56 protein-coding genes, 1 pseudogene and 2 other annotated features (2 of these 59 running past the window's edge) are annotated in these 57,671 nt (G+C 41.7%); of the genes and pseudogenes, 17 read left to right on the forward strand and 40 right to left on the reverse strand.

Going from position 1 to position 57,671, the window contains the following annotated elements:
* A protein-coding gene (locus tag FS736_RS17590) for a formate/nitrite transporter family protein (protein ID WP_260983640.1) crosses the window boundary here: on the reverse strand, positions 1-29 show its start. It extends 811 nt beyond the left edge of the window; only the first 29 of its 840 coding nucleotides appear in the window; it begins with the start codon at positions 27-29; the stop codon falls past the left edge of the window.
* Between the two features lie 350 nt (positions 30-379).
* Positions 380-2,299 (reverse strand): endonuclease MutS2, encoded by a 1,920-nt coding sequence (locus FS736_RS17595; protein ID WP_144479674.1) that lies wholly within the window; start codon positions 2,297-2,299, stop codon positions 380-382.
* A 484-nt stretch (positions 2,300-2,783) separates the two neighbouring features.
* Between FS736_RS17595 and FS736_RS17600 the strand changes: the two genes are divergently transcribed.
* Positions 2,784-3,458, forward strand: coding sequence for a Crp/Fnr family transcriptional regulator (locus FS736_RS17600; RefSeq protein ID WP_144480031.1), 675 nt, complete (start codon positions 2,784-2,786; stop codon positions 3,456-3,458).
* An 88-nt stretch (positions 3,459-3,546) separates the two neighbouring features.
* Here FS736_RS17600 and FS736_RS17605 read toward each other — a convergent pair.
* A pseudogene (locus tag FS736_RS17605) lies at positions 3,547-4,110 on the reverse strand (LrgB family protein).
* 231 nt (positions 4,111-4,341) lie between these two features.
* On the opposite strand from FS736_RS17605, the gene FS736_RS17610 reads away from it, so the two are divergent.
* Positions 4,342-4,941 (forward strand): SCO family protein, encoded by a 600-nt coding sequence (locus FS736_RS17610; protein WP_144479676.1) that lies wholly within the window; start codon positions 4,342-4,344, stop codon positions 4,939-4,941.
* A 131-nt stretch (positions 4,942-5,072) separates the two neighbouring features.
* Here the strand turns inward: FS736_RS17610 and FS736_RS24415 are convergent, their stop codons facing one another.
* On the reverse strand, positions 5,073-5,210 hold the full coding sequence (locus tag FS736_RS24415; protein ID WP_023627787.1) for a hypothetical protein: 138 nt from the start codon (positions 5,208-5,210) through the stop codon (positions 5,073-5,075).
* A gap of 325 nt (positions 5,211-5,535) precedes the next feature.
* Between FS736_RS24415 and FS736_RS17615 the strand changes: the two genes are divergently transcribed.
* Positions 5,536-7,155: an ABC-F family ATP-binding cassette domain-containing protein gene (locus tag FS736_RS17615; RefSeq protein WP_144479678.1), complete on the forward strand. Its 1,620-nt coding sequence runs from the start codon at positions 5,536-5,538 to the stop codon at positions 7,153-7,155.
* A gap of 47 nt (positions 7,156-7,202) precedes the next feature.
* Here the strand turns inward: FS736_RS17615 and FS736_RS17620 are convergent, their stop codons facing one another.
* A complete protein-coding gene (locus FS736_RS17620) occupies positions 7,203-7,337 on the reverse strand; it encodes a YuzL family protein (RefSeq protein WP_144479680.1) in 135 nt (44 codons plus the stop codon).
* A 95-nt stretch (positions 7,338-7,432) separates the two neighbouring features.
* Between FS736_RS17620 and FS736_RS17625 the strand changes: the two genes are divergently transcribed.
* The 3 genes from FS736_RS17625 (at position 7,433) to modB (ending at position 9,297) form a co-directional block, all read left to right on the forward strand.
* Positions 7,433-7,684, forward strand: coding sequence for a YkuS family protein (locus FS736_RS17625; protein WP_144479682.1), 252 nt, complete (start codon positions 7,433-7,435; stop codon positions 7,682-7,684).
* A gap of 176 nt (positions 7,685-7,860) precedes the next feature.
* Positions 7,861-8,634 carry a molybdate ABC transporter substrate-binding protein gene (gene modA, locus FS736_RS17630; RefSeq protein ID WP_260983641.1) on the forward strand — a complete coding sequence of 258 codons (774 nt, stop codon included), beginning with the start codon at positions 7,861-7,863 and terminating at the stop codon, positions 8,632-8,634.
* A gap of 6 nt (positions 8,635-8,640) precedes the next feature.
* Positions 8,641-9,297: a molybdate ABC transporter permease subunit gene (gene modB, locus FS736_RS17635; protein WP_144479684.1), complete on the forward strand. Its 657-nt coding sequence runs from the start codon at positions 8,641-8,643 to the stop codon at positions 9,295-9,297.
* Between the two features lie 127 nt (positions 9,298-9,424).
* On the opposite strand, the gene FS736_RS17640 is transcribed toward modB, so the two are convergent.
* The 4 genes from FS736_RS17640 to FS736_RS17655 all read right to left on the reverse strand — a co-directional run bounded on the left by FS736_RS17640 (position 9,425) and on the right by FS736_RS17655 (position 14,615).
* The gene (locus FS736_RS17640; RefSeq protein WP_144479686.1) at positions 9,425-10,078 is read right to left on the reverse strand and encodes a DUF4352 domain-containing protein; all 654 of its coding nucleotides are present in this window, start codon (positions 10,076-10,078) and stop codon (positions 9,425-9,427) included.
* Positions 10,079-10,144: 66 nt separating this feature from the next.
* Complete coding sequence (locus tag FS736_RS17645) at positions 10,145-11,530, reverse strand: alkaline phosphatase (protein WP_144479688.1); 1,386 nt, start codon at positions 11,528-11,530, stop codon at positions 10,145-10,147.
* 156 nt (positions 11,531-11,686) lie between these two features.
* The gene (locus FS736_RS17650; protein ID WP_144479690.1) at positions 11,687-12,850 is read right to left on the reverse strand and encodes a D-alanyl-D-alanine carboxypeptidase family protein; all 1,164 of its coding nucleotides are present in this window, start codon (positions 12,848-12,850) and stop codon (positions 11,687-11,689) included.
* Between the two features lie 565 nt (positions 12,851-13,415).
* The gene (locus tag FS736_RS17655) at positions 13,416-14,615 is read right to left on the reverse strand and encodes a DHH family phosphoesterase (protein WP_144479692.1); all 1,200 of its coding nucleotides are present in this window, start codon (positions 14,613-14,615) and stop codon (positions 13,416-13,418) included.
* A gap of 162 nt (positions 14,616-14,777) precedes the next feature.
* Here FS736_RS17655 and FS736_RS17660 point away from each other — a divergent pair, with 162 nt between their 5' ends.
* The 4 genes from FS736_RS17660 to FS736_RS17675 all read left to right on the forward strand — a co-directional run bounded on the left by FS736_RS17660 (position 14,778) and on the right by FS736_RS17675 (position 19,437).
* Positions 14,778-15,227: a cupredoxin domain-containing protein gene (locus FS736_RS17660; RefSeq protein WP_144479693.1), complete on the forward strand. Its 450-nt coding sequence runs from the start codon at positions 14,778-14,780 to the stop codon at positions 15,225-15,227.
* Between the two features lie 343 nt (positions 15,228-15,570).
* The gene (pflB, locus tag FS736_RS17665) at positions 15,571-17,796 is read left to right on the forward strand and encodes a formate C-acetyltransferase (RefSeq protein ID WP_144479695.1); all 2,226 of its coding nucleotides are present in this window, start codon (positions 15,571-15,573) and stop codon (positions 17,794-17,796) included.
* Between the two features lie 76 nt (positions 17,797-17,872).
* Entirely contained in the window at positions 17,873-18,613 is a 741-nt protein-coding gene (gene pflA / locus FS736_RS17670) for a pyruvate formate-lyase-activating protein (RefSeq protein ID WP_144479697.1), read from the forward strand.
* 92 nt (positions 18,614-18,705) lie between these two features.
* Complete coding sequence (locus FS736_RS17675) at positions 18,706-19,437, forward strand: urease accessory protein UreH domain-containing protein (protein WP_144479699.1); 732 nt, start codon at positions 18,706-18,708, stop codon at positions 19,435-19,437.
* A 29-nt stretch (positions 19,438-19,466) separates the two neighbouring features.
* On the opposite strand, the gene FS736_RS17680 is transcribed toward FS736_RS17675, so the two are convergent.
* Both FS736_RS17680 and FS736_RS17685 read right to left on the reverse strand, forming a co-directional pair.
* A complete protein-coding gene (locus tag FS736_RS17680; protein ID WP_144480035.1) occupies positions 19,467-21,050 on the reverse strand; it encodes a cation:proton antiporter in 1,584 nt (527 codons plus the stop codon).
* Positions 21,051-21,169: 119 nt separating this feature from the next.
* A complete protein-coding gene (locus FS736_RS17685; protein WP_144479701.1) occupies positions 21,170-21,487 on the reverse strand; it encodes a hypothetical protein in 318 nt (105 codons plus the stop codon).
* A 177-nt stretch (positions 21,488-21,664) separates the two neighbouring features.
* On the opposite strand from FS736_RS17685, the gene FS736_RS17690 reads away from it, so the two are divergent.
* From FS736_RS17690 to abc-f, 3 genes are all read left to right on the forward strand, one after another.
* Complete coding sequence (locus tag FS736_RS17690; RefSeq protein WP_144479703.1) at positions 21,665-21,943, forward strand: hypothetical protein; 279 nt, start codon at positions 21,665-21,667, stop codon at positions 21,941-21,943.
* A gap of 26 nt (positions 21,944-21,969) precedes the next feature.
* Positions 21,970-22,740: a membrane protein insertase YidC gene (gene yidC, locus FS736_RS17695; RefSeq protein WP_144479705.1), complete on the forward strand. Its 771-nt coding sequence runs from the start codon at positions 21,970-21,972 to the stop codon at positions 22,738-22,740.
* A 415-nt stretch (positions 22,741-23,155) separates the two neighbouring features.
* Positions 23,156-24,874: a ribosomal protection-like ABC-F family protein gene (gene abc-f / locus FS736_RS17700; RefSeq protein ID WP_144479707.1), complete on the forward strand. Its 1,719-nt coding sequence runs from the start codon at positions 23,156-23,158 to the stop codon at positions 24,872-24,874.
* A gap of 95 nt (positions 24,875-24,969) precedes the next feature.
* On the opposite strand, the gene FS736_RS17705 is transcribed toward abc-f, so the two are convergent.
* From FS736_RS17705 to FS736_RS17745, 9 genes are all read right to left on the reverse strand, one after another.
* Positions 24,970-25,548: a GNAT family N-acetyltransferase gene (locus FS736_RS17705; protein ID WP_144479709.1), complete on the reverse strand. Its 579-nt coding sequence runs from the start codon at positions 25,546-25,548 to the stop codon at positions 24,970-24,972.
* A 165-nt stretch (positions 25,549-25,713) separates the two neighbouring features.
* Positions 25,714-25,920, reverse strand: coding sequence for a DUF6501 family protein (locus FS736_RS17710; protein ID WP_144479711.1), 207 nt, complete (start codon positions 25,918-25,920; stop codon positions 25,714-25,716).
* 70 nt (positions 25,921-25,990) lie between these two features.
* A complete protein-coding gene (locus FS736_RS17715; protein WP_144479713.1) occupies positions 25,991-26,194 on the reverse strand; it encodes a hypothetical protein in 204 nt (67 codons plus the stop codon).
* A gap of 252 nt (positions 26,195-26,446) precedes the next feature.
* The gene (locus FS736_RS17720) at positions 26,447-27,115 is read right to left on the reverse strand and encodes an SOS response-associated peptidase (RefSeq protein WP_144479715.1); all 669 of its coding nucleotides are present in this window, start codon (positions 27,113-27,115) and stop codon (positions 26,447-26,449) included.
* A 115-nt stretch (positions 27,116-27,230) separates the two neighbouring features.
* Positions 27,231-27,500 carry a hypothetical protein gene (locus FS736_RS17725; RefSeq protein WP_144479717.1) on the reverse strand — a complete coding sequence of 90 codons (270 nt, stop codon included), beginning with the start codon at positions 27,498-27,500 and terminating at the stop codon, positions 27,231-27,233.
* Positions 27,501-27,674: 174 nt separating this feature from the next.
* Entirely contained in the window at positions 27,675-28,226 is a 552-nt protein-coding gene (locus FS736_RS17730) for a GNAT family N-acetyltransferase (RefSeq protein ID WP_144479719.1), read from the reverse strand.
* A gap of 238 nt (positions 28,227-28,464) precedes the next feature.
* A complete protein-coding gene (locus tag FS736_RS17735; RefSeq protein ID WP_144480037.1) occupies positions 28,465-30,105 on the reverse strand; it encodes an AMP-binding protein in 1,641 nt (546 codons plus the stop codon).
* 148 nt (positions 30,106-30,253) lie between these two features.
* Positions 30,254-30,823, reverse strand: coding sequence for an FAD-dependent oxidoreductase (locus tag FS736_RS17740; protein ID WP_144479721.1), 570 nt, complete (start codon positions 30,821-30,823; stop codon positions 30,254-30,256).
* Positions 30,824-31,130: 307 nt separating this feature from the next.
* Positions 31,131-32,264 (reverse strand): MBL fold metallo-hydrolase, encoded by a 1,134-nt coding sequence (locus tag FS736_RS17745; RefSeq protein WP_144479723.1) that lies wholly within the window; start codon positions 32,262-32,264, stop codon positions 31,131-31,133.
* A gap of 299 nt (positions 32,265-32,563) precedes the next feature.
* On the opposite strand from FS736_RS17745, the gene sda reads away from it, so the two are divergent.
* Positions 32,564-32,698 carry a sporulation histidine kinase inhibitor Sda gene (gene sda / locus FS736_RS17750; RefSeq protein ID WP_144479725.1) on the forward strand — a complete coding sequence of 45 codons (135 nt, stop codon included), beginning with the start codon at positions 32,564-32,566 and terminating at the stop codon, positions 32,696-32,698.
* A gap of 606 nt (positions 32,699-33,304) precedes the next feature.
* Positions 33,305-34,111, forward strand: a complete 807-nt coding sequence (locus FS736_RS17755; protein ID WP_260983642.1) for an NERD domain-containing protein — start codon at positions 33,305-33,307, stop codon at positions 34,109-34,111.
* A gap of 671 nt (positions 34,112-34,782) precedes the next feature.
* Here FS736_RS17755 and odhB read toward each other — a convergent pair.
* The 5 genes from odhB to FS736_RS17780 form a co-directional block, all read right to left on the reverse strand.
* Positions 34,783-36,072 (reverse strand): 2-oxoglutarate dehydrogenase complex dihydrolipoyllysine-residue succinyltransferase, encoded by a 1,290-nt coding sequence (gene odhB / locus FS736_RS17760; protein ID WP_144479729.1) that lies wholly within the window; start codon positions 36,070-36,072, stop codon positions 34,783-34,785.
* Positions 36,059-38,914, reverse strand: a complete 2,856-nt coding sequence (gene sucA, locus FS736_RS17765; protein ID WP_144480039.1) for a 2-oxoglutarate dehydrogenase E1 component — start codon at positions 38,912-38,914, stop codon at positions 36,059-36,061. The genes odhB and sucA overlap by 14 nt, the downstream gene beginning before the upstream one ends.
* A 274-nt stretch (positions 38,915-39,188) precedes the next feature.
* Entirely contained in the window at positions 39,189-39,425 is a 237-nt protein-coding gene (locus FS736_RS17770; RefSeq protein ID WP_144479731.1) for a hypothetical protein, read from the reverse strand.
* 125 nt (positions 39,426-39,550) lie between these two features.
* Positions 39,551-40,618 carry a tRNA 2-selenouridine(34) synthase MnmH gene (gene mnmH / locus FS736_RS17775; RefSeq protein ID WP_144479733.1) on the reverse strand — a complete coding sequence of 356 codons (1,068 nt, stop codon included), beginning with the start codon at positions 40,616-40,618 and terminating at the stop codon, positions 39,551-39,553.
* Positions 40,619-40,760: 142 nt separating this feature from the next.
* Positions 40,761-41,339 (reverse strand): hypothetical protein, encoded by a 579-nt coding sequence (locus FS736_RS17780; protein WP_144479735.1) that lies wholly within the window; start codon positions 41,337-41,339, stop codon positions 40,761-40,763.
* Positions 41,340-41,739: 400 nt separating this feature from the next.
* Here FS736_RS17780 and FS736_RS17785 point away from each other — a divergent pair, with 400 nt between their 5' ends.
* Complete coding sequence (locus FS736_RS17785) at positions 41,740-42,339, forward strand: SAM-dependent methyltransferase (RefSeq protein WP_144479737.1); 600 nt, start codon at positions 41,740-41,742, stop codon at positions 42,337-42,339.
* 111 nt (positions 42,340-42,450) lie between these two features.
* On the opposite strand, the gene trpA is transcribed toward FS736_RS17785, so the two are convergent.
* From trpA to FS736_RS17825, 8 genes are all read right to left on the reverse strand, one after another.
* Positions 42,451-43,221 (reverse strand): tryptophan synthase subunit alpha, encoded by a 771-nt coding sequence (trpA, locus tag FS736_RS17790; RefSeq protein WP_144479739.1) that lies wholly within the window; start codon positions 43,219-43,221, stop codon positions 42,451-42,453.
* On the reverse strand, positions 43,221-44,426 hold the full coding sequence (gene trpB, locus FS736_RS17795) for a tryptophan synthase subunit beta (protein ID WP_144479741.1): 1,206 nt from the start codon (positions 44,424-44,426) through the stop codon (positions 43,221-43,223). Before trpB ends, trpA begins: the two co-directional genes overlap by 1 nt.
* Positions 44,416-45,045, reverse strand: coding sequence for a phosphoribosylanthranilate isomerase (locus tag FS736_RS17800; protein WP_144479743.1), 630 nt, complete (start codon positions 45,043-45,045; stop codon positions 44,416-44,418). Before FS736_RS17800 ends, trpB begins: the two co-directional genes overlap by 11 nt.
* Positions 45,035-45,829 carry an indole-3-glycerol phosphate synthase TrpC gene (gene trpC / locus FS736_RS17805; protein WP_144479745.1) on the reverse strand — a complete coding sequence of 265 codons (795 nt, stop codon included), beginning with the start codon at positions 45,827-45,829 and terminating at the stop codon, positions 45,035-45,037. The genes FS736_RS17800 and trpC overlap by 11 nt, the downstream gene beginning before the upstream one ends.
* Position 45,830: 1 nt before the next feature.
* Positions 45,831-46,856 (reverse strand): anthranilate phosphoribosyltransferase, encoded by a 1,026-nt coding sequence (trpD, locus tag FS736_RS17810; RefSeq protein ID WP_144479747.1) that lies wholly within the window; start codon positions 46,854-46,856, stop codon positions 45,831-45,833.
* On the reverse strand, positions 46,840-47,442 hold the full coding sequence (locus FS736_RS17815; protein WP_144479749.1) for an anthranilate synthase component II: 603 nt from the start codon (positions 47,440-47,442) through the stop codon (positions 46,840-46,842). Before FS736_RS17815 ends, trpD begins: the two co-directional genes overlap by 17 nt.
* Positions 47,426-48,820 carry an anthranilate synthase component I gene (trpE, locus tag FS736_RS17820; RefSeq protein WP_144479751.1) on the reverse strand — a complete coding sequence of 465 codons (1,395 nt, stop codon included), beginning with the start codon at positions 48,818-48,820 and terminating at the stop codon, positions 47,426-47,428. The genes FS736_RS17815 and trpE overlap by 17 nt, the downstream gene beginning before the upstream one ends.
* A gap of 57 nt (positions 48,821-48,877) precedes the next feature.
* Positions 48,878-49,132 (reverse strand) — a binding site (T-box leader).
* Between the two features lie 75 nt (positions 49,133-49,207).
* Positions 49,208-49,455, reverse strand: a binding site (T-box leader).
* A 60-nt stretch (positions 49,456-49,515) separates the two neighbouring features.
* Positions 49,516-50,157 carry an MOSC domain-containing protein gene (locus FS736_RS17825; protein WP_144479765.1) on the reverse strand — a complete coding sequence of 214 codons (642 nt, stop codon included), beginning with the start codon at positions 50,155-50,157 and terminating at the stop codon, positions 49,516-49,518.
* A gap of 178 nt (positions 50,158-50,335) precedes the next feature.
* Here FS736_RS17825 and FS736_RS17830 point away from each other — a divergent pair, with 178 nt between their 5' ends.
* On the forward strand, positions 50,336-51,607 hold the full coding sequence (locus tag FS736_RS17830; RefSeq protein WP_144479767.1) for an MFS transporter: 1,272 nt from the start codon (positions 50,336-50,338) through the stop codon (positions 51,605-51,607).
* Between the two features lie 32 nt (positions 51,608-51,639).
* Here FS736_RS17830 and FS736_RS17835 read toward each other — a convergent pair whose 3' ends face one another.
* From FS736_RS17835 to FS736_RS17860, 7 genes are all read right to left on the reverse strand, one after another.
* On the reverse strand, positions 51,640-52,410 hold the full coding sequence (locus tag FS736_RS17835; protein ID WP_144479769.1) for an alpha/beta fold hydrolase: 771 nt from the start codon (positions 52,408-52,410) through the stop codon (positions 51,640-51,642).
* A 245-nt stretch (positions 52,411-52,655) separates the two neighbouring features.
* Positions 52,656-52,811, reverse strand: a complete 156-nt coding sequence (locus FS736_RS25500; protein WP_395883524.1) for a putative holin-like toxin — start codon at positions 52,809-52,811, stop codon at positions 52,656-52,658.
* Positions 52,812-52,913: 102 nt separating this feature from the next.
* Positions 52,914-53,714, reverse strand: coding sequence for a DUF2935 domain-containing protein (locus tag FS736_RS17840; protein ID WP_144479771.1), 801 nt, complete (start codon positions 53,712-53,714; stop codon positions 52,914-52,916).
* 126 nt (positions 53,715-53,840) lie between these two features.
* Positions 53,841-55,700, reverse strand: coding sequence for a PTS fructose transporter subunit IIABC (locus FS736_RS17845; RefSeq protein ID WP_144479773.1), 1,860 nt, complete (start codon positions 55,698-55,700; stop codon positions 53,841-53,843).
* An 11-nt stretch (positions 55,701-55,711) separates the two neighbouring features.
* The gene (pfkB, locus tag FS736_RS17850) at positions 55,712-56,626 is read right to left on the reverse strand and encodes a 1-phosphofructokinase (protein ID WP_144479775.1); all 915 of its coding nucleotides are present in this window, start codon (positions 56,624-56,626) and stop codon (positions 55,712-55,714) included.
* Positions 56,623-57,375 carry a DeoR/GlpR family DNA-binding transcription regulator gene (locus FS736_RS17855; RefSeq protein WP_144479777.1) on the reverse strand — a complete coding sequence of 251 codons (753 nt, stop codon included), beginning with the start codon at positions 57,373-57,375 and terminating at the stop codon, positions 56,623-56,625. Before FS736_RS17855 ends, pfkB begins: the two co-directional genes overlap by 4 nt.
* A gap of 175 nt (positions 57,376-57,550) precedes the next feature.
* Positions 57,551-57,671 carry the final stretch of a LysE family transporter gene (locus tag FS736_RS17860; protein WP_313959733.1) on the reverse strand. The gene runs 221 nt beyond the window's last position, so the window shows 121 of its 342 coding nt (coding positions 222-342); its start codon lies beyond the right edge, outside the window; its stop codon occupies positions 57,551-57,553.

Consider the following 57,671-nt stretch of genomic DNA (forward strand, 5'->3'; position numbering starts at 1 on the left):
ATGGCAATGTCGATAGGATGTCTGCTCAAGTTTAAGACCTCACTTAGTTTGTGAAATAAATCACATTTTTATGTTGATTTAATCTTATACTTGATTTATCTGTTTGTTAAGACAAAAACACATGACATGTTTATGACCATTTATTAAGCGCTTCCATAGCATTATCAATGCTACTAGACGGTTTTCACCGTCACTTTCTTAAAATTCATAGGGGCTTTCCCCTAAGCGTCCAATTTCTAAAAAAGCAGGGCGATTCAGGAAAAGCCTTCTGTAATAGCAATGAATGTATCTATACTCCATTCTTCTCTGGATCTGCACTATCTGGGGCCCAAAGCCGCTCCGCCTTGGGGCCCATCATCCTTAAGCCTTTGAAAATCCATCAATCTTGCCTGATAATACTTCCTTCAATATGCTTTCGCTCCATTTGGTTCAGCAGCTTACGGTGTTCTTTGGTTTCAAATAAAATATTGAAATCGTAATCTTCTGGATAAAGTTCTGCCGCAGGGATGTTCAATTTCAGACGTTTATGATTTACTTCTATTTTTTCATCTCTCATCTGCACAATATAATTCCCATTACTGTCAGGCCCTTTGTAAATGACGCCAAGCTCTCCTGAACTTGTTACATAAACACTATCACTCATTTCGAAGCGATTTATTGTTTTGCTGGCATCGGCCGTTTTTTTTCTTTTATGCTTATTGACAATCAGCTGCTTTTCCCGCCTTTTTAATTCATTGCTATCTTGAAACAGAGCACTATAATTCTTTTCAGATTTATAAGTGATCATATGGGCCCGTTCTATTAATTTTGGATGCACTCCTAACTTCAGGGCAATCGCAAATGCCTGGCTATCGCCTCCCGTTCCGATGCGCAGCCGGTAGGTGGGCATCAATGTCTCCAGATCGAATTCCATTGAGCCATTCATAAAATCTTCATGTGTATCCGCAAATTCTTTGATTTCGCTATAGTGTGTTGTAGCAAATATGGTCGCTCCCTTATTGTTCAGGTTCTCAAGTATGGCTGTTGCCAATCCCATCCCCTCTCCAGGATCGGTTCCAGAGCCGAGCTCATCCAGGAGGACAAGGGTCCTGTCATTTGCTTTTTCTAGAATCTCAATGATATTCACAATCCTAGAACTGAAGGTACTTAGGTTTTGCTCAATACTTTGCCCATCCCCTATATCCACAAGGATCTTATGAAAAATACCTGATTTGCTGCCCTCTCCAACCGGCAGGAGCAATCCACTTTGGGACATCAACACCAGCAGACCAGCTGTTTTAATAGAAACCGTTTTCCCCCCGGTATTTGGTCCAGTAATCACAAGTGCATGGTAGTTCGTTCCGATCTCGAGCGTTAATGGAACCGCATTCCTGCCAAGAAGCGGATGACGTGCCTTTTTATAATCAATCACTTGATCATCCACGATATCGACTTTTTTTGCATCAATCGATCGACAATACTTTGCTTTTGAAAATAAAAAATCAAAATGGACCATCGTCTCGATCGCAAGCTTAATTTCTTTTTCTTTACCTTCTGCCAGACCGGTAAGGGCAAATAAGATTTTCTCCACCTCTGCCTGCTCCTCGAAGAAAAGCCACTCCATTTGATCCTGAAAGACGCCGATTTCTTCTGGTTCGACAAAAAGAGTTGAACCTGAAGCCGATGTATCGAGCACAGCCCCCCTTACCTTCCCTCGATATTCCTTTTTTACAGGTATAACATACCTTCCATTTCTCTGGCTGACGACTGCTTCCTGAAGAAATGGTTTGAGTTTTGCTGACTTCAATAATTGTGTAAGCTTTTCCTTCAAACGCTCCTCCTGGATACCAATTTGTTTGCGGACCTTTAACAGCTCTTTTGATGCGTAATCATCAATTTGTCCATTGCGAATACACCTTTGGATTTCCGCCGCTAGTTCAGGCAGTTCCTCAATACTATAGACATAGGCGGATACTCTAGGTGCGCAATACTCTTTATCCCTCATAAATCGGCGGAGCTTGCTGCAGCTGTCAATGAATGAGTTCAACTGTACAAGTTGATCTACTCGCAACGGGATTCCTTTGTTAAAACCATTCATTACCGCTTCCATGCCTTCAAGACCATGGATAGGAACGCTTGAGCTGATTTTTAGAATTTCAATGGCTTCTGAAATTTCCTTATGCCATGCGTCAATCTGCTTTAGGTTTGTGGATGGTTCCATTTCCATAGCTTTCTTTCTGCCTGATTCTGTTAAAGCGAATCCCGAAATGGCTTCTTTGATTTTGTCATAACCAAGAACAGTGTAAGTTTGTTCGTTCAATGTTTATTCCTCCTTAAAAATAAAAAAGCCGCAATGGACAAGTCCAAAGCGGCTTAAAATGCTTACAGCTGGGCTGTGAGCAATATATTTACGAAAAAAAGCTGTGTATATGCACACAGCTTCTGCTCACAAATATCAAGCATGCTTCTATGTTCATTGTTCTTAACATCCAATCCAGGCCATAACGAAATAAACCTAAAAAAGGCTTCATTTCAAACTGGATTGACCGTATGAAATTAACGGTTAGTTAAGAACGACACCTAACATAGAACATACTCCTTACATATCAATAATCTCCTCAATAGGATACGTCGTTTTTGCCTCTTTTGTCAACCAAATTCATCCATTTTTTTGAAAAATGATTTGTAAAAAGAATGTTCACATTTTCTCTATTGACCTGTTGTTTATATTTCATTTTAATTAGGGTTAACCAAAGGTCGAAAAAGGTGGAGATTTTGTGGCCAGCCAGGAAAATGTCAGTAGTATGAATTATGAGATAAGTGAACTGATCAAGGCATCGGAAAAGATCATAAAGTTTAAAAAAGGGACCTTTTTATTCCGCGAGGGCCAGGAAGCTAAAGAAATGTATATCATCCTTTCAGGAAAAGTGCAGGTTTCCAAGATGAACGCCGAGGGCAAAGAATTGTTTTTAAGGCTGTGCAAGAAAAAGGATATCGTCGGTGAGCTTACTCTTTTTACAGTTGGGCCAAGGTATCTGTTCAATGCAAAAGTTGTTGAGGACGGTGAAGCAGCCGCAATCAATATCGAGAATCTGGAAAACATCTTATTCAACAATAGCCAATTGGCATACCAGTTCCTTAAGTGGATGAACGATCATATCCGTCGGACCATCACTAAATTCAGGGATCTCGTCCTGCATGGAAAGAAAGGCGCTTTGTATTCCACTTTGATCCGCCTTAGTAACAGCTACGGTATTAAAAAGGAAGATGGCATCCATATCAATGTACCAATTACAAACCAGGATCTTGCTAACTATTGTGGCACTGCAAGGGAAAGTGTAAGCCGAATGCTCGGGGAATTGCGGGACGAAGGAATTATTTCGATTAATAGAAAAAGGATTATCATACATGACCTTGCTTTCCTCAAACGTGAAATCCAGTGTGAAAATTGCCCCATTGAGTTCTGTAACATGGATTGAAGCATTAAAAAAAGGAAGCTTATAAATCGTCAGCTTCCTTTCTATATTTTTCCATAAAACGCTTCGAGATTTCCACCAATATTTCCCCTTATAAAAAGAGGGGGATAATAACGGGCAGCAGGAGTGATGTAAGGATCGCCGCCAATCCAATCGCTGCTCCTGATACCGCCCCCTGAAGCTCCCCTTCTCTGGCAGCTTCGGCCGTACCATGGGCGATGGTGCCGATCGCCAGTCCTCTTGAAAAAGGATCATGGATTTTCATGACATTCATCAGCCAAGGTCCCAGCATCGCTCCTGTCATTCCGGTAATCATGACAAAGGCTGCCACCAAAATCGGATCAGCATCTATAATCCTGGCAACCTCGGAAGCTACTGGTATCGTTATGAATTTAATGTCAAGAAACCAGGATAATATTAGTCAAGTTCAGTAAATAGCCTATCATGACAGCTGAAAGAATAGTCGAGACAGTTCCCGCTAAAAGCCATGCCAAAGCAGGTTGAACGAAATTATTTTTCTTTTTTTGTATAAAGGCACTTCCAGAGCTACTGTAGCCTGTCCCAGAAAATAGGTTATTATTTCGCTCGCTGCTTCGTACTCCTTATAAGGGATGTTCAGGACCAGCAAAACGCAGATCACGATGACCGTACTCAAGAAATTTGCAATATGTATATAACGAACTTATCCGCTTTCAAGAAAATGGCTCCTTTTTCGTTCCAAACATTATTACTATAATTATAGATTCCGTTTACTTTATTGCAAGAATGTTTACTTTTTTCATTGATCGTCCCTTTTGAAAAGGCAAAAAGAATAAACATAGTTCACACAATGTCCATATGATTTTCCTCGTGTTTCTTATATCTTATAAAGGGGGAGGCTTGCGTTATGAAAAAAATCTATATTATTAGCTCACTTATTGTTTTAATTGGTATTGCATCCGGAATCTCATACTTTTTAGTCAGGGATGCCAATGCACAAATACCAGAAGGCATTACCCTGTTAACCATGGATGAAGAGAAATATACATTCGGAGAAGATACGGACACAATCAAGCTGGTGGAGTTTATTTATACAAATTGCCCGGATATCTGCCCTACGACAACCCAGGAGATGAACCTTCTGCGCAATGATTTAATAAAAGAAAACGTTTATGGAGATAAAGTTCAATTTTTAACGATTACGATTGACCCGTACCGTGACAGCCCAGAGGTTTTAAGGAAGTACATGGAGAATTTCGGACTTGAAAATGACGGGAATTGGATATTCCTTACCGGGGACCCAGCCAATACCCTAGAAGAACAACAAAAAATCAAGAAGGTTGCCGATACATTTAAATTCCAGTACCGAGACCCAGGAAACGGTTTTTACGTGCACAGTACTTTTACTTACCTGATTGATGAAAATAATAAATTCATCAAGAAATTCCCTATGGGTGAGGATTTTAAAAAAGATAAAGTTTTCGAAGCCATTATGGATGAGCTTTAAAAATAAAAGAAAGCGGTGGCTGCACCGCTTTCTTTTATTTTTATTAACCGTAATAGATTGGCTTTTACTTCATTACTGAGTGAAGTAGCTGGATGCAGTTTACCGCGAAGAGGAAAAAGCCAGTCTATCTCTTAATGTGAATTAACAGTGGTGGGATGTTTCTCTGTTTTTTGCAGGGAGAAAAATTCTGATTTTGGCTTAGTAAAGCTGACTTTTATCCCTGATTCCTTTAGGCGGTTCACAAAATCAACCAGCTGCTTTTTAGCCATTTCAAAAACTCCTTTTTATCCATCTTTGTCTATTATTATTCTACATGAAAAATATGAAAAATGTGTGAAAATGAGCAAAAAAATTGACATCCAGACAAAAAATTTTTTCATTATTTTCCCAATATACTTCTTCCCCATATTATGTTAGCCAGATGGACAAAATCCCTTCTAAACTACTCTTGCTTTTTCCCATTTTCCCTCCAGTGGAAACACCTTTATGAAAAAATGTTTCCTTCCTGCGCAATTTGAATGTAAAAGAATTCGCTCACAAGGTTCAAACATGTTATAATCTTTGGGATATATATTAATGGAGGCTACTAAATAAATGATTACAGTTCAAAATGTTGGCCTGAGATATGGTGACCGCAAGCTTTTTGAAGATGTTAATATTAAATTCACACCTGGAAATTGCTATGGTTTGATTGGTGCTAATGGAGCCGGTAAGTCCACTTTCCTTAAAATATTATCAGGTGAAATCGAAGCTCAGACAGGCAATGTTTCCATGACTCCTGGCGAGCGTATGGCAGTACTAAAGCAAAACCACTTTGAATATGAAGATGTTGAAGTTTTGAAAGTCGTCATAATGGGCCATGCGCGTTTGTATGAAGTAATGCAGGAAAAAGATGCAATTTACATGAAAGAAGATTTTTCCGATGAAGACGGCATGAAAGCCGCGGAACTCGAAGGAGAGTTCGCTGAATTGAATGGTTGGGAAGCAGAATCTGAAGCTGCCATCCTGCTTAAAGGTCTTGGAATCGGCGAAGACCTCCACACGAAGAAAATGGCGGATATCAGTGGCGGAGAAAAGGTAAAGGTCCTTCTTGCCCAGGCATTATTCGGCAAACCGGATGTACTCCTTCTTGACGAGCCTACGAACCATCTTGACATCGCTGCGATTCAATGGCTGGAAGAGTTCCTGATCAACTTTGAGAATACGGTTATCGTGGTATCCCACGACCGTCACTTCCTGAATAAAGTATGTACACATATTGCTGACCTTGACTTTGGCAAAATCCAGCTTTATGTAGGGAACTACGATTTCTGGTATGAGTCCAGCCAGCTTGCAATGAAAATGCAGCAGGATACAAACAAAAAGAAAGAAGAGAAAATCAAGGAATTGCAGGCGTTCATTGCTAGATTCAGCGCCAACGCATCTAAGTCAAAGCAAGCAACTTCACGTAAAAAACTGCTTGATAAAATCTCTCTGGATGATATCAGACCATCTTCCCGTAAATATCCATATGTAGGATTCACTCCTGACCGTGAAATCGGTAATGACTTATTAAGGGTTGATGGTATTACCAAAACGGTTGACGGCATAAAAGTACTTGATAATATCAGCTTCATCATGAATAAAGATGATAAAATCGCATTAGTTGGGAAAAATGAAATTGCCATTACGACTCTGTTCAAAATCCTGACAGGTGAAATGGAACCAGACAGCGGTACATTTAAGTGGGGAGTGACCACTTCCCAGGCATATTTCCCTAAGGACAATTCCGAGTACTTTGACGGCTGCGACCTTACTCTTGTTGACTGGCTGCGCCAGTTCTCGCCAAAGGATGACAGCGAGAGCTTCCTGCGAGGATTCCTTGGCCGTATGCTATTCTCTGGTGAAGAAGTATTGAAGAAAGCAAGCGTTCTTTCTGGAGGCGAAAAAGTCCGCTGCATGTTATCAAAGATGATGCTTTCTGGTGCGAATGTGCTCTTGTTGGATGAACCAACGAACCACTTGGACCTTGAATCCATCACAGCTTTGAACAATGGAATGATCAACTTCAAGGGTTCCATGATCTTCTCGTCCCATGACCATCAGTTTGTTCAAACTGTTGCAAACAGGATCATGGAAATCACTCCAACAGGATTGGTCGATAAGCAGATGACGTATGACGAATATCTTGAAAACGAAGAGCTTCAAAAGCAAATTGCTGAGATGTATGTATAAGCTAAAAAACCCTCGGATTTCCTCCGGGGGTTTTTGCTTTGAACAAATCAGCCTCTTTTCTGCTTCCTTCTGGAGGAATCAGCAGCCTTGCTTCCTGTTTCACTTGCCGTAGTGCCCTGCCCCTCCACCTGGCTCGAATTTAGTCCGATGGTTGATGGATCCTTTTTTCGCTTATTTGACATGTCTGCACCTCCTTTACCTGCATTTAATATTGTGAAGCTCATGGAATAAATTATTCTTGCCGCGGACAAGTTAAATGAGTGAGGAGGTGTAGAGAATGGCAAGAGTAGGTGTAGAACAATCTTTATCTAATATCTCTGAGGCATTGCGCCAAAAAGGCTATGACGTTGTAGAACTTCGCCAGGAAGCAGATGCACAGGGCTGCGATTTCTGTGTCATCAGCGGGATTGATTCAAACGTCATGGGTATGCAGGATGTTGTGACCCAGGGTTCGGTCATTGAAGCCAACGGCCTTTCTGCTGAGGACATTCTAAGACAGATTGATCAAAAATCAGGGCAAATCCAATAAGAATCACCGAAACTGCCGATAGGCAGTTTTTCTTTTCCCCGAAGACCCTCTGTTTCACTATCCATGATATTTTCACCAACTTGTGATATTTTCATTATGTAGTCTCCTTCTATATCCGATATAATCAGTTATAACCATTGCATATGATTAAAAGTTTTGTAAGGGGATGTCTTTGTTTGAGAAAATTACATATATTCCTTTTAGCTGCTTTTCTTACCGTTCTGACGAGTTGCGGAGCCAACAGCGATACAAAAGGAACTGAGCTTACCGTATCTGCTGCTGCAAGCCTTCGGGAGGCTTTGGAGGAAGCAGGAAAAACCTACTCGAACCAGAATCCAGACATTAAAATTATTTATAACTTTGGCGGTTCCGGTTCCCTTCAGCAGCAAATTTCCCAGGGTGCACCAGTAGATTTATTTGTTTCTGCAGCACAGGACCAATTCAATGTATTAATGTCAAAACAACTTATAGATCAAAACCATAATGTCAAACTATTAAAAAACCAGCTTGTTTTGATTACCCAGAAGGATAACAAAAACCTTCATTCTGTAAAATCACTTACAGATGCTGAGATTTCAAGAATTGCAATTGGAACACCAGAAACTGTCCCTGCAGGGATGTATGCAAAACAGGCTTTACTCTCTTTAGGTTTATGGGAAGATATCGAACAAAAACTAATCCCCACAAAGGATGTCCGCCAGGTTCTATCCTATGTTGAAACCAAGAATGTAGAAGCTGGCATTGTTTATAAAACCGACGCCATGGTTTCTGATCAAGTAAGAATTATACCTTTTCAGAAAGAAGCTCTGCATGATCCGATTATTTACCCTGCCGGGGTCATCGCAGGAACCAAACACAAGGAAGAAGCAAGCAGGTTTCTCGATTTTCTGAAAGGAAAAGAAGCGATGGAAATTTTCGAAAAATATGGCTTTAAAGCAGCATTGGAATGATTATTTATGAGCAGTGATTTTTGGACCCCGATCAAACTATCGGTGGAGATTGCATCAATGTCGGTGGTGTTTGTTTTCATTTTCGGCCTATTGTCTGCAAGGTTCATGGCGAAAAAGCAATTCTTTGGCAAAACAGCAGCAGAAACACTCCTGACATTGCCTTTAGTACTCCCGCCAACGGTAGTCGGGTTTATATTGATCATCATCTTTGGCATCAACAGCCCGATAGGCAGAACAGTGGAAAATCTATTCGGCAGCACCATCATGTTTACCTGGTGGGCTGCCGTAATCGCTGCATCAGTCGTGGCATTTCCTTTGATGTATCAGTCAGCTAAAACTGGGTTCCTTCAAGTAGATCCAGGAGCAGAAGAAGCTGCAAGAGTAGATGGAGCAAATGAATGGAAAGTATTTTGGTATGTAACGCTGCCCCTGTCATCAAGAACACTTGTTACAGGGTTGATCCTCAGCTTTGCAAGAGCTCTCGGCGAATTCGGCGCAACACTCATGTTTGCCGGCAATCTGCCCGGAAGAACACAGACAGCTCCGACGGCTATCTATATGGCGATTGAATCCGGGAATCTGGATGCTGCCTGGCTTTGGGTTATTGCCATGGTGGGCATCTCATTCCTTATGTTGCTTTCAACATCATTCTTAAAACAGTGAGTCCGATTGCTTTATTTATCCGGAACAAAAGGGGAAGCCAATTCAATTGGCTTCCCCTTTTGTTCATTTACGATTCGAATTCTCCAGATGGCTGATTTTACCGATAAGCAGTAAAATATCTATTTTCCTAGTTAACATTCACAACTAGCTTTACAGGATCAGCGACCTTCTTCTTGCTCTCATCAACAAGATCACCTGACAGGATTTCTACTTTATTAAGGCTGTCCATATCCTCAACAATAAAACCAAGATTTCCGCGTTTCGTTTGTCCGGCTGAAATTTCGCCATTAAGGTTTTCTAAATAAAAATCATCTTCCCATGTCTTATGGATCGAATCATTGATATTCACCATCGCTACAGGGCCAAAGTGATAATTTTCTTTTGAATTATTCTTTACTTCAACATTTATCTTCACAAAATCAAATTCTTCATCATGTGTATAGGCATGGAAGAAATCAATCAGGCTGTAAGCAGGTACAAAATGTAATAACCTCACATCTTTTACAATATATTCAATACCATTTACATTAAAGGTCTTATTGACTTCTTTCACTGTTTTCAGGGTTAACTCACCTTTATTGTCAGTCAAAGAATCGCCAGCTTTTTTAAGATTTATATCCTCCGTAACTTGTGGGTTAGGAACATACACATCGGTATTTTTCTTTAATGGTTTCTCAATAGCCGCCTCTGAGGATTTCGTCTCTTTTTTTGACTCAGCCTCTGCAAAAGAACAGCCTGTCAGTAAAGTAGCAGCCAGCAATAATTGCAGATATTTCCTCATGTCAAAAACCCCTTTTCAAGAAATCTCCCGCTGGTCCAAGGTTCCGGCGGGAGATTTTAAAATTAATTATTTTCTTTTGCCGTTTGATAGTATATCAAAAATGTTTTTCGCATTATCCGTATTTTCGATATGGCCGTAGAAACGCTCTTTTCCAGGACCGAATGCATAAACAGGTACATCTTCCCCAGTATGTCCGCCGGTTGTCCAGCCAGTGTTTGAACGCTTGTCAAAAATCTTTTCAATAGCATTGTCAATATCCACAGGTTTTTTAGCTGCTGCAGCTTTTACAGATTCAATTTCTTCAGTTGTCAGCTCAGGCAGTCCTACAGATGTAAAGTCGATATATTTCTTCAGGGTTGCTTCTGCATCAGCGCCTTTTGATATTTCAGCCGCCATGAAATCAGGCGTACGTTTCGCAGCTCTGATTGGGGCTCCAAACCAGTTATAGATACCATTGGCACCAATTGAATATCCGCCAGTTGAGTGGTCAGCAGTCGCAACGACTAAGGTATGCTTGTCCTTTTTCGCGAATTCGATAGCTGCTTTATATGCTTTCTCGAAATCTTCCATTTCACTCATTGCCGCAACAATATCATTGTCATGGCCGGCCCAGTCGATCTGGCTTCCCTCTACCATCAGGAAGAAACCATCTTTATCTTTATTTAAACGATTGATTGCCGAGTTGGTCATTTCTTCAAGAGAAGGAGTTTCTTCTCTTCGGTCGATCATTTTGTCCATTCCGCCTTCCGCAAAAAGGCCAAGAACCTTATCATTCGTATCATTAAGCATATCTTCTTTGTTGTTTACAAAGCTATAGCCATCTTTCTGGAATTCTTCAGTAAGGTTTCTGTCATTGCGCACAAAGTTGCTCAATCCGCCGCCTAGCATAACATCTATTTTATGGTCGCCATTTACCAATTCATCATAATAATCATCTGCAATTGCATTCATGTTCTTGCGGCTTTCATCATGCGCGCCAAAGGAAGCTGGTGTTGCGTGAGTAATTTCTGAAGTTGCAACAAGGCCAGTTGCCTTTCCGTTTTCCTTTGCAGCTTCAAGGACTGTCTTTACTTCAGAACCATCATTATCGACTGCAATCGCATTGTTATAAGTCTTGATCCCTGCAGACATGGCAGTTGCTGCTGAAGCAGAGTCAGTTACATTTTGTTCAGGATCTTCAGGATAAGTCATTTGGTTACCTACAAGGTACTTATCCAGTTCTGTTCTCTCTGCCTCAGGTGTATCAGGATTATCCTTCAAGTAGCGGTATGCTGATGTATAAGAGCCTCCCATTCCATCACCAACCAGGAAGATTACATTCTTAATTTCTGCACGATTATTGTTCTGGTCATTTTTTGCCTCTGCATTGAAAGTTCCTACTAAGCTGCCAAACGCCACAGTTGAAAGGACAGCGAGCGGAAGAATCTTCTTTTTAAAGTTAGCTTTATTCATTTCAAGACCTCCAGATAAGATATTTACCACGCTTCCTACTATAATGCCTGTCTATTAATCTCTTATTAACAAAATGTAAAGTTGTTTTAAGTCCTTGTAAAATCTATTTACAATCCTTCTTTTTCCAAATAAAATCCATAAAAAAAGCAGGCAAGATTACCTGCTTCTAAATCTTCTATTTTTCTTTTGCTTTCGATTCATGATCCATAGAATAGCGACTGCAGCCAAAAATGCCCCAATAATAGCATTGGCAGAAAGCAGTCCACTTTGCTTCGGCTCCTGAGTGGTTTTTTTTACTTCAGGTTTTTTTTCAATCAATGGTTTCAATTCAACCGATTGAATGGTCCTGCCATTTTCACTCTCTATATTCAAAACTCCGTCATCATCGACTACTCTCTTCCCATTTTCGATTGGTTCAGTCACAAAGAGATCCTTACCTGCTTTGAACTCGAGCTCTCCACTTGTGAAGGTTTCACCCTTTTTGATTTGTGCCGATTTATAGGAAGCAAAACCGTAATCAAATAACTTGATCGTATCCTTATAAATCTCTCTTTTGAATTCAGATTTCAGTAATACTGCAGTCAATTGCATTCGGCCATTCTCTGCCGTCGTAGCCAGCGTTTGTTTGGATTGGTCAACAAAACCTGTTTTACCGCCGGTTACTCCTTCATATGGAATTTCACCTTTTAACATTCGATGGTGGGAAAAAATCTGTGTATTCCATGACTCACCTTCCCACTTCAATTCCTTGGTCCCGAAGATCTCACGGAAATCCTCGTTTTTCATCGCATAGTTCAGAATTAAAGCCAGATCCTTTGCAGTCGTATAGTGATTCTCGTCAAATAAGCCGTGGGGATTGACAAAATGGGTGTTTTTTACTCCGATTTCATTTTCCAGGTATTCATTAATGCTTTGGGAGTAGTTCTCCATTGTCCCATCAAGATGAATAGCAATCGTCAATGCGGCATCGTTTCCCGAATTGATCAGCATACCCTGGATCAGTTTCTTTAAAGTCACCCGTTCTCCAGGATTTAAATACACTCTCGTACCTTCTATCTCCTTGATTTTTTCACTAACGACTACCTGGTCATTCAAATTTGCACTTTCAATCGCATAAATAGCTGTGGCAATCTTTGTAAGACTGGCAGGATACATTCGTTTTTCTTCGTTTTTCCCAAACAGAATGGCACCTGACTGCGTGTCCATCAAGACAGCGGCTTCAGAGGTTAATACAGGATCATCTTCCTCCGCATGTACAAATTGCGCGAAAGAGTACATGCTTATCAGAACCGCCATTGACAATGCCAAAAGTTTTCTCATCCATAACACATCCATTTTAAAATTCTGCAATTATTTTACCAGAAACCGGCTTATAATGGTCTAGTGTTATTAATTTTTAACCCAAATGGAACAAAAGGAAACATTGGCAGGACAAAAAAGGAAGCCTCGATTTATGCGCAGACAACGACTTGTACACTTATGTGTAAAATCGACTCCACGCACAGAAAATCAGAATAGCAACCACAATAAGATACTTTTCCGTATAGAATTAGAAAAAGGGGTTTTCTTGTATTTATATTTGTGAGGAAAAATGAATATAGAAACTTGAGTTGATTGGAGTGGAAGGTGCGTAGACTCCTCCGAAAATGCTAATGCATTTCCATCGTGCGTGGGCACATTCGTTGAAGCTATTCAGTGTCCTGCGGGATCAGCAGGTCAGGTGAGACCCCGCAGGATCGAAGCTCCTGAAACGGAAATCAACGGACCAAATTTAGAAGCTAGTCTAAAAAAAGAGGGTGCCCAAAAGTTTATATTTTTTGAGACATCCTCTTGTTATTTACTTTGAAATCAGTGGCGAGGCTTCTTTTTTTGCTTAATGACACCTTCACGAAAGAAGAACTTTATTATAGACTATGCTTTCAAGGTATCCAACATACACTTCATCCCTCGCAAGTGCTGCTCCATACCTCCTCTTCAAGAAGCGTTCGGCTTCTGGGAAATCATTAAATGGCCCTAGGCTTTCTTCATGCTTTAGCTTTATAATATAGCGTGTTCCATCCTTAAAGATGAAAAACAAGTCCCTATCCCTATTCTCATAGAGACAGCCATTTTTAGAATCCTTTATATTATAAGTATTTTTGAATGCGTCATGTTTGATCGTTTCAAGGGGAAACACTTGATCAATATAACGTTTATAAGCCTCTCCATTTATCGTACATCCAGAAGCCTTCGCATGTCCACCGCCTCCAAATTCTCCTGCGACAGCAGAAACGTCCACATGATCATGAATTGTCCTGAAACTGATTTTCTTGCCACCTACATTTAGGATCGCTATATAATCCAGGTGTGGAAACTCCTTCCCAAGTTCATTACCCAGCTCAGAATGATAGGATTCGGCATGGACGACTCCTCCATAGAGTCCATCATGCTCCATTTGAATGATTTCCCTTTTCTTCCTCCTTATATAACGTTCGATTTTACCCTCTTCCATTTCCAATAACTTTTGCTCAAATTCATCGAATTCGAATCCATTATCTGTTTGAAGCCTGGATATCATACGTTCTTCAAATTCTTCTATAGAAACCATGAAAAATAAATCATTCAGATTTTTCGCCTTGAAATTCTGGTGAATATCCCAATCCCATGTATCATACTGGCGGACCAGCTCAACAAACTCATTAAGTGTACCGTTATCAGCCAATTGGCGTTTGTCTTTCAAGTATTCATAAACTAATGAAGACGCGCTTGTAAGTGTACCAGATTCATCTTCCACTTTTACATATCCCCAGCTATAGTCATTGAAATGCAAAGCCGTTTTATGATGGTCGATCAGGTAAGCCTTCCCTCCTTCTGATACGAAACGATTGATTCTTTCCGTTACTTCGTGGTTGACGGAAAGGTCGGTTATGTATAGATGGTCTTCCTTTTTCAAGCGCTCATTCATTCTCTCAAAATATTTCTCCACCTGAAAATTCAACCCAGATACAGAATTATAGCGGATATCCGCTTGCTCACCGAATGCAAGCCGGAATAGAATCCCACATGCCACTCCATCCAAATCATTATGTGTAAATAAACGGTACATCGTTTTCCACCTTCACTTTCCCAAGCTGTTTACTCTATAAGAGCCTAATTTATAGTCTATTGTTGGCAAGATAATCTATACAAAAGAAAATCCAAAAAATTAGACAAGTTCAACAAGGGGACGAGCATAGATATTTAAAGAGGATTATAAGGAGGTGAAAACATGCATTTCTTTGTATTTAAAAGAAGGACTTTATATTTTATTGGCCTAATTGTCTTCACTGCCATCATCGGCTCAATTTGGATGAATTTAAAACCTGAATCCACTCCAGCTATAGGCGGACAGAATGAACAAATCAGGGAAATACACCTCGTGACAGGAGAATTCAAATCGAATACCGACGATGGTAAAGAAATTGAAGCATACCGCTGGGACCCAGGTACAATCTTCGTTGAAAAAGGCGAAAAGGTAAGCCTGAAAATTCTTGGCGTGAACGGCAAGGAGCATCCTTTCATCATTGAGGGAACAGAAATCAAGGGAGTTGTAAAAAAAGGCCAAGAAACCCTTGTCCCTTTGCAATTTGACAAGGAAGGAACATACAGACTGATTTGCCTTACCCACCCTTCAGCTGAACACAACGGGCCGATGATTGCTTATATTGTAGTGGATTGAAATCCATCCGAGAACAGGAATCCGATTCCTGTTTTTTCTTTTAATTGAAGGTTGTTTTCTCATTTAAATTTAAAATTGACACAAAACATACAAATCACTATAAACACAGTGCAAACATTTCCTGATAGCATAAATACATAAACATTTTTATATAACAGACTCTTTTAAACTTCATTTAATTATAGTACAGTTCACTTCACTTCACAGAGAAACTTCGTTAAAAACTTGTTTTAATAGTTTTGTTCATAATTTCACAAATACGTCACACTCATTCTGTTATATTCGTAGTATGATAATAGTGTGATAACTGTTATACAAACATCCACTTTAGAGGTGAACCAAAATGGAACAATGGAAAGGTTTTAAAAATGGTGCTTGGCAAGAAGAAATCAATGTTCGCGATTTTATCCTGAAGAACTTCTCTGAATATACCGGGGACTCAAGTTTCCTGGAAGGTGCCACAGAAGAAACACTCCAATTATGGCAGCAAGTAATGGAATTGACAAAACAGGAGCGCGAAAACGGCGGAATACTTGATATGGATACTGAAGTGGTTTCCACCATCACTTCACATGGCCCAGGCTATCTTGATAAAACAAAAGAAAAAGTTGTCGGTTTCCAGACAGATCAGCCATTCAAGCGCTCTATGCAGCCATTTGGAGGCATCCGCATGGCAAAGGCCGCATGCGAGGCGTATGGATACGAATTGGATAAGGAAGTTGAGAAGATATTTACTGACTTCCGTAAAACACATAACCAGGGCGTGTTCGATGTTTATACAAAAGAAATGCTCCAGGCCCGTAAAGCCGGCATCATTACCGGCTTGCCAGATGCCTATGGCCGGGGCAGGATCATTGGTGATTACCGTCGTGTAGCTCTTTATGGTGTCGACTTCCTGATGGAGCAAAAGAAGAAAGACCATGGAATGACAAGCAGTGTCATGACTGAAGACACAATGCGCCTGAGAGAAGAAATCTCTGAGCAATACCGTTCATTGAATGAATTGAAGCATCTTGCTAAGAGCTATGGATATGATATTTCCAAGCCAGCAACCAATGCAGCGGAAGCTTTTCAATGGGTCTACTTTGCATACCTTGCAGCAATCAAAGAACAAAACGGTGCAGCAATGAGCCTTGGACGTGTCGCGACCTTCCTGGATATCTATATTGAACGCGACCTCAAAAATGGAACCCTGACTGAACAAGAGGCACAGGAACTTGTCGACCATTTCGTCATGAAGCTTCGTCTCGTGAAATTTGCGCGCACGCCAGATTACAACGAGTTATTCAGCGGGGACCCTACCTGGGTTACAGAGTCAATCGGCGGTATGGCCCATACCGGGCAGTCACTTGTGACAAAGAACTCTTTCCGTTTCCTTCATACACTTGATAATCTTGGCCCTGCACCGGAGCCTAACCTTACTGTTTTATGGTCCCCTGCCCTGCCAGAGAACTTCAAGAAATATTGTGCTGAAATGTCCATTAAAACAAGTTCAATTCAGTATGAAAACGACGATTTGATGCGCTGTGAATATGGTGATGACTATGGGATCGCCTGCTGTGTATCCGCGATGGAAATCGGCAAGCAGATGCAATTCTTCGGCGCCCGTGCCAATCTGGCAAAAGCTTTGCTTTACGCAATCAACGGCGGTGTCGATGAAAAGCTTAAGATCCAGGTTGCACCAGCCTTCGGCCCGATTACTTCTGATGTACTGGACTATAAAGAAGTAATGGAAAAATTCGATAATGTTATGGAATGGCTTGCTGGCCTTTACATCAACACTCTCAATGTTATCCACTACATGCATGACAAATACAGCTATGAACGGATTGAAATGGCTCTTCATGATACAGAAGTCCTCCGTACAATGGCAACCGGGATTGCAGGGTTAAGTGTCGTAGCGGATTCATTGAGCGCAATCAAGCATGCAAAGGTAATAGTTATCCGTGACGAGAACGGCATTGCAGTTGACTTTGAAACAGAAGGCGATTTCCCTAAATACGGCAACAACGATGACCGTGTCGACAGCATTGCTGTAGGGCTCGTCAAGAACTTCATGACAAAACTGCGCAAGCACCCGACATATCGCAACTCTGTCCATACTATGTCGATCCTTACCATTACTTCAAACGTTGTATATGGCAAGAAGACTGGCAATACACCAGATGGCCGCCGCTCCGGCGAACCATTTGCACCAGGTGCCAATCCAATGCACGGCCGCGATACTAAAGGTACGCTTGCTTCCCTTTCATCAGTGGCTAAGCTTCCATACAGCTATGCAATGGACGGCATTTCCAATACTTTCTCCATCGTACCAAAAGCACTTGGTAAAGATGAAGAAAGCAGAACGAACAATCTTGTATCCATCCTTGACGGATATGCAATTAAGGATGGACATCATTTGAACGTCAACGTATTCAACAGGGAAACACTTTTAAACGCAATGGAACATCCTGAGGAGTACCCTCAGTTGACAATCCGTGTCTCTGGATACGCAGTGAACTTCATCAAGCTGACACGTGAGCAGCAGATGGATGTCATTAACCGTACTTTCCATGAAACAATGTAAACACCAATCGTGAACTGAACAGGAGCTGCCCTCCCTGGAAGCAGGTCCTCCTGTTTTATTGAAAGGAGAAATCATCATGAACGGAAACATTCATTCTATCGAAACCTTTGGAACTGTAGACGGACCCGGAATCCGCTATGTAATCTTCACGCAGGGGTGCCTGCTGCGCTGCCAGTTCTGCCATAACGCAGATACGTGGGAAATTGGCACAGGCAAACAAATGGCTGTTTCCGAAATCATTGATGATCTGAAGTCTTATCTGCCTTTCATTGAAGCATCTGGTGGCGGCATCACAGTGAGCGGAGGAGAGCCTCTGTTGCAAATACCCTTCATCACTGAGCTTTTCAAGGAGTGCAAAAAACTCGGAGTGCATACTGCCATTGATTCTTCAGGCGGGTGTTACTCAAGCGCTCCCGTTTTCCAGGAACAGCTTGCCGAACTTTTGCGCTATACTGATTTGGTCCTTCTGGACTTAAAACATATTAACAGAAAGAAACATATTAAGCTGACAGGCATGGCGAATGAACATATTCTCGATTTCGCCCGCTACTTATCACAGCACAACGTCCCTGTCTGGATCCGGCACGTACTTGTACCCGGGGTGACCAATGAAATTGATGACCTCACCGAGCTGGGGGCGTTCATAGGCACTTTGGAAAACGTACGCAAACTGGAAGTACTGCCTTACCACAAACTTGGGGTGTACAAATGGGAGGCACTGGGACTTGAATATCCGCTAAATGATGTGGAACCTCCATCAGATGATGAGGTCGAGCGTGCTTATAGACTACTAACAGCCAAGACAGCCTTAAAATGACAGCAGGAATTCTTTCCTGCTGTTTTTTCTGCATAGGTTCTTGATATTTCTCTAGTATCATTATGTTAATACATTTATTGGAGGATTTATTGATGTATCAATTGCTTTCGGAAATCAGCAACTATTTAAGCGGACCTTTTTTTACTCTGGTGAATCAGACAGAACAAATCCCCATACTCGCAAGCTTCCTGCTGGGACTTGTAGGTGCTCTTGCTCCATGTCAGCTCTCAGCCAATATAGGTGCCATCACGTACTATGGCAATCGCAGCTTGCAGGCGAAGAGCCATTGGACGGAAATGTCCTTTTTCATACTCGGCAAAATCACGGTCTTTTCTTTGCTGGGGCTTGCCGTTTGGCTAGTTGGAAATGGTTTTCAGCAAATGCTTCCAGAATTCTTTTCCTGGTTCCGCAAATTGATGGGCCCTCTATTCATTCTAATTGGCCTATCTCTTATAGGCCTCTTCGCATTCAATTGGATCAGCCGCTTAACATCTTTCCTGCCTGAATGGGGAGGCAGAGGCAAGACAGGTTCGTTTTTAATGGGGGTAAGCTTTTCCATCGCATTCTGCCCAACCATGTTTTCACTATTCTTCTTCACTCTCATGCCCATTGTGCTCAGTTCATCATATGGCGCAGTACTGCCGGCCGTTTTTGGAGCAGGCACCTCAATCCCGCTGATTATATTTGCCGCAATCATCTCCTTCATGGGACTTGATGGTTCATTAATGAAAAAAAGCCGCAAAATAGGAGCTATGGTGCAAACTTCTGCAGGATATATTTTAATCTTGGTCGGAATCATGGATACTTTGACTTATTGGGTATAAAATTCACAGCAAAAAGGCCGACGTTCAAGTCAGCCTTCTTTTTCATGAGACAAATTCACTAAAGCCTCAGTCAGCTCTTTTCGTTCTTTTTCCGCTGTTTCCGAAGAAATGATCTCTTCCATTGACAGTTTATCAACAGCCTCATGTTCTGCATAGAAAACAACTCTACGCAATGTTTCGGTTTGCTTCTCTTTCAGTTCAGGCTTCCTTCGGTACAATTCTTCCATTTCGGCAATTGCAATTTCCAGCTTCTGTTGATACTTTTGGACATACTCATCCGTAATTGTCTTTGTCAGATAGTATCTTCCTTTTGCTTCCATCATTTCTTTCATCGCCGTTTCATATCTGTGAATTTTTGAAAGCAGCTGTTCATATTCAAAATATACTTCTTCTTTTTTGTTGATCCCAAGGAAAGAAATGAGAGGTTTAATGGTCAAGCCTTGAACGACAAGTGAAAAGAGTACAACACTGAAGGCCAGGATCAATAGTTCCTCTCTCCCCTGGAAGTCCCTCGGCAGACTCAAAACAAGGGCGATTGATAATGAACCCTTTAGCCCTCCCCAATTTAAAATATGTTTCCAATTCATGCTGAAATCCCTGATGACAGACATGCTGGCATACACAGCTGCACTACGGGCAATAAGAACAAGGATAATGGCAATGAAAATTATTTCCCACTTATCCTGCATATCGATTCTTGTTATCTCCAGCCCGATCATCAAGAACACAATCGAATTCGCCAAAAGGGCAGCAACATCCCAAAAATTGTTAATATTCAATTTTGTAGTCGGTGTCATTCCTATGCTAGAACCGAAATTCCCGAAGATTAACGCTGCAACCACAACCGCTATAACACCAGAAGCATGTACGCTTTCTGCTATCAAAAAAGATCCATAAAATAAGAGGATGCTGAAAATAATTTCTAATGGATAATCATCAAAATACTTCGTCAAAAGGGAAAAACCATATCCCAGTGCACCACCGATGATCAGCCCGAGTGAAACGACCCTGATAAAATCCCATAGTCCCATGCCAAGTCCAGACCACCCGGCGTCCAGATATGTAATCAATGATAAGGCAGATATTTTGAAAAGTACTACTGCCAGCCCATCATTGAACAAGCTTTCTCCTTCAATGACGACTGCAAGCCGCTTTTTCACGCCCACGCTTTTAAAAATGGAAAGGACACTTACTGGGTCCGTTGCACTCATCAATGCTCCAAAAACAAATGCAGCAGGCAGCGAAAGCCCAAGAAAATAGTGTGCTGTAAATCCTATCAGCAGAAATGAAAGTAGTGTACCTCCAAATGCCAATGCAAGGATCGGTTCTTTGTTTTCCTTCAAATGAGAAAATGGCAGTTTTAATGCTGCTTCCCCAAGCAGTGCAGGAAGAAATAATGTAATGATGACGAAATTAAAAATTTCCCCTTCTGTAATGAACATCTTCAATGGTTCAAGTAAAGGTATATTCAACAATCCAATTATTGCACCAACGATAACCAGGGCAATAGGATAAGGCTGTTTAACTTTCTTGGCTATCGCTGTGATTCCCGCTGCAATTAAGATTAAAAAGAATCCAGTCTGAAATATTTCATGCAAATTCACTTCTTCCAATACAATCACTCCAATCTCTTCCACTACTTCTAATTTCCCCTATTTCTATCCTTATAAAAACTTTTATAGAAATTCCAAAAAAAATCAAAAAAACCATGGGGTTTTCCCATGGTTGTAATCTATGCAATATTCATATTTTCCTTATACCCTGGCTCACAATACAGGCACACGGCATCTTCGTAATCCTCAGTATTGACATCTTCAGGGTTATACTCGATTCCACATAAGTCGCACTCTACCATTTCTCCCTCTGAATCTTCAGCCGCTTCCGGGATTGCGTCATTCACCTTCAGTTCACCTACCCAGACACCACTGATTGTCGACATTTCATTTTCAATATATTCATTCGCTGCTTCTTCTGTTTCCCATACACCATGGTCCCAGAGCATTTCGTCAGCGTCACCTGCATTGACCATTAATCCGTATACTATTTTCATATTTGCTGCCCCTTTCGATTTGGGAAGTTTGTTCTATATAATTAGCCCCTCCTTTCACTCTTGAAACCTCCAGTATATGGAAATCAGAACTTTTTCCATTTTATTTCGTATATATACTGATTGTTAAAAACAGGATTTTAAAATATACTTGATTAATGAAAGAGAAGAGGTGATGGCATGCTTATGGAAATTTACGCTCAGTCGATCGAAGCAACGGCAATGTATAGTGTTTATTTAACACTGCTCATCAGCATGTCAATGTCCGTCTTATGGGCATTAGGTGACACCTCTTATATCGAATCTTGTTATTTGCAGATCAAACTTAAGCCATCCGTTTCTGAAAAAGCGTTTAAAAATAAAGCTGAACTCGGAACGAGATTTCAGCTTCTGATCCTTAAGCGGATTAAAATAAAGATAGATCCAGGTGATGAAGACAGCATTTTTCTCCTTATGTGAACAACTTGAAAATTAGGAGGAGAAAAATGAAAAATCGATTCACCATAATGATAGTACTTCTATTATCGACACTATTAACTGGTTGCCAGGCTATGACAAGCGAGGGATCTTTTTTCCAGACAACATTTATCAATCCATTCGCTTGGCTGATCCACTTTTTTGCAAGCATTACAGGAGGAAGTTATGGCCTTGCGATTATCTTGATTACAATGCTCATTAGACTCGCGCTCATGCCTCTTATGCTTAGACAGTATAAGAACCAGCAGAATATGAAAGAAAAAATGGAAATACTGAAGCCTGAAATGGACGAAATACAAAAGAAACTTAAACAAACAAAGGATCCTGCCGAACAAAGGAAGCTACAGCAGGAAATGATGGGCCTTTACCAAAAACACGGGGTGAACCCACTATCTGTCGGCTGTCTGCCAATGCTCATTCAGATGCCAATCCTGATGGGGTTATACTATGCTATCCGCGGATCTGCTGAAATAGCCAGCCACTCTTTCCTCTGGTTCAATCTCGGGCATTCTGATATATGGATCACAGCAGCAGCCGGAATCATCTATTACCTGCAGTTTAAGGTATCGATGTCAAATGTTACAGAGGATCAAAAAAAGCAAATGAAACTAATGGGGCTCATGTCACCAGTTATGATCGTAATGTTTTCATTAAATGCACCATCCGCACTTCCCCTTTACTGGACGGTAGGCGGGATTTTCCTTATTGCACAAACACTCCTTGGGAGAAAGATTTATGGCAAGAAAGAAAATACCATTAAAGTTGAACACCAGCTTTAAAATCTGAATGGCCCGGGATTGACTTTCCTGGGCTTTTCTTATGCCCATATACCCTTTTCTGAGAAGTGGAATAATATGGTTGACACCTGCGGATTTATGGAGTTATACTTTTACTTAATTAAAACCGAAGGGAATGGTAAAGAGCCGATGAAATACTAATCTTATTTTCTGCCCGATTTTTCTAATACGAAAAAACGCGTGCCTGGAAATAGGATTAGTCTGCCCAATTTGCCATTCCCCGCCGATTTATACGTCCAAACTAGCATGAAGCCCAACAGGGGCAGCCATGCCTATTTCGGCGTTGAATCTGGTCTGAATGCCGAGCAGAACCTTCCAGGACACCTGGGGGGTTTTTTTAATGGATATAATACTCACCTTCAATCATTAATCACAAAATGAAAGGTGGAATATTATTATGGCAATCATGAAAATAAGAGGAATTCAGAAAAGCTTTAATGAAAAAATGGTGATCCAAAAAGCGGAGTTTGATATAAAACAAGACAGCCGGATCGGCCTGGTAGGCAGCAATGGGGCCGGCAAAACAACATTGGCCAATCTAATCAATGGTGAATTCCCCGCTGATAAAGGGAGCATCGAAACGTTTAACGGCGCTCTAAAAATCGGCTATTTAAAACAATCTACAGAGCAAGCATTCCTTGAAACCGAAGATGCATATTCCCTGGCGGAAAATGGCCTCTTCCATCATTCAAGCCAATTAGGACTCACAAAGGAAGTTGATTTGTTCAATGGAAATTGGAGCAATTTAAGCGGCGGTGAAAAGCTGAAACTTTCGCTTGCTGGTGTCTGGGCCAGCAGGCCAGAACTGCTCATACTGGATGAGCCGACTAATCACCTTGACCTTCAGGGCGTTGAATGGCTGATTGAGGAACTAAGAGCTTTCAAAGGAGCCATTGTAATTATTTCTCACGATCGATATTTCCTGGACAGAACCGTTTCAGAAATCATTGAAATGGAAGATGGCATAACCAAAACATTCACTGGTAATTATTCGGCTTACCGTCAGGAAAAGGAAAGATTGTATCAAGTTCAGCTGCATCAATACGAATTGCAGCAAAAACACAAACAGCAGATCCAGCAGCAAATTGCCAACCTCAAGGGCTGGTCTGATAAAGCGCATCGGGATTCGACGAAACAAGGTACAGCTTCGGAAAGAAGGCAGATTGGCTATAAGGAATACCATCGGATGAAGGCAAAGAAGATGGATACTCAAATAAAATCCAAGATGAAGCGCCTGAACCAGGAACTTGAAAAGGGTGAAGTAAAACAGCCTAAAGAGGAATCCAGGGTACACTTTGAATTCCAGGACAGACGAAAACGCGGGAAACGGATTATTGAAGCCGCTGACCTATCAAAGTATTTTGGCCATCGCTGTTTGTTTGATAAAAGCTATTTTTATGTGAATCATGGTGAAAAAATGGGATTGGTCGGCCAAAACGGTAGCGGCAAAACAACCATGATGAAAATATTGCTTGGTCAAGAAAGCGCATCTTCAGGTGATGTTTGGCTCAGTGAATCTCTGAAAATTGGCTATCTAAGCCAGGATGTTTCTGACCTCCCTGCTGAAAAAACGGCAATGGAATACACAGGACTTACAGACCGCGAAGCAATCGGCAGAGCGAGAACGATTTTTGCTAATATCGGTCTCCACGAAGAAAAGCTTACCGTTCCAATCGGTCAATTAAGTCTTGGAGAGAGGACAAGAGTGAAGCTTGTCATGATGCTTCTTGAAGAACTCGATTTGCTTCTCCTGGACGAACCGACTAATCATCTCGACCTTGCGAGCAGGGAGAGCCTCGAAAAAACTTTATTGGATTTTCAAGGGTCGCTTCTGGTTGTTTCACATGATGTTTATTTCCTAGAGAAGATCACCGAAAAACTATTGGTGATTGAAAATGGGAAAATAACCAGAAAGGAATTTGGCATGCGGGAGTATAATGAGGCAAACACACGCAAGGATAACGATAAGGAAAAAGCAGAACAACTGATGGTCCTCCAGAATGAAATCAATGCTATTATCGGCAGACTTTCGTACATGACTAAAGATGAGCCCGGTTACGAAGAACTCGACCAGAAGCTTGCAGAGCTATTTAGGAAGAAAAGGGAATTGGCGTAAACCATTAAATGACAAAAAAGCACCATTTGGTGCTTTTTTGCTTGTGCACACTCCCTATGAATAAGCCTTCAGAGAATCAGAACTGCCAGCGCCATCTATTTCATCTTGTCCAGCAGCATAGGTTTCAACTGTAACCACTCATCTTTGATGATACTGAAGACAACGGTATCCCTTACAAAGCCATCGGCGATGATACGATGTTTCCGGAGTACACCTTCTTTATTGGCACCGAGACGGGCAATTGCAGCTTGGGAACGTACATTCCTTGAATCAGTGCAAAATTGCACCCTGTTTACATCGAGATTTTCAAACGCATACTGAAGCATCAGGAATTTTGTTTCTGTATTCACTCTTGTTCTCCAGTAATCTGGATTGTACCAGGTCCAGCCTATTTCCAATGATTTATGTACCTTGGAAAGCTCAAGATATCTTGAGCTGCCAATGATCTTATCTGTTTGTTTCTCTACTACCGTGAATGGAATTTGTGTCCCTTCACCCTTTGTTATCATCGCGGCCTCGATAACCTTTTTCATATCTTCCTTGCTTTGTATCTTTGATGCTGTAAATTCCCAGATTGACTGATTCTTGCCCGCTTCCCATAAGTCATCCAACTGGTCGGGTTTCATAAGAATGAGTCTTACTGTTTCTCCCTCAAGCGTGAGCCTATCGTCCATCTTCCCCACTCCCTAACAATATGTATTGCATAATCATATCATTGAATAATATGTTTCAGGAGGGTTTTTTCAAAGTTTTCTATTAAATCTTGTGTTCATGATACAAGCACTTTGCATAACTTATTTACAAACAGAAACTGCCCAGTAAACTGGGCAGCCTTCGTCTTACTTCACTTCTTCAAAATACTCTTTATAATATCCGCCAACTTTACCGGAATTGTCGACAATGAAGTAAAACTCTTCCGTTTCATTTTTCACGTCATACACTTTTCCTGTTGTCAGCTTTTGATCGACGATGTATTTTTTTGCATTCGTATGAACGCATTTAAGTTTCTTTATCGTTTCACGTTCATGCCAGTTTGTATGGATCATCCTATGCCACTTCCCTTAATTGAATTTCATACTATATAGTATAAGGATAAGGTGATCGAAAAGGCAATACTCAGCTGGCATTCGCTGCATCACCAGCGACCCGCAACCCGCGGATTTCTGATTTATCAAATGTCATGGTTTCACCTGTAATCACATTTTTCAGCGTTATATAACAAACATCACAAATGATATCTTTTCGAATATATTGTAAGAAAGATAGCCGTTCATTCTTATAAATCAGCTCATAAAAATCAGTTTTGGAAAATCCCTTCATGTTAACCCCTCTTTCCAGGATGTTTTCATCTTGGTGTTTGGCTGTGAGTATCTATACCACCATCAAGACTTGTATTAAACATCCGGCGAAAAAGGTAAATTTTTCTTAAGATTTGCACTTGTTTTTGTACAGGCTCTTTTTTTAATATTAGCATCTTTCATACCCATGGTCTTTTGGCATTCTAATTGAGACACACATCAATATGATAAACGACACTTTAAATATCATTGAGTAAGTACGAATCAGTATCCATTATAGACTGTTTAATGGTGCAATAAGTTCTTTACCCTCATTTTTTGCAGAGTTGATTTCAGTGGATACCGCGTAAGATTCCATCTCCCCTGCCTCATAAGGGACCAAAAGTTTTTTTAGTTCATCAGTGTTATCTATTGAACGGTCAAGCCACATTCCAATCCTGTTTTCCGGGAGAATGACAGGCATTCTGTCATGTACCTTTTCGGTGACTTCATTCGGTTTTGTCGTAATGATTGTACAGGAAGTAATGCTCCTTCCACCTTTATTCCAGCTTTCCCACAGTCCTGCAAAAGCAAAGGGCTTCTTGTTTTTCAAGCCAAAACGAAAGGGCTGTTTTTGTTTCCCTTCTTTTTTCCATTCGTAAAATCCATCAGCCAGTATCAGACACCGTCTTTGTTTCAGCGCCTGCTGGAAGCTCGCTTTTTCATCGACTGTCTCAGCGCGAGCATTGATCATCCTGTAACCGATTTTCTCATCATCTGCCCAGAAAGGGATCAGCCCCCATCTCATCCTCGTGCCAACCCTGCCTTCCCCCTGATCAACCACTGTCAGAATGTCCTGACCGGGAGCAATGTTGTATCGGGCATCTATGCCCTCAGGGAATTCGAATTGAAATTGTCCCTTCAGTGAGTTTATGTCTTCAAACAAAGAAAACCGTCCACACATTCTGTCTTCCTCCAATCTTTATACTGTTCTTATCATTCCCTTTGCTTTTCAGAAAGTAACGTATTCCTTCATATAGAAAAAAATAAGCCCAGCTTCTATTTTAAGCCAGGCTACTTTAAACGTTCTTTGGATCTATATTCTTTTTGATTTTCGCTTTGAGCGCGATATTTGCCGCAACCAGGAAAGGAATGAGCGATGCTATTGTAAACCCAAGGGCATAACCTGATATACTTTCATTCAATACATGATCATTAATATCCAATCCCAAAAAGCTTACCCTTATCCCATTTCCATCCACATGGTTAATGACCGACCACAGTTCGAGCCCTTTAAATAAAAATAAAACACTTATGGTTGTCAGTAATAAAACCAATAGCCATTTCATGCGACCAGAACCCCCATTTTCTCATTCCTGCAGCTACAGGTACAAGTATATACACTATATTATAGGGAGTAATGGTATTAAATAATATACTACCATTGGAGTTGTAACAAAATGTTCAAAAAGATGTTGTAAATTTCGTAATTACGTGTATATAATTTGCTAATTTACACTTTCTTATTTTTGAAAGTTCAGGCGTCCCATTATAAGCATATTATAACATTTTCCATCGGAGAGCTTTTTATCATTATTTAGGATTCCTTCGACTTCGAATCCAAGACTTTCATATAGCTTCCTTGCACCTTCATTTGTTTCCATTACATTCAAAGTCATTTTATGTATACCACTTTCATCAGCCCATGATACCGATTCCTGCAACAGACTTTTTCCAATGCCAAAGCCCCAGAACTCCTTTAAGACTCCTACACCAAACTCAACCTTATGTTTGAATCTCTTCAAATCCGTCCCTTCACACCTCGAAAAACCAACAAGCTTTCCATCCATTTCCGCCACTAAAAATATATTTCTCTCGCTATCTGAATCCGCTTTAATTAATGATTGAAAGCCTTTTGGATCAATAAACGCTTCACCAGGTTCACGGTCTAGATTTTCGGTTTCCCCATCAATTTGCAGCCTTAATTCAGATAATGCCTCCCCATCTGCCTCAACAGCTGATCTAATCGTATAAGTCAGGTTTTTAACACTCTTTATTTTTCCGGTTATTAGCATCGTTTACCTCCAAAAATTTCCTGCTTTACGATTTTAATCTTTTCAAGATGAATTGTACATCATTTTAAATTTTTTATTTCGGCATAAATTGATTGGTTATCGAATTATAAATGCCAGGTAATCCATGAAGAGAGCCCGGCAAGATTCCATAAACCAGGACTCCGGTTTTCCTTAGGGTTAGTTAGGAAAAAATTATCAATAGAAAAGGAGGGAATCTATTGATTCCATCCCTTCTCATTTATACTCTTTTAAATTGTTCCACGGCTTCCATAGCTTGTTCTCTTAGCTTGAATTTCTGGATCTTCCCCGAAGCCGTCATAGGGTAGCTTTCAGTGAATTCAATATATCTCGGGATTTTGTGTTTTGAGATTTTGCCTTTGAAGTATTCTTTGATTTCACCTGCTGTAGCCTTCTCACCCTCTTTCATGATGATCCATGCCATCACTTCCTCGCCATAAACACTATCAGGTATTCCAACCACCTGGACATCAAGAACCTTCGGATGGCTGTATAAAAATTCTTCTATTTCACGCGGGTAGATATTTTCCCCGCCTCTGATGATCATATCCTTTAATCGCCCGGTCACGCGGCAATATCCATTTTCATCCATTACTGCAAGATCACCCGTGTGCAGCCATCCTTCTTCATCGATCGCCTCCCTGGTTGCATCGGGATTTTTGTAATATCCATCCATGACATGATAGCCTCGTGTGCATAATTCACCCTGGACTCCGCGTGGAACCTCCTCCATCGTGCCAGGTTTGACAATCTTCACTTCAACCTCCGGAAGTGCTTTTCCGACTGTTTCTACCCTTAATTCTAGCGGATCGTTCGTTCTTGTCTGTGTGATGACCGGGGAAGATTCAGTCTGCCCATAGGCAATCGTTATTTCAGAAGCTCCCATTTTCTCATTCACAGCTTTCATCACTTCTATCGGACAATTCGAACCTGCCATGATGCCCGTCCTCAACGATGACAAATCATATTTTTCAAATTCTGGATCATTCAATTCGGCAATGAACATCGTAGGAACCCCATGAAGTGCAGTACACTTTTCTTTTTCGACCGTTTCCAGGACTGCTTTTGGGCTGAATTCCTGAACAGGAACCATTGTTGCCCCTACAGTCGCGCAGGCAAGTGTACCCATCACGCAGCCGAAGCAATGAAAAAACGGTACCGGGATGCACAGCCTGTCCTCATCAGTCAGCTTCATAGCGGAAGCTACATTATATGCATTATTCACAATATTGCTGTGGGTGAGCATGACACCCTTCGGAAAACCTGTTGTGCCCGAAGTGTATTGCATGTTGATCACTTCACTCTGCTTTAACGTAGCCATCTGCTGGTCAAGCTCATCTTCAGAAACACCATCCGCCATGTCCAGAATATCCTGCCAGCTGTATGTACCAGGGAAGCGTTTTTCACCCATGACAATGACATTTTTTAAAAATGGCAGTCGGGCGCTTTCAAGCTTTCCAGGTTCACTCGTTTTCAGTTCAGGAACAATTTCATATACCATATCAATGTATGAAGCATCCTTAAACTGCTCCATCAGAATGATTGTTGTCGAATCTGACTGCTTTAGCAAATATTCCAATTCAGCCGTCCGGTAGTTCGTATTGACGGTAACCAGCACCGCTCCCATTTTCCCTGAAGCAAACTGTGATACCACCCATTCTGGAGTATTGGAAGACCAGGCAGCAATATGCTCTCCTTTTCTAACTCCCAGCTTCATCAGTCCCCTTGCAGCTTTCCTGCAAAGTTCATTGAATTCCTTGTAATTCAACCTGAGATTCCTGTCTGCATAAACAACAGCCTCATGTTCAGGATATCTTTTTGCTTGTACCTCCAGTAACTCCCCTACAGTATATGGCAGCAAATTCCCCATCCTTTAACCTCCTTAAGTTTAATTATGTAAGCGTTTACCACTAACTATATCACCTAAGTTTGAATATTCAATTTTTTTGAAATGTATTCCTTCCTTTTTCCTGAAAAAAATAAAAAAACAGGGAGATTTCCCTGCTTTATCATTTGTCATGCCACATATAGGATTTACCTGTCTCTGCAGACACAATTGAAATGCCTACAGAGGCACCGTGCCCGGATGCGATGACGGACTGACTTGACAAGCCTGCAAGCAAGCTCGTGATATATAGATTCGGAATATGGGTTTTTCCGTCCGGATCGATACCGAGCACCTTTTTTATTTTTCCGCTGGGCACTTTCTCATTAACAGCCAGTTCAAAGCCAATGCTCTCGAGAATGGAAGTCTGAATATTTGTAGCAACCACAAGATACTTCGTTTCCAGCTTTCTTCCGTCCGCCAAGGATACTTCAAAGGCACTTTCCTTCTGTTCAACAGATTGTACTGTTCCCTCAAACCATTCAGCCCCAGCAGCAACAGCTTGTTCCTTGATGTTTCCGAGCAGCTCTGGTCCAGTAATTTCTTTAATTCCAGGATAATTAAACACCTTTGAAACCTGCTTAATCTGGGATTTTCCAGAATCGATGACCGCGGTGTCCAATCCTCCCTGGGCAGTATAAATGGCCGCAGAACCACCTGAAATCCCGCCGCCAACCACTAAAACATCCAACATAGATATACCTCCCGAATTTCGTTTACATCTTTATGTATCCTCCCTAACCTGACAGGGAGGCTTAAAATAATTTAGAAATCAAATAAATGACTCCTGCCAGGAGCCATACGTACGTGGCTGGTCATATAGGAGGAAAGCCTGAAAACTTCCCCTGTCCTTCATCACCTGTACGCTTTGGTCCGATTCCTCAGGAACCGCCAGCACAATGATTTGTTTTATTTTTTTCTTCTTCCAAAAATTCTCACCTCACATGCTTTATGGTATAAACCAATAAAAAGAGGAAAGCAGTGCTCTCCTCTTTTATTTTTTAATGAGTGTGGTGGACAGCGCAACGGTTAGGACCGATCTCCAGCTCCATTGCTTCTTCTGCTGTCACTTCTTTCACACCGCGGTTGATTGCAACAATATCTTCAAAATTTGGCGGTGTCTCGCTTGATGCGGATTGTGCTACATGGTCGACAAACTCCTCGATTGTCTTGCCTGCCATGATTTCATTTTGCTTGCGGATCAAACCTAACTGGCTTCCAATGAAACCTTCCGCATTCACCTCGTCGTCAAAAGCAGCATAGTGTCCTGGCAAAACAATCACGTCATCTGCAATTTGCGATACCTTGCTATACACAGTATCATACAGGTCTTTTGCCCACTCTGCAGCTTTACCGCCAAGATCTGGACGGCCAAGACCGTTTACGAAGATGGTATCTCCGGAGAATAAAAGTTTATTATTCACGAAAAACGAAACACTGCCAGGGGTATGCCCAGGCGTTTTGACGGCTAATACTTCGAGTATGATATTCTCAAATTCAATTTTATCATGCTGTTCCAGCGCTTCAAAGTCAAATACTGCGCCTTCACTCTTCATTAAATAATATTTTGCTCCAGTTATATCAGCCAGTTCCTTGCCGCCAGACAAATGGTCAGCATGGAGATGTGAATCGACGATGTGAGTGATTTTCACATTTTCTTTTTCAGCAACGTCTGTATAACGGTTTGTGAACCTTGAAGGGTCAACAACAAGTGCCTCGTTTTCAGAAAGGACCATGTATGACAGGCAGCCTTTTCCAACACGGATGAACTGAAGAACTTTGATTTCGTCATCCTTAAATACTTCAACCGGATATAGATATTCGCTCCATGACTTCATTCCGCCGGAAAGGTATGATACTTCGAAACCAACATCAGAAAGCATTTCAGCTACCATGACTGAAGAGCCTTCCTTAGCGCAGATAACGACGATATCCTTATCCTTAGGAAGCTGGTCAACAACCTCTTCCACGCCGTCAATCAATTCAAAGTAAGGGATATTGAGGTAATCAATATTCTCACCCTCAACCTTCCAGTCTTCAAAGTCTTTAACATTTCTTACATCAAAAATGAAAAAATCCTTCTTGCTAACTACCCATTCATTTAGTTTTTCAGCAGTGATCGCTTGCATACCCATTTTAAAATTCCTCCCTGTATAAAAGATATGTCATGGTACCAGATCCCCATCCGATACCCTTATGGGTATATAATAAATGGTTGATAATAAAATTGCAAGCTTTTTTTGTTTACTAATGTGCGAATGGTGTTTTACCTATTAGATCAGGCAATGGATCGATTGTCTTTTGTGAACAAGAAAAAATTGCTAAAAAAAATTCTTCATAATGGGTTTTCAAATACTTAATAAACCTTTACAATGAATGAAACTATACAATATAGTTTGAAAATTCAATCCATTCTTACCGAGGAGGAATGCAAATGAAAATTATGAGCAATGAACAATTGGTGGTCTCGTATCGTGATGCATTAAAGTCGGAAAGTGATAAAGAATGGGCAAAGGTTTTAAAAACCGAAATATCCAAAAGAGGACTCAAGCCATTTAAAAACCGTTAAACCGAATTGGAAGACTGGCGAAAGAAGACCTACGAAAGAATGTCTAGTAACAACGCAGCTTGATTTATGGTGGAAAAGTAAACAATTGAAAAGCCTAATGACCATTGCCGCTTGTGAATTGGAATTGAAAACTGGAATATTGAAAAGAAACTAAGTGACAGCGCTGTTTGTGAATTGGATTAGAAAACTGAAAAAATGGAAAGTACCTTATTGACATCGTCGCTTGTGATTTGGAATTGAAAACTGACAAAAAGAAAAGTACCTTATTGACATTGTCGCTTGTGATTTGGAATTGAAACTGACAAAAAGAAAAGTACCTTATTGACATTGTCGCTTGTGATTTGGAATTGAAAACTGAAATAACGAAAAGTACCTTAAGAAAATCGCCGCTTTGCTGCCTGATTGGCAGTGGAGCGGTTTTTTTTGTCGGATGTTGTTAACAAAAAATTCACAAATGTCTGTGAGCAATTAGCTTACAATAAAAATATAGAAAGGAAGTGGACCATGTTACTTAAAGTACGCACCGAGCCATTGGAATTATTAACATTAAGGTATTTGAACAAACGAATGGATTTGCCCTCAAATGAAAAATTCAGGTTGAAGTCTATGGAAAAAGGTTATACAGGCGAATTGATATTCGACAGGATGACCGAAAGCCTATCGGAAGAAAGGTATATCATTGACGACCTGCTCCTCCAGGTGAATAATTCATATTTCCAGCTTGATAAAGTGATCATTTCCAAGGATGCGGTTTATCTTAACGATGTGAAATATCACGAAGGAGATTATTATATCGATGGAGAAAAATTGTTATCCTTCAATAGCGGAAGAGAGCAAAAAAACCCTGTCATCCAATTAAAACGAAGTGAAACCCTATTCCGTCAGCTGCTCCAAAACTTTAACATGGACCACCTCGTCCGTGCCTCCGCCGTCTTCGTCAACCCTGAATTCACCCTTTACCAGGCCCCCATAGATCAACCAATCATTCTACCAACACAAGTAAAAAGATTTATTAAAGAGCTAAACAACACACCCTCTGCATTGGACAAGAGCCATCAGAAACTAGCTCAAACCCTGCTTTCAATGCATCAAACTAAAAATCCATATTCCACTTTTCCAAATTACAAATATGAACAGCTGGAAAAAGGAATGCATTGCCGGGAATGTGGGTCATTGAATACTGAGGTAGATCATTACGACCTCGTTTGCGGAAAGTGCGGAACACATGAAAGAATCGAAAAGGCGATCCTGCGACATATAGAGGAAATCAAGGTACTTTTTCCTGAAATAAAAATCACCACACAAAATATTTATGATTGGTGTAATGGGAAGGTTAGTAAGAGGACATTCTTGAGAGTTTTGAAGAAGAACTATAAAACAGTTGGCAAGACAAAAGACGTATATTTTGAATGATTGCTGAGTTGGTGACTATCTGGGGTTTAAATCCTAAGGTTAGACACGGTTCATGACAGCTTAGCGGCTTCAACCTCCAAACCTGTCAAAATAACATCACTTTCTTGACAGCTTAGCGGCTTCAACCTTCAAACCTGTCACAATAACATCACTTTCTTGACAGCTTTGGCGCTTCATCCTTCATACCTGTCAAAATAATATCGGTTTTTTGACAGTTTAGCGGCTTCCTCCTCCAATCCTGTCAAAATAACATCACTTTCTTGACAGCTTTGGCGCTCTCTCCTCCAATCCTGTCAAAATAACATCACTTTCTTGACAGCTTTGGCGCTCTTTCCTTCAAACCTGTCAAATTAACAACACTTTCTTGACAGCTTTGGAGCTTCATCCTCCAAACCTGTCAAAATAACATCACTTTCTTGACAGCTTTGGCGCTCTTTCCTTCAAACCTGTCAAAATAACAACACTTTCTTGACACCTTTGGCGCTTCATCCTCCAAACCTGTCAAAATAATATCGGTTTTTTGACAGCTTAGCGGCTTCATCCTCCAAACCTGTCAAAATAACATCGATTTCTTGACAAACTTCACAGCTCCAGAGTTCGATCGCTAGCCACCGCTCAATTCTCAAATAAGACGAAAAGCACTGCCAATCTCGGCAGTGCTTTTCCAATACTTATCCCTGCAACAACAATGATTCTGGGTCTTCCATGAGCTGTTTAATGTGTTTCAAGAAGGTAACTGCTTCTTTTCCGTCAACAATCCTGTGGTCGTAGGATAGGGCGATGTACATCATTGGCCTGTTTTCCATGCGGTCCCTATCGATTGCTACTGGACGAAGCTGGATGGTGTGCATGCCAAGGATTCCTACCTGCGGGCCGTTGAGGATTGGCGTTGATAGCAATGATCCGAACACGCCTCCATTTGTGATCGTGAAGCTTCCACCCTGAAGGTCTTTCAAGGATAACTTGTTCGATCTCGCTTTTTCGGCGAGATCATTGATGTCGCGTTCGATCTCAGCAAAGTTTTTCCTGTCGGCATCCCTGATTACTGGGACAACCAGTCCTTCATCTGCAGCAACTGCGACACCGATGTCGTAAAATTTCTTCAGGACAAACTCGTCACCCTGGATTTCTGCATTCAGATACGGTGTCTTCTTCAATGCTGCGACAACCGCTTTTGTAAAGAAAGACATGAAGCCTAGGCGGACATCGTTTTCTTCAAAGAAGCGGTCCTTCCACTTCTTTCTCAATTCCATGACGGCTGTCATGTCGACTTCATTGAAGGTTGTTAGCATGGCTGCTGTTTGTTGTACCTCTACCAGCCTATTGGCGATGGTCTGCCGTCTTCTTGACATCTTGATGCGTTCAAAGCGAGTATTATCCTCATTGGCAGCAGCTGCGGGTGCCGCTTTTTCCGGCCTGTTATTTGCAGGCTTGTTGTCTTCTGGCTTTTGCTGGTTAGGGGTATACGATTCAACATCCTGCTTCCTGACTCTTCCAAGTGGATCCTGAGAAGACACCTGGTTCAGGTTGATCCCCTTTTCCCTCGCAAGTTTTCGTGCTGCAGGAGAAGCAATAACCCGGCCCTGACTGTCATCATCTGCAGAATGTTCTTCCCTGCCAGCTTGGTTTTCAGGTTGTGCGCTCTGAGTTTGTTGATTTTCAGCAGGTTCATCTGGGGATTCAGCTTCCTTGCCCTGTTCCTCAGCTTTGATCTGTTCTCCGCCAGCTTGTTCACCTACAACTGCTATGGCTTCCCCAACTTTAACAGTATCGCCTTCTTCCGCAAGCAGTTCTGTCAAAACTCCATCATAATCAGAAATAATTTCCACATTGACTTTATCCGTTTCCAGTTCAACGATATATTCACCTTTTTGGACTTGGTCACCCTTTTGTTTCAGCCACTGGGCAATCGTTCCTTCGGTAATTGATTCAGCGAGTTCAGGAACTTTAATTTCTGCCATTGTCGTTTCCTCCTCTATTTGTCTTAGTCAGTGCATCGCGAACGATCCTTGCTTGTTCCAACTTATGGGTATTAGGATCTCCTTCAGCCGGACTGGACCTTCTTCTGCGTCCGATATAGGCTACTTTGATTTCTTTTGGAGCCGCTTCATTGATCCGCGGTTCAACAAATGTCCAGGCTCCCATATTTTTAGGTTCTTCCTGGACCCAAACGACTTCTTTTAAGTTTGGATAACGGCCTAATATTTCTTTTAGCTCATTCAGCGGGAAAGGATAGATTTCTTCAACTCTTAGCACATGCAGCCAGTCATTGTCCTCACCACTTAGTTGCTCTGCAATATCGATGCTCACTTTTCCGGAACATAACACGACCCTTTCCACTTGCTCAGGTTTAGACCCAAGTCCAGGCTGTTCGAAAATTGGCTCGAAGCTTCCTTCAGTCAGTTGTGTTGGGTCTGCCGCTACCAGCGGGTTCCTTAACAGACTTTTAGGTGTCATCAACACGAGAGGGCGAACCGATTCCTGTTTTAAAATCTTTGCCTGCCTCCTGAGGATATGGAAGTATTGGGCCGCAGAGGAAAGATTGGCAACAGTCCAGTTATTTTCTGCGGCTAAAGTTAGAAATCTCTCAACCCTGCCACTCGAATGTTCTGGTCCCTGTCCTTCATATCCGTGCGGCAAAAGCATCACTAGACCTGATTTCTGTCCCCACTTTGCCCTTCCAGCTGCGACGAACTGATCAAACAGGACCTGAGCAGCATTCGCGAAATCTCCATATTGAGCTTCCCAGAGAACCAGGGTTTCGGGAGCAAAAACATTATAGCCATATTCAAATCCCACAACTGCCGCCTCAGATAAAGGGCTATTATGGATGGAGAAAGAAGCCCTGGCATCCGGCAAAGTATGGAGCGGCGAGAATTGTTCCCCGCTATTACTGTCATGCAGCACAAGATTTCTTTGGGCAAACGTTCCGCGCTCTGAATCCTGACCTGTCAATCTTACTGGCGTCCCTTCTTGTAAAATGGAAGCAAAGGCCAGAGTCTCGGCGAGGCCCCAATCGATTTTTCCGTCTTCAGCGAATGCATCCTGCCTTCTTTGCAGGATTTTCGCCAATTTATTGAAAACATTGAAGCCTTCCGGCCATTTAAGAAGGTCACTATTAATTTTCTTCAAAATCTCTGCCGGTACCCCTGTATTGATCCTCGGAATGCCCATTTCAACTACTTCTGGAATATCAGGCTCTCTTTTAACCTCTTTCTCTGCTTTTGGAACTTTTTCATTGGCCGCTTTCAGGGTTGAGTTTATTTTATCTTCTATTTCTGCCCGTTTTTCTTCAGTGAACACACCCTGAGATACGAGCTTTTTCCCGTAAAGCTCCTTGACTGTTGGGTGATTGTGGACAAGCTTATACATTTCCGGATTGGTTGTCATTGGTTCATCCATTTCGTTATGGCCGAATCGTCGGTACCCAATCAAGTCAATCAAGAAATCTTTGCCGAATGTCTTCCTGTATTCAAAGGCCAGCCTTGCTGCCATCAAACAGGCTTCGGGATCATCGGCGTTCACATGGATGATTGGTATTTCATATCCCTTTGCAAGGTCACTGGCATACCTTGTTGATCTGGAATCCATGGATTCTGTTGTAAAGCCAATCGTATTGTTTGCTATGACATGAACAGTTCCGCCGGTCTTGAATCCGTGCAAGCGGCTTAAATTCAAGGTTTCCGCCACAATTCCCTGTCCTGGAAAAGCCGCATCACCATGAATCAGGATAGCCATCGCCTTAACAGGATCATATTTTGCATATCCGGGGAGATTTCGGTCATCCTGCGCTGCACGTGTAAAGCCTTCAACAACCGCGCCGGCGAATTCAAGGTGACTTGGATTATTGGCAAGTGTCAATCTTGCATTGGCGGTAGTACCTGATTTGATTTTACGGTCAATTCCCAGATGGTACTTTACATCTCCAGTCCATCCAAAATTGATTCCAATCGAGCCTTCAGAAGGCACCAATTCCTTGTTTGGCGCATGCTGGAATTCGGCAAAAATCATCTCATACGGCTTACCTAAAACATGGGCAAGGACATTAAGCCTTCCCCGGTGAGCCATTCCGATATTAATAGTCTCAACACCATTATTTACCGCTCCGGCTATAACTTCATCCAAAAGCGGCACCATTGCATCAAGGCCTTCGATTGAGAAACGTTTTTGCCCAACAAACGTCCTGTGCAGGTATTTCTCGAAGTTTTCGACCTCTGCCAGGCGCTCAAATAAGCCAATCTTCCTTTCATCTTCCACCTGTGGAATCAGTGCTCCTGATTCTACTTTGTTCCTTAGCCACTCTTTTTCATCTAATTGATTTACATGCTCAAATTCGTACGCTATTGTACTGGAATATACTTTTTTCAGATATTCAAAGGCTTCTTTTCCAGTTTTTACAGCAGGAGGAGCACTTGGACATATGAGATCTACAGGGACCATGTTTAAGTCTTCTTCGGCCAGTCCCCACTTTTCCAGGCCTTCCAGCACAGTGTCTAAACTTCCTGACTGTAAAGGGTAGATATTTGCAGATAAATGGCCGTTCGAACGAATATAATCTGCATATCTCAGTACGGCGGCGATTTTGGCTGGATTTCCAGACGTATATGCTGCCGTTGACTTCGGAAAATTGACATCTTGATTTGCTGACATTCTCTTCTTAGAGTTCTGTTCAAAATATGCCTTCATCTCAGGATCTACCGCATTTGGGTCTTGCAGGTACAATTCATACAATTCTTCCACATATCCTTGATTGGCCCCATAAAATCCCGGCCATTCTGTACGTTCCGTAACAGGCTTTTTCATCATATAACCCCCTTGCTTTTCGTAAAGTATGCTAATTATTTGTTACCCTGTCGTATTCTTTTTTAACGGTAAAATCAAAGAATAATAATATAATTCAGATATCAAACGGTTACATTGATATTTTAACATGATATTTTCTTTTAACCAAAGGTTTTGACTATCACTATAGTGTTAAATAATTTCCCGGATTTTATTATTTCAAAAAAATTTACACAATAAAAAAAACCGGTGGTTACCGGTTATAGGTTAAAAATATATAAAGACATTCATATTCTTAAAGATTCATCATGGTGACATACATGTTCTTCGGCGCAAAAAGGTTATTTCTTTTTTCTATTTGATTTGCCTCAATCATTTCATTATGTTCAACAGGCAATTCACTGTGACCACAGGTAATGCTTTTTTGGAACCTTGAACCTGCATTGAATATGTCGACTCCATCATTATTGGTGAATCCAACGCCTTCTTCATGCATTGAAAAACGATGATGACAAGTTTTTGATTCGCTCATATTCCAGCCTCCCACGAAATAGTCCCTTACTATATTATATATCAAATTATCTAAATATTCAGTGATAAAACTCATAAAGAAAAGGAAAGCAAAATAATTGCTCTCCTTACTTAATTACCATTCCATCAAATTTTTAAACCACTATTGGAATTAGTAATAGCGTGTGTGATTTTTTTCTCAAGTTGCTCCAATACATCAGGCGCATCAGCATCGATTTCATGAAAGGGACCTGAATACTCCTGAAGTGCATGTCCATAACGTGGGTCATAATAATGAATTAACAGGATTTCAATCAGATCCAGATAATTTTTTTCTTTCAAGGCAACTTGAAGTGATGTTGCCGCATCCTGGGAAATCCGCCTAAGAAGCTTGGTGACTTTTTCTTTTACTTCTTCTTCAAACCAGGCTTCTTCTTTAAAAGGATGTACATACTCATCATATATACGCTGAACCCTCTTGGGAATTGAACTTTTGACAAGGAAATGAATCCCCTCGGACTTTTTGGCAATCATTTCATCAGGTTGGGCAGCCCGTCCAATTCTCTTGCTTTCTGCCTCAATGATAAAGTAATTCGCTCCTTTTATTTCATTCAGTCGATCAAATAGCAGTGCATCGAAGGTTTTTTGGTTGTGGGCTTCACCCATCCCAATCATTCCAAAAATCGATCCCCTATGGTTGGCCATTTGTTCAAGATCGACAACAGGATAGCCTTTTTCCTGCAAAGCTTTCAAAAGATCTGTCTTTCCTGTCCCTGTCATCCCGTGCAAAACAACTGCCTTTTGAGGTAATATTTCGGGGATTCTTTCCAAAATATACTCCCGGTAGGCGCGATATCCGCCCTCAAGCCGATAGGATGGTATTCCTGCATATTCGAGGAACGAAGCAACGGACCGGCTTCTCATCCCGCCTCTCCAGCAATGAATGATAGGCTCAGCACCGGTCTTTTTCAGTTCTTTTATTTCACCAAGAAGACGTGGCAGCTTCGGGGATACAATTTCCATCGCCCGCCATTTAGCTGCTTCCTCTCCTGATTTTTTGTATAGAGTGCCAATTTCCTGTCTTTCCTCATCGGTAAACAACGGTATATTCACAGAACCGGGTATCGCTGATTCCTTATGCTCAATTGGCGCTCTAACATCAACAGGGATATATTTACTTGAGCTGATTAATTCTTGTACAGATATGTCTTTCATTTTTCCAATTGACCTCCATGGTCCATAAAGTAAAACTGCTTCTATTATTTGAAAAATAGTTCTAGTTTTACTCTTAAATCTTTTTTAATAAACTCCATCGTATCATATTTTGGGAAAGAAAAAAACCGCAGTGCGTCTGCGGTCAACACGAAAACTCAATTCCAACGAGTTTGCTGAGGGCCTTGCAAAATTCCACCCATTCCCTTGGAAAAGCTTCAAGGCCTTTACTTTCATAGGTCTTTCCTTTTGTATTAAGAGTAACTGACCAGCTGGTACCATCGACGACAATTCCCTCTGTGTGGTAATCATCCTGCCAATCCCACAACTTAAACGAATACAGCAGTTTTTTGAATTCTAGCAAACTGCCATAGTTTCCCGTCCTTAGGGGCCCAGGCGCTTTTGAATCAAGATGCCATTCAAAATACGTGAAGATATTTCTTTTAAAATCTATTCTTACTCTCATCTCAGGCCCAGGATAACCATGCAGTACTACGGTCAGCAGCATTGGTTCTTTGTCAGGCCTGATGGATACAGTGTCGTCATTTAAAACGAACCATTCAGTATTCCTGCTGATCAATGTTTTAATATAAGAAGGTTCAAGAATCGGATTTCTGTCGCGGACCAGGTTTGGTGCCTGCTCATTCATTTCCTCACATATGACTGGGATCGTTGCGTTTCCCTTTTCCTGGAGTATTGTGAGAATCGCCTCGTATATTTTCATATCGGTCAACTTCCTTTGTAATAACTAAATATTTCGTCTTTTATCTTCCCATGTGTGCAACACTACTTTAAATAAAGTATATATAAATATAATGATAAAGTACTGTAACAAATCGCACGTTTTTGTAAAAAATAACGATGGTCAGCCGTGACAAAAATAGTCATATTATTACCATGCTCGACTTATCTTTGTAGTTTATTGTCAAATCCTGCGCTTTCCCGAGAAATAATTTTCAGAATAAATTGAAAACACCGGCAATTTATATATTTTTCGGTGCGATTTCATCTATTAATGACTGTAATCCTAACTTCTCAAACTGATTGGAATGAGAAGGGTGAGTTTAAAAGGAAACGAAAACTGGTATTAAAGAAAGGAAGAAGTACTTCAGAGGTGAGATAGAATGATTGATTCAATTGCAAAGCAATTTGAGAAGCCTAAAGGAGTCCTTGGAAAACTCGCAGGGACTGTCATGTATTTTGAAAACAGAAAAATAAATAAGTGGAGTATCAGGAAGCTTCATGTCGAAAAAAATGACCGTATTCTCGAGATTGGATACGGACCTGGATATGGAATTAAGACATTGATGTCAAGCTACGGATCCATTTTAGTGGATGGAATTGACTTATCGGATAAGATGAGGGATGAAGCCACAAGGAGAAATAAAGCATGGATTGAAACTGGTAAAGTCCACCTTACCACCGGTGATGTAGCCGATTACCAACCGGATCATTGTTACAGTAAAATAATCTCTGTCAATAACTATCCCCTGTGGGAAAAACCGTTAATTTCGTTGAAGAGATTATATAAATTACTCGAAAGCCGAGGAAGGATCGTCCTCACTGTCCAGCCGCGTGAAGAAGGATCCACCGACGATACAGCAAAACAACTAGGTGAACAAATGAAAGAAGATTTACTTAGCACTGGTTTCGCAAATCCGGAAATCTCTTTTTTAAAAGTGAGACCTGTGTTGACAGTATGCGTCACGGCAGAAAAAAAGTAACCGCTGCTCTAAAATCAAGCAGCGGTTTTTTCTGTCAATCAATGCCGAATTTGCTTTCTATTTTTCATTCCTTGGTACGCTTTGGGTAGCATTACAGACATCCACTTGAAATCAAACACTAATTTTTTCAGCAGAAAGAACTAAATTCCTAATTTTTTCCAAATCATTTTGTTCAAATAAATCAATGATCTTACTGCCTACAATCACGCCATCACAGTGCCTGCAAACTTCCTCGACTTGTTCTTCAGTTGAGACACCGAATCCGGCTAAAACTGGGACGGGGCTCTCACTTTTAACAAAGGACAAGAATTCAGCAAGATCTTCACTGAACTTGTTTCGTGACCCTGTGATTCCAGTAACTGTTACAGCATAGATGAACCCTGCCGCACTTTCAGCAATCTTCTTTATTCTTTCCTTTGGCGTCGTTAAAGTGACCAGCCTGATCAGGGATATATCATTCTGTTTAAAAGGGGCAAGGACCAATTCTTCTTCCTCAAGCGGGAGATCCGGAATGATGCAGCCAGAAATCCCGGCATTTGCAGCATCAACCGCAAAAGCTTCGATTCCGTACGCTACTACTGGATTTGCATAGGTCATTAATATCAATGGTATTTTGATCTCCGTTTTATATGATTTAATATCTTTCAGCACCTTTTTAACAGTGATACCCCGAGCAAGCGCCCGGATGCCAGCTTTTTGGATGGTTGGACCATCAGCAACGGGATCGGAAAATGGAATGCCGATTTCAATCGCGTCTGCTCCGGAGTCCTGAAGGAAGAGCAATCTCTCCTTGAGTGCTTCCAATCCTCCGTCTCCTGCCATTATATAAGGTACGAAAACCTTTTTTCTTTTTTCAGTCAGGGCTTTTTCGATCCTTTCCATTACTCCATTCCTCCCATTAGATCTTTAATCGTCTGTACATCTTTATCACCACGTCCAGATAAGCAAACAACGATGTTTTCATCTTTGCTCATTCCGGCAGCGAGCTTGACCGCATACGCGATCGCATGCGCGCTTTCAAGTGCCGGGATAATGCCTTCAAGCTTTGACAGAAGCTGGAAGGCTTCCAGCGCTTCTTCGTCTGTAACGGATTCGTAATTGACTCTGTTGATATCATGAAGATGACTATGCTCCGGTCCAATACCAGGATAATCCAGGCCAGCTGAGATCGAGTGAGCCTCTTGTATCTGCCCGTCATCATCCTGAAGAAGGTACATCATTGCACCATGCAGGACTCCTGGCTTCCCTTTTGTTAATGATGCTGCATGCTTGTCAGTTGCCAACCCCATTCCTGCCGCTTCAACCCCGTAGATCGATACGCTTTCATCTTCAATGAACGGATAAAACAGGCCAATTGAGTTGCTGCCTCCGCCAATGCAGGCAACAAGGGCATCAGGCAGCTTACCTTCTTTTTCGACAAACTGCTGCTTCGTTTCCCTGCCGATCACACTTTGAAAATCGCGGACCATTTTAGGAAACGGATGTGGCCCCATCACGGATCCCAGAATATAATGGGTGTCTCTGACGTTTGTCACCCAGTATCTCAGTGCTTCATTGACTGCATCCTTCAGCGTTCCGCTCCCGGCATCGACACTGACCACTTTTGCCCCAAGCAGTTCCATTCTGAAGACATTTAATTGCTGGCGCCTGATATCCTCTTTTCCCATGAAGATGACACATTCCAGATTCAGCAAGGCACAGACTGTGGCTGTGGCAACCCCGTGCTGTCCTGCTCCGGTCTCGGCGACGATCTTTCGCTTGCCCATCCTGACCGCAAGCAGGGCCTGACCGACTGTATTGTTTATTTTGTGGGCTCCTGTATGATTCAGGTCCTCACGCTTTAGATGAATTTTGGCCCCGCCGGCATGCTCGGTGAGATTGCCTGCCAGGTATAAGGGTGTTTCCCTCCCTACATAATCCTTCATTAACTTTTGCAGTTCTTCTTGAAAATCCTTATCCACCAATGCACGGTTATATTCTTTCTCCAATTCCAGTACAGCCTCCATCAGTGTTTCTGGAACGAACCTTCCGCCATAATTCCCAAAATGTCCTTTTTCATCCGGCAAATTATAAGTATTAGTTGACATACTTCTCTTCCTCCCCCGCATTTTTTGCGTTATTTATAAATTCTTGTATCTTTGCAAAGTCCTTTTCCCCGTTTGTTTCAACACCGCTGCTGACATCAACCATCATGGGATTGACCTTTGAGATCGCTTTGCTGATATTCCCAGGGTCCAATCCACCCGCTAAAATTATATTCTTCATTGACTTGCCGATTGCTTTAACCAGATTCCACTCAAAACTCGAGCCGTTTCCTCCTCGATATTCCGTTGGAGGACTGTCAAGAAGGATATAGTCAGCTTCGAGTGCATCAATTCTCTCAAGGTCTTCCAATGATTTAACGGAGACAGCCTTAATTATTGGCAGCCCAATTGACTGATAGTCAGCTGGAACTTCATCTCCGTGAAGCTGTATATGGGTGAGTCCTACAAACTCAGCAATTCGCTCTATTTCTCCAGCATCCTCGTTGACAAATACTCCTACCTTCCAGACATGTTCCGGTATAGTTTCAATAATCTTTTTTGCCTCTAAAGCCGTAGTTTGCCTTTTGCTCCTTGCAAAAACAAAACCAAGAGCGTCAGTTCCGCATTCAACCGCGTGCAGTGCTGCTTCCACCGTTCTTATTCCGCATATCTTAACTTTCATGATAATTCCTCACGACTGGAACAGTGAATTTAGTGAAGGTTTCCTTAAGATCGGCTGAAGTCATGAATGTCTCCCCAACGAGTACTCCGTTTGCACCAGCCGCTGCTGCACGGACGATATCGCCCCTAGTTTTCATGCCGCTTTCACTGATCAGCAATGCTCCTGCTTTTTTAACAAGCGGTCCAAGCTTCTCGGTATTTTCAAGATAGACCTCGAATGTTTTTAAATCACGATTGTTGATTCCGATGACTTGAGCTTTTATATTAATAGCCTTTTCCAGGTCTTTTTCGTCATGGATCTCAACAAGGCACTCCAATCCTTGTTCAGAGGCATATTTGTATAGCTCTGTAAGCTCTTCAAGGGATAATGCTGAGGCGATAAGCAAAATGACATCTGCTCCTGCGAAACGGGCCAGATCTATTTGAATTTTATCAACGATAAAATCTTTACAAAGAATTGGCAGGTCCACTGCTTCCCTTACTTTTCTCAAGTCGCTGAAAGATCCCTTAAAACCTTTTTCATCTGTTAACACCGATATAGCAGATGCACCAGCCCGGGCATAAAGTTTAGCTTGCCGGGCAGGATCCAATGAAAGATTGATGTCTCCTTTGGAGGGTGACGCTCTCTTAAATTCAGAAATAATGGCAATATTTTTGGCTTCCCTTAAAACCTTGATTAAGGACCTAGGCGGCAATGATGATTCCTTAATATCCATTTCAGCGTTCTTCAACTCTTCTACTTCCACTCTTTTTCGTTCTATGATTGAATCAAGTATTGTTCCCATCTCAACCTACCGCCTTTTTGTTTCGATTGCTGATGCTGATTAAATTCTCCAGTTTGGCCAGTGCCTTGCCTGAATCGATGCTTTCAGCCGCAAGGTTCACTCCGTCCAGTATCGTTTCCGCCTTCCCGGCTGTATAAATTCCGAGGCCCGCGTTCAACAGCACGGTATCCCGATGTGCCCCTTCTTTACTTTTAAGAACCTGCAGCAGGATTTCCGCATTATCCCGTGCATCACCACCCCTGATCCTGCTGTTATCATATACTGGCAAATTCACTTCTTCAGGCTGGAGTTTGAAACGATCGATTTCTCCTTCTGAAACGATGACCAATTCGTTTTCACCAGCAAGAGATGCTTCATCCATTCCTCCAGCTCCATTAATGACAATGGCCCGTTTCCTGTTGAGATTAGATAGCACATGGGCAAACTTATCGAGCATATCCCTGCGATAAATTCCAAGCAGTTGGTAATCAAGATGTACTGGATTCGTCAATGGCCCAATTAAATTAAAGATCGTCGGGATTTTCAGATCCCTTCTTACCTTCATGATTTGTTTCAATTTTGGATGGACGTGTGGTGCAAAAAGGAAGGCAATTCCATTCTGTTCAAGGATTTCTTCTGTTGCTTCTGGAGAGAAGTCAAGGCTGACACCAAGAGCCTCCAACACATCTGCGCTTCCAGTCTTGCTCGAAACGCTTCTGTTCCCATGCTTTGCTACTGTTATTCCAGCTCCGGCAATAACGAATGCCGAAGTAGTGCTGATGTTGAAGCTTTTGGATCCATCCCCTCCTGTTCCGCAATTATCAAGAACATTCGGTATTTTCTTTGTAAAATTCAGGGCATGAGTCCTGATTGCTTTAACTAATCCCGAAACCTCCTCTGCTGTTTCACCTTTGGATTTAAGGCCGGTTAAAAAAGAAGCAATCTCAGAGTCAGTCGTGTCCTGTGTGAAAATTCCCCGGACAGCTTCCTCCATTTCATGTTCCAAAAGCGATTTTCCTTCGACCAGCTTTTCAAGATAATGTTTCATAAGTTAAAATCTCCTTTCTGATTTCGCTAAGAAAATGGGCTAAAATCTGCATTCCACTCTTTGTTCCGATTGATTCTGGATGGAATTGAAGTCCGTATAAATGATAATCTTTATGCTTGATTGCCATGATTTCATCGTCATCAGCTGCTTGGGCAAGCACCTCAAAAACCTGATTCAGGGTCAGGGGATCGATCACTAAAGAGTGATATCTCATTACGTCTGGATGCTCCTCCAGATCCTTCATGAGTGAAGTTCCGTTATGGCGGAGCGTGGATTCCTTTCCATGTCTGATTTTTTTTGCCTTGATTATTGAACTGCCAAATGCATGTGCGATTGCCTGATGGCCAAGACATATTCCCAGGATCGGGATGTCTGACGCCAGTTGTTTAACAGCTTCAACGCAAATCCCTGCTTGTTCCGGCCTGCCCGGGCCAGGAGATAGGACGATGGCTTCCGGTTCCATTCGTGCGATTTCCTGAACCGTAATTTTATCGTTCCGGACCGTTCTCACTTCAGCCCCAAGTTCACTGAGATACTGGTAAAGGTTATAGGTAAATGAATCGTAATTATCAATCAGTAGTATCATTGGCCGCCTCCATCAACGCTTTTAATTTATGGTTCGTTTCATCGAACTCTTTTGCTGGATCAGAATCATATACAATTCCAGCACCCGCCTGAAGATAACCTTTGCCATCCTTGATAACCAATGTTCTGATTGCGAGCGCAAAATCCATGCTTCCACAAGCAGAGAAGTAACCGACTGCACCGGAATAAACGCCTCTTTTTTCAGCCTCAAGATCGTTGATGATTTGCATCGCCCGAATTTTCGGAGCTCCTGACACTGTTCCTGCAGGCAGGCATGCCGCCAATCCGTCAATCGGGTGTGCACCTGCCAAGAGTCTCCCGCTCACCTCTGATACTAGATGCATAACAAACTGGTACCTCTCAACAGCCAGGAATTTATCAATTTTGACACTGCCGATTTCACATATCTTGCCTAAATCATTCCTCGAAAGATCGACGAGCATTTTGTGTTCTGCTAATTCCTTTTCATCCTGTTTCAATTCCAATTCAAGTTTTACATCTTCATCAGCGGAAATTCCCCTCGGCCTGGTTCCCGCAATTGGGTTGGTAACCATCGTTCCATCCCGGTATTTCACCAGGCTTTCGGGTGATGTACCAGCTACAATATAGTTTTCAAAGTCAATGAAGTACATATAAGGGGAGGGATTATCAATCCGCAGTTTTCTGTAAAATGAAAATGGATCTCCTTTTGCGGTTGCCGTAAGCCTTCTTGATAACACAACCTGAAAAATCTCTCCTTCTTCAATCAAAATCTTTGCTTTCCTGACTGATTCTTCAAATTCCTCTCTTTCTTGCGATGATTTAAACTCTGATAGTGAAAATGGATTGACAGGCTGTTTTGTAACTGGCGAATCAAGTTCCTTTTTACGACTCTTTATTTTTTCAGAAAGATCCTCATTGCTATATCCTGGAAAGGGAATGCCGATCAGGTTGATTTTTTGTTTAAGGTGATCAAATACGATGACTTCATTGAAGAACATTAAGTGCGCTTCTGGCATTGCGAGAGGGTCTTCCTTAAGAGGACCAATTTCTTCAAACTCGCGAATGAAATCATAGCTTACAAAACCGACTCCGCCTCCTATGAAAGGAATATCATGTTCAGGTTTTATTTGAGGAAGCAACTCTTTCAGCACCTTCGAAAATGAACCTGCTGCTTGCTCCCTGCACCCCTCTCTCACCAAATAGGTCTCGCCCTTTTCATTTAAAAGTTCATAAACGGGATCACAGCCAATAAAAGAAAAACGGCCGGAATCATGATGTTTATGGGAACTTTCGAGAAGGAATTTTTTCGTACCGGAAATCATTTGATACACGGATATAGGGGTTAATGTATCTCCCTCAATTTCCTCAATATAAACATCAGGTGTGTCTACTTTCATATAAACCCTCCTTAGAAAATAAAAAAGTCCCCTATACATGCACAGAAATTGTGCTGTATAGAGGACGATTACGATTGGACCGCGGTGCCACCTCTGGTTGGAACTCAAAAGTTCCCTCTCTTCAGGTACAGGAAACCTAAAAACGATTTCGGTATACCCTATCCCTTTAACGGAGAATTCCGGGCAGCCCTACTGTCATTTCAGGCCGCCTCTCACAAGGCCATTCAACAGGCATTTACGTACCGGTTCGCACCATACCCGGCTCTCTGAAACGAAAATATCCTGTTTACTCTTCTTGATCAACGAGTTAACATAATAATTTTATTATTTATTTCACTACTGGTTCCCTTTTTAGACAAATAAAAAAGGGCCCTCTCCTTATATGAAAATAAGGACGAGAGACCCGTGGTGCCACCTTAATTAGCTGTAAAAACAGCTCACTTTAAAGCATCAAGCATCATTTGCTTAATACCTGCCTTTTGTAACGATAAGGCCTGTTCGCCAAAGCCTACTGCCTGATGGGTTCGGTTTGGAAGCTCGGAAGTCCATTCGCTGCAACAGTTACACTGATTCTCACCAACCATCAGCTCTCTTGAGTACCCGTTTCAGTTACTACTCTTCGTCAACACTTTGCGTTATATTGTTTAAAATAATAAGCGCATTAAATATAAAAGTCAATAAAAAAATGTAAAATTTTAATTTTTCTGGATTAAAAGTTTATTTAGTTCTTCTTTCCAGGCCTCTGCCAGTCCTTCCGTACCTATGAGTGATTCAATTGCTTTCATATCATTCCTGCGATGAAAAAGAATCTCATTGGCCATCAGAATGGAAAAATCCTCTTGTTTCCGCTCCAGTAATACGATTTCAGCATCTTCATTGACGATACCTTCCTCCAGCACCCTGAAAAAATAACCTGTATAACCAGTCTGGACTACTCTTTTCAATAACAGATCAAGATCATTATTTTTGGAAATTTTTGAACATGGGATTCTGCCCTGCGTCACCTGTATTTTCGTTTCCCCCAATCGGTAGATATCTCCTATGTATACCATATCCTCATTCATTCCTAATGCGGAAATATTTTCACCAAAAGTGGGTGCTTCTATATTTTTATTAAATTCATCTGACCATTTTTGATAATGTTCGAAAGGGTAAAAGCATACCGCTCTGTCAGGCCCACCATGATACTCTGTTGCAGCTACACCATCACCCTCGAACGAATTCTTTGTAAGATAGGCTTGTTTCACACTCTTTTTCGAGATTGCAGATTGTTCTTCCCTTCCCTTCCAGTTCTTCAGTTCTGGCTTCCCTACATTTAAATACAGGATCTTCGCCATGTTCCTCCACCCTTCCGGACTTTTCCAACTATTTTATCCTTTCCACAAAAAAAATACCATATAGATTTATAATTCAGCCATAAAATCAAATGTACGGACATTACCATAAAAAGACACCATTTTTTCAACCGTTTTCGACCACACTAGAAATAGTATGAATTAAAGGCAGGTTTCGAAAATGAATCATATTGAGAACTTGTTTCCAAAATCCGGGAGTCTTTCGGGTAAGAAAGATAAGGATACCAATGATGATCCTGTCAAAAATCAAAAATGGGCGATCGTATCGATTGCATCCATACCACTTGTGATGACTCTTGGCAATTCAATGCTGATTCCTGTATTGCCTGTTATTGAAAAGCGAATGGGCATTTCTGCATTCCAATCAAGCCTGATCATTACTGTCTATTCAATAGTGGCAATCTTTTTAATCCCAATTGCCGGGTATTTATCTGACCATATCGGCCGAAAAAAAGTCATCATTCCGAGCCTGATCATTACTGGTATCGGGGGAATCATCTCGGGATGGGCCTCATGGCAAATGACCGACGGATATTGGATTGTTTTAATCGGCAGGGCTCTGCAGGGTGTGGGAGCAGCTGGAGCCTTCCCCATCGTATTGCCACTTGTCGGGGATATGTTCAAAAGCGATGATGAAGTCAGTGGTGTGCTTGGGGAAATTGAAACAGCCAATACACTTGGGAAGGTCCTTAGCCCAGTGCTGGGTTCATTCCTGGCAGGTTTCATATGGTTTATTCCTTTTTTCTCAATCCCGGTCTTCTGTGCAATTTCAATTATATTGATGATCTTTCTCGTTAAAAGTCCCAAAAAGAAGAATAAACCATTGCCTTTTAAGGATTTCATCAAAAAAGTAAAACTGATTTTTACTGAGAATGGACGTTGGCTGTATGCCATCTTTTTTATTGGTACAATTGTTATGTTTGTGCTTTTTGGAGTATTGTTTTACCTTTCCGATATCCTTGAGAACAAGTATGGAATAAAGGATCTTAAGAAAGGGCTATTGCTTGCTCTGCCATTAGGGGCACTTTGCCTTTCATCTTTTATTACAGGTAAAATCATTAAGAAAAATATGGTGCTGATGAAATGGATAACTTTTACCAGTTTGTTGATCCTTGGGATCGCAGTTATCCTGCTGAGCTTTTCTAAAGAATTGTGGTTTCTAATATCGATGTTCCTTTTTGCCGGGATTGGAATCGGTGCAAGCCTTCCTCCTCTTGATGCGCTAATCACTGAAAGTATCGAGAAGGAAGAAAGGGGCACGATTACCTCAATTTATAGTTCGATGAGGTTTATTGGCGTCGCAGCAGGACCTCCCATCATCGCTTTGATGATGAAGAATTCGAACAAACTCATTTTCATCACACTTGCATCATTAAGTATAGCAGCAGCTCTTGCCACTTTTCTGGCAATCAAACCGGATAAAAAGGCATAGAGAAACGCATTGACCAGTGTCAATGCGTTTTTTTACAGCCTGGCAGCCTCTTTCAGCAAAAAACTAGTTATTTCCTTGTTAAAATCCTGCCACCTTTTTACAGGAACCTGATGTGAGACCTTTGGGATAATGGCTGTTTCGAAATGTTCAAGCTCTTTCTCATAGGTCCTAAGATGCTGGTTAATTAAATCTTTTGAACCATAGATCAGCAGTAAAGGAACTGACAGCGATTTAAGCCTTTCGACACAAGAATAGTTTAATGACTCGTAATAAAAGTGAAACCAGGTATTCATGTCTGTTTTCAACATATGCTCAATAAGTTCCGACCTGTATTCCGGATCGAAGGTATGGGCAGTTGCAATCGTTTTTGCCAGCGTTTTTGGAGAGCGTTTCACAAAGTACATTCCAAGCAAATGTTCATACCTTAACGCAGGGGACTTTACTTCCGCAAAGCCACCAGACAAAATCAGGCCTTTAGTACGTTCTGGATAAGTCAGCGCGAATTCCTGGGCGATGCTGCCGCCAGAGGAGTATCCGCACAATATTACTTCCTCCAAGCCAATCCAGTCTGCGAGCTTCAGTACTTCTTCCGCGTACTTCTGGATTGTGACTCTTTCCGGCACGGCTGTGGATTCTCCGTGACCGCTTAAGTCAGAGAAGATCAGTCTGAATCGTTCGCTTAATGGCCTCTGATAATGGAATACCTTTCTCCCCATACCCGGCGGATGGAGGAAGATGATTGGGACTCCTTCGCCCGCTTCTTCGTAAAAAATATCACCATAGTCTAATTTGCATACTGGCATCGCCAATTCACTCCTTCATACACGGATTGAGATAACTTTCATAGTATAGCCATTTTGCAAATCTGCTCATGCATAAAGGATCATATAACCGTGACATTGCCAGCCTTGTATGGTATTCTTGTATTGTAAAAATGTATAAAAAGGCCGCCGGTGTTGGCCCACCGGCAGCCATTGCAATAGCCGTTCCCATTGAGGATCGGACATGGATCTGCTGGACCTCTCACTCAATTTCGGTTAAGGGAGGTCTATTTTTTTTGGCTGAACGTCAGCACTGCGAGGATGAGGCTGGCAAATGAAAACATTGCCATAAAGGTCTCGAATACTGTCAAAGGCATCACCCCCTTCCTCCGGGGTTCGCCGACCATCCAATAGATTTGACTATTGCTTCTCAAGTATAACATACCCTCGTCCAAAACTAGAACACATGTTCTGTCGTTAACCAAAAATTAGGGCTAAGATACTAGATGATCAGGAATGACATCCATCCAGTATCCACCCTTTTATTAATCTGTTATAAGCCTCGGTTTGCCAGGATCACAGCCAGGCTGTTTCATTGCCGTTGCTTCCGCCACTTTCGATAAGTAGTAACACTCTTCCCTAAACATATGGTCAGCCATAAGTGGCGCAAAACTGCCTAAAGCCTGTTCAGACAACCTAAGTTCTTTTAATTCATCAAGAAATCTCATGAACACCTTAATTTCCATAGAAACCTCATGGTTCATTCTTTCCAGGGCTGGAAAAGAGGCTAAATTTGTACGCAGATAACCAGTCAGCTCCACAGCTTTCAGGTAAAAATCTTCAAATTGCTTTACAAATTTCTCACTTGTAGCTTTCAAACGTTTTTCAACCTGGTCAATATTACTTTGGATCGCACCAGCATGACCAGCTGCATCAAGCAGCCAGACCGTATGGTGATGCAGTTCATGAAATACGGGCGGTACCTCTCCCCTTTTCAGATACTCAAGAACCCTTAGATATTCTTCGACCTCATTTACCATGTGATTGACAAAAGTAGGACCTAAATGGATTTTTACCTTTCCGGTCAGCATTTTTTCAATGAGCTCTAATTTAAATTTCCTGATTTTCTTCGCTTCTTCATCCGCTCTCATACTCAAATGGATTAAGTCTGTTGTATCCACTCTCTGCAGCAGCCTATCAAAAGTATTGATGAAATACTTCGAGGAATCAATTTCTTCCTGTTCAATGGGAGCAAGTGCCTCGAACATGAATCTTCCATGATCCCCAAGAACCTGAAGCCAAAACCGATGCTCAAAAACAGCCGCCTCCTTGAAATCCCGATCCATTCCAGTCCCCTCCTCAAAAATGGTTTCATAAAAGCATATCTGTGTCCCATGTAAATTATTCATTCAACTACCCTAAACAAATCACAAATAAAAGGCCTGCAGATACTAAAATCTGCAGGCCAACTATTATTTTGTTACGGGCTTTTTCAATAACCCAAGCAAGATTGCTGTGATTGCTGAGCCAATTAAAATCGCGGCCAGGTATAACAACCATCCGCCGTCCACAAGCGGAACTACGAACAAACCGCCATGAGGAGCTCTAAGTCCGATATTGAACATCATTGACAATCCGCCGGCTACTGCCGCTCCAGCCATCGCGGATGGAATCACACGAAGCGGATCAGCGGCAGCAAATGGGATTGCACCTTCTGTGATGAAGGAAAGTCCCATGATATAATTCGCTTTTCCAGCATCTTGATCTTCTTTTGAGAATTTGTTCCTAAAGATTGTAGTCGCTAATGCAATTCCTAATGGCGGGACCATGCCAGCAGCCATAATGGCAGCCATTGGCTCATATACCCCGTTCGCAAGCAAGCCTGTTCCAAAAACATAGGCTGCCTTATTCACTGGTCCGCCCATGTCGAATGCCATCATTAGGCCAAGTACAATTCCAAGCAATACAGCATTGCCTGTCCCTAACCCTGACAGCCAGTCTGTAATAGCCTGGTTCAAGGCACCAACCGGTTTATTTACCAGGAATAACATAATGAATCCTGTAAGGGCAATTCCGAATAATGGATACAATAGGATTGTTTTAATCCCTTCCAGTGATGCTGGAAGGCTAGCGAATAATTTCTTCAGACCGAGAACGAGATATCCTGCGAGGAATCCAGCGACCAAACCGCCAAGGAAGCCGCCGCCCCCTGTTGCTGCAAGCACACCGCCAACCATACCAGGAGCAAATCCAGGTCTGTCAGCAATACTTAGAGCAATGAAACCAGCAAGAATAGGTACCAGCAATCCAAATGCTCCCGCTCCTCCGCCAATATCCATCAGGGCCTTGGCAATTGGATGATAGGATGGATCCTCAGGATTGAAGGCATTATAGCCGAACATGAAGGAGATCGCGATCAGGATACCGCCTCCGACAACAAATGGAAGCATATTTGAAACACCATTCATCAAATGCTTATAGATTCCGCCTCGGCTTTCTTTCTTTTCTGCCGGCGCATTGCCTGTCGACTTATAAAGTGGCGCATCCTTCATAACCGCTTTTTCAATCAGATCTTTTGGTCTGCGGATTCCGTCGGCAACTGGTACATCGATCAATGGCTTGCCTGTGAACCTTTCCATATCAACTTTTGTATCGGCAGCGATAATGACAGCCTCTGCTCTTTCAATGTCTTCCGGCGTCAAGACATTTTTGGCGCCTCCTGACCCATTCGTTTCTACCTTGATGTCTACGCCCATTTCAGCCGCTTTCGCTTTTAACGAATCCGCTGCCATGTACGTGTGGGCAATACCCGTTGGGCAAGCAGTAACTGCGACGAGGTATTTTCTATTTCCCCCTACAGATTTCTCTTCTTTTTCTTCCTGGTCATAACTGTCAATGATACCAATGACTTCATCGGCTGACTGTGCAGCCATCAGCTTCTCACGTGCATCTGCCTTCATTAAGATGGTCGAAAGTCGTGCCAGTGCCTCCAGATGTGTGTTATTTGCACCTTCCGGGGCTGCAATCATGAAAAATAGATGTGCTGGCTGCCCATCAAGAGATTCATAGTCGATCCCTGACTCTGAGCGGCCAAATACGATGGCAGCGTCTTTCACAACTCGAGTTTTTGCGTGTGGTATAGCGATCCCATCCCCAACACCTGTTGTGCTTTGTTTTTCGCGATTCAAAATAGCTTCCTTGAATATCTCCTGGTCTGAGATTTTACCGGCTGCATCAAGTACCCCGACAAGTTCATTGACAGCATCGTGCTTTGATTTGGCAGTCATGGATAAAAGAATAGTTTCTCTTGTCAGCAATTCTGTGATTCTCATTGTTCTCCCCCTCACTGGTATTCGTGAATTTTCACTTCTGGAAGAAGTGTCTCTATTTTTCCAGGTGTACATAGCCCGATTGAAAAGGCTGTTGCGCTGCCTGATGCCACACTGAAACGGAAAGCCTCTTTGCAGTCACTACTTTTTAAGAACTGTGCCATGAAGCCTGCCACCATCGAATCGCCTGCTCCCACAGAGCTTTTGACTTCCCCTTGTGGAACGGTCGCATAAAAGGCTTCTGTTTCACTGATATAGACAGCACCCTTTTCAGCAAGAGAAACAATGACGTTTTTTGCTCCTGCCTCTACGAGTTTTTTTCCATATACAATGGCATCCTCCGCTCCTGATATCTCTCTGTCGAAAAACTGTCCCAATTCGTGATGGTTTGGTTTAATCAGAAAAGGCTTATATTCGAGCACAGTTTTAAGCAAATCACCTTCTGCATCAATGACTACTTCTGCCCCGTTTTTTTTACAGATCCGGACGATATCCTGATAAATCGTTTGAGGCATGCTTGATGGAATACTTCCAGCAAGGATCAGATAATCATCTTTTCCAAGCTGTTGGATTTTTTCTTTCAATAATCCGATTGCAAGAGAGGATATTTCCGGGCCCCTTGCATTGATTTCGGTTTCTTTTCCGGCCTTCAGTTTGATATTGATTCTTGTATCTCCCTCGACTTTGACAAAGCCCGTATAAGTGCCTTCCCTATTGAGGAACTCTTCAACGTATTTGCCTGTAAAGCCTCCTAAAAAGCCAGTTGCTTTGCTCTCGATTCCTAGTGAGCGCAGGACCCTTGAAACATTGATGCCTTTTCCGCCAGGAAGTTTTGTTTCATGGGAAGTTCTATTTAAAGTTCCAAGTACAATCTCGCCTGCTTCGACGATATAATCGACAGATGGATTAAGTGTCAGCGTATAGATCATGGTGTCACAACCTTTATTGAAGTTTTGCTGGTATATTGTCCTTTTGTCTCTTCCTCAAGAATATTGGTAATAATTCCAGCTTCATGCAAATCGGCTATTTTAGCAAAAGTGATTTCCGAGAATTTACTGTCATCTGCCAGTACATATGCTTCACGCGATAATGAAATCGCTTTGGATTTGATCATCGCTTCCTCCTGGTCAGGTGTTGTAAAGCCAGAATGAGGATGAATGCCATTAACCCCAAGGAAACATTTATCAAAACGGTATTGTTCCAGACTGGCCAATGCTCCTCTTCCAATCACTGCATTTGTCTTTGGCTTCGCATAACCTCCGATGACATAGGTTTCAATATTCCTTTCCATCAGGGCCGGCAAATGCATGAATCCGTTGGTAACAACTACTATATCCTTCACAGGCAGGAAAGGGATCATTTCCTTGATTGTCGAGCCTGCATCCAGATAAATACTGTCGCCTTCTTCTACCAGACTTGCAGCATACTGGGCGATTTGCCTTTTTTCATGAAGGTTTTTGGAGGATTTCTCATTCATGCTTGGTTCTTGAAGTTTCCCCCTCAGTCTTGCAGCACCTCCATGTACCCTCTTCAGGAATTCACCCTCTTCAAGGACTGTCAGGTCCCGACGTATAGTGGACTCGGAAGCTTCTGTTATATCAACAAGTTCTTGAATTTTCACAATTGGTTTTTCTTTTATGAGCTGTAAGATGAGCTGGTGGCGCTCAGGTGTTAACATGAGCCATTCCTCCTAAATTGCTTCGTAAGTCCATCATAATGTAATCGATTTCAAAAATCAATCATTTTCTTTCAAAACCAATCAAAATTGAGCAGTTTCTCAAGATTATTGATTGGTTCTGAATGTTTTCATAAAAATAACCTCTTTTAAAAGAGGTTATAAACATATTATTTTATTAAAATAAAGCTTTGATGCACTGGTAAGCACTGCTGATCGATATGTTGAATCCCGTGAGGAAGCATTTAAATAAAGACTCTCTCCCGCTGCTGAAGGCAAGATGGATATCATTTGCCTTC

The sequence above is a fragment of the Cytobacillus oceanisediminis 2691 genome (assembly GCF_007678455.1).
Classification (GTDB): domain Bacteria; phylum Bacillota; class Bacilli; order Bacillales; family Cytobacillaceae; genus Mesobacillus; species Mesobacillus oceanisediminis_A.

Excerpts from the sequence above, each read along its gene's own strand:
- FS736_RS17600 (WP_144480031.1), top strand. The coding sequence starts at position 2,784 with ATGAATTATGAGATAAGTGAACTGATCAAGGCATCGGAAAAGATCATA.
- FS736_RS17610 (WP_144479676.1), top strand. The coding sequence starts at position 4,342 with ATGAAAAAAATCTATATTATTAGCTCACTTATTGTTTTAATTGGTATT.
- FS736_RS24415 (WP_023627787.1), bottom strand. The coding sequence starts at position 5,210 with ATGGCTAAAAAGCAGCTGGTTGATTTTGTGAACCGCCTAAAGGAATCA.
- FS736_RS17615 (WP_144479678.1), top strand. The coding sequence starts at position 5,536 with ATGATTACAGTTCAAAATGTTGGCCTGAGATATGGTGACCGCAAGCTT.
- FS736_RS17620 (WP_144479680.1), bottom strand. The coding sequence starts at position 7,337 with ATGTCAAATAAGCGAAAAAAGGATCCATCAACCATCGGACTAAATTCG.
- FS736_RS17625 (WP_144479682.1), top strand. The coding sequence starts at position 7,433 with ATGGCAAGAGTAGGTGTAGAACAATCTTTATCTAATATCTCTGAGGCA.
- modB (WP_144479684.1), top strand. The coding sequence starts at position 8,641 with ATGAGCAGTGATTTTTGGACCCCGATCAAACTATCGGTGGAGATTGCA.
- FS736_RS17640 (WP_144479686.1), bottom strand. The coding sequence starts at position 10,078 with ATGAGGAAATATCTGCAATTATTGCTGGCTGCTACTTTACTGACAGGC.
- FS736_RS17645 (WP_144479688.1), bottom strand. The coding sequence starts at position 11,530 with ATGAATAAAGCTAACTTTAAAAAGAAGATTCTTCCGCTCGCTGTCCTT.
- FS736_RS17650 (WP_144479690.1), bottom strand. The coding sequence starts at position 12,850 with ATGAGAAAACTTTTGGCATTGTCAATGGCGGTTCTGATAAGCATGTAC.
- FS736_RS17655 (WP_144479692.1), bottom strand. The coding sequence starts at position 14,615 with ATGTACCGTTTATTTACACATAATGATTTGGATGGAGTGGCATGTGGG.
- FS736_RS17660 (WP_144479693.1), top strand. The coding sequence starts at position 14,778 with ATGCATTTCTTTGTATTTAAAAGAAGGACTTTATATTTTATTGGCCTA.
- pflB (WP_144479695.1), top strand. The coding sequence starts at position 15,571 with ATGGAACAATGGAAAGGTTTTAAAAATGGTGCTTGGCAAGAAGAAATC.
- pflA (WP_144479697.1), top strand. The coding sequence starts at position 17,873 with ATGAACGGAAACATTCATTCTATCGAAACCTTTGGAACTGTAGACGGA.
- FS736_RS17675 (WP_144479699.1), top strand. The coding sequence starts at position 18,706 with ATGTATCAATTGCTTTCGGAAATCAGCAACTATTTAAGCGGACCTTTT.
- FS736_RS17685 (WP_144479701.1), bottom strand. The coding sequence starts at position 21,487 with ATGAAAATAGTATACGGATTAATGGTCAATGCAGGTGACGCTGACGAA.
- FS736_RS17690 (WP_144479703.1), top strand. The coding sequence starts at position 21,665 with ATGCTTATGGAAATTTACGCTCAGTCGATCGAAGCAACGGCAATGTAT.
- yidC (WP_144479705.1), top strand. The coding sequence starts at position 21,970 with ATGAAAAATCGATTCACCATAATGATAGTACTTCTATTATCGACACTA.
- abc-f (WP_144479707.1), top strand. The coding sequence starts at position 23,156 with ATGGCAATCATGAAAATAAGAGGAATTCAGAAAAGCTTTAATGAAAAA.
- FS736_RS17705 (WP_144479709.1), bottom strand. The coding sequence starts at position 25,548 with ATGGACGATAGGCTCACGCTTGAGGGAGAAACAGTAAGACTCATTCTT.
- FS736_RS17710 (WP_144479711.1), bottom strand. The coding sequence starts at position 25,920 with ATGATCCATACAAACTGGCATGAACGTGAAACGATAAAGAAACTTAAA.
- FS736_RS17715 (WP_144479713.1), bottom strand. The coding sequence starts at position 26,194 with ATGAAGGGATTTTCCAAAACTGATTTTTATGAGCTGATTTATAAGAAT.
- FS736_RS17720 (WP_144479715.1), bottom strand. The coding sequence starts at position 27,115 with ATGTGTGGACGGTTTTCTTTGTTTGAAGACATAAACTCACTGAAGGGA.
- FS736_RS17725 (WP_144479717.1), bottom strand. The coding sequence starts at position 27,500 with ATGAAATGGCTATTGGTTTTATTACTGACAACCATAAGTGTTTTATTT.
- FS736_RS17730 (WP_144479719.1), bottom strand. The coding sequence starts at position 28,226 with ATGCTAATAACCGGAAAAATAAAGAGTGTTAAAAACCTGACTTATACG.
- FS736_RS17740 (WP_144479721.1), bottom strand. The coding sequence starts at position 30,823 with ATGTTGGATGTTTTAGTGGTTGGCGGCGGGATTTCAGGTGGTTCTGCG.
- FS736_RS17745 (WP_144479723.1), bottom strand. The coding sequence starts at position 32,264 with ATGGGTATGCAAGCGATCACTGCTGAAAAACTAAATGAATGGGTAGTT.
- sda (WP_144479725.1), top strand. The coding sequence starts at position 32,564 with ATGAAAATTATGAGCAATGAACAATTGGTGGTCTCGTATCGTGATGCA.
- FS736_RS17755 (WP_260983642.1), top strand. The coding sequence starts at position 33,305 with ATGGAAAAAGGTTATACAGGCGAATTGATATTCGACAGGATGACCGAA.
- odhB (WP_144479729.1), bottom strand. The coding sequence starts at position 36,072 with ATGGCAGAAATTAAAGTTCCTGAACTCGCTGAATCAATTACCGAAGGA.
- sucA (WP_144480039.1), bottom strand. The coding sequence starts at position 38,914 with ATGAAAAAGCCTGTTACGGAACGTACAGAATGGCCGGGATTTTATGGG.
- FS736_RS17770 (WP_144479731.1), bottom strand. The coding sequence starts at position 39,425 with ATGAGCGAATCAAAAACTTGTCATCATCGTTTTTCAATGCATGAAGAA.
- mnmH (WP_144479733.1), bottom strand. The coding sequence starts at position 40,618 with ATGAAAGACATATCTGTACAAGAATTAATCAGCTCAAGTAAATATATC.
- FS736_RS17780 (WP_144479735.1), bottom strand. The coding sequence starts at position 41,339 with ATGAAAATATACGAGGCGATTCTCACAATACTCCAGGAAAAGGGAAAC.
- FS736_RS17785 (WP_144479737.1), top strand. The coding sequence starts at position 41,740 with ATGATTGATTCAATTGCAAAGCAATTTGAGAAGCCTAAAGGAGTCCTT.
- trpA (WP_144479739.1), bottom strand. The coding sequence starts at position 43,221 with ATGGAAAGGATCGAAAAAGCCCTGACTGAAAAAAGAAAAAAGGTTTTC.
- trpB (WP_144479741.1), bottom strand. The coding sequence starts at position 44,426 with ATGTCAACTAATACTTATAATTTGCCGGATGAAAAAGGACATTTTGGG.
- FS736_RS17800 (WP_144479743.1), bottom strand. The coding sequence starts at position 45,045 with ATGAAAGTTAAGATATGCGGAATAAGAACGGTGGAAGCAGCACTGCAC.
- trpC (WP_144479745.1), bottom strand. The coding sequence starts at position 45,829 with ATGGGAACAATACTTGATTCAATCATAGAACGAAAAAGAGTGGAAGTA.
- trpD (WP_144479747.1), bottom strand. The coding sequence starts at position 46,856 with ATGAAACATTATCTTGAAAAGCTGGTCGAAGGAAAATCGCTTTTGGAA.
- FS736_RS17815 (WP_144479749.1), bottom strand. The coding sequence starts at position 47,442 with ATGATACTACTGATTGATAATTACGATTCATTTACCTATAACCTTTAC.
- trpE (WP_144479751.1), bottom strand. The coding sequence starts at position 48,820 with ATGAAAGTAGACACACCTGATGTTTATATTGAGGAAATTGAGGGAGAT.
- FS736_RS17825 (WP_144479765.1), bottom strand. The coding sequence starts at position 50,157 with ATGGCGAAGATCCTGTATTTAAATGTAGGGAAGCCAGAACTGAAGAAC.
- FS736_RS17830 (WP_144479767.1), top strand. The coding sequence starts at position 50,336 with ATGAATCATATTGAGAACTTGTTTCCAAAATCCGGGAGTCTTTCGGGT.
- FS736_RS17835 (WP_144479769.1), bottom strand. The coding sequence starts at position 52,410 with ATGCCAGTATGCAAATTAGACTATGGTGATATTTTTTACGAAGAAGCG.
- FS736_RS25500 (WP_395883524.1), bottom strand. The coding sequence starts at position 52,811 with ATGTTATACTTGAGAAGCAATAGTCAAATCTATTGGATGGTCGGCGAA.
- FS736_RS17840 (WP_144479771.1), bottom strand. The coding sequence starts at position 53,714 with ATGGATCGGGATTTCAAGGAGGCGGCTGTTTTTGAGCATCGGTTTTGG.
- FS736_RS17845 (WP_144479773.1), bottom strand. The coding sequence starts at position 55,700 with ATGAGAATCACAGAATTGCTGACAAGAGAAACTATTCTTTTATCCATG.
- pfkB (WP_144479775.1), bottom strand. The coding sequence starts at position 56,626 with ATGATCTATACGCTGACACTTAATCCATCTGTCGATTATATCGTCGAA.
- FS736_RS17855 (WP_144479777.1), bottom strand. The coding sequence starts at position 57,375 with ATGTTAACACCTGAGCGCCACCAGCTCATCTTACAGCTCATAAAAGAA.